Raw genomic sequence first — 56999 nt, 5'->3', positions numbered from 1 at the left:
CTGAGGGTGCCGTCGGCGGGCAGGCGCAGGGGGCGGCGCCGGATGGAGTCTTCCACCAGCGTGCCGAAGGGCTTGCCGGCAGCCACGCGCACGGGCACGGCAAACTGGAAGCGCACCATGCCTTCGGGAAACACGCTGCGCGGCGAGCCTTCCACGGAGTACAGCGGCGGGTTGGCCACTTTGCGGGCCGAAGCGGGCGGCACCGGAAATTTCACGGCCAGCGTGTCGCGGCCTACGTTGCCGGTGCTGTCGGTCATGGTGAGCAGGTAGCGGCCGTCGCCCACGGCGGGCGTTTTGTAGAGCACGAGGCTGCGGCCGCGGTCGGTAAGCTGGGCCGCTTCGGTCACGGCCTCGGCCGAGGCCGTACCGCCCAGCGGTGCCAGTACCGCCGAGCGCAAGCCTTCGCTGAAGTTCAGGCGCACCTGCGTGGGGCTGGGCGTGCGGGTGGTGAGCAGCGGCGGGCGCCGGTCGGGGCGGGTGAAGGCGAGGGTAAGGGGCTGGCCCGTGCTGCCGGCGATGGTAATGGGGGCCGGCAGGTAGGCTATTTTCTCGCCGTCGTCGTAGCGGCCGTTGTTGTTCTTGTCGCCAACGGCGTAAACTTTATACGTCCCGGCCTTCAGAAAGCCGAGGCTGAATTTGCCTTCCTTGTCGGTGAGGGTGGTGTAGTAGGGCCGGCCGCGGCGCACGCCGGCCGTGTCGGCCTCCCGGTAGAGGCCGATGCTGGCCTCGGCCACGGGCCGCAGGGTGAGCACATCGGTGAGCAGGCCGCTCACCTTGCCCGAATCCAGCACGGCGCCGGTGCTGAAGTTCAGCACGGCGTTTTTGGCGGGCAGTGCCTCGGTGATGTCCACCACGCCGTCGCGGAAGTTGAAGCTGTAGGTTGTGTTCGGGTCCAGGGGCTTGTCGAAGAGCAGCGTGATGGAGTTGCGGTCTTCGCGCAGCTTGTAGGGGTTGTCTTCGGGCAGCTGGGGCGTGATGAGCAGGTTTTTGCTCAGGTCCTTGGTCACGACGGGCTCCGAAAAGGTGAGCCGGATGAACTGCTGGCTCACGTTGCGGGCCGCGCTGTCGGGCGAGCTGCTGATGCGGCGCGGGGGCGTACGGTCGCGCGGGCCGCCCAGGGGTGGGGCCACGGCGGCGCAGCCATCAAGCAGGGCAACCAGCGCCAGCAAAGCCAGCAGTTCAGCGCGAACGGACATTATACAGAAGCAGCGTGGAAAGCGTGAGAACAACAATGGCCGCCCCGATGCGCCACGCCAACGGCCGCGTGACCACATCCGATGGCTCGGCCGGGGCGCTAACGACCGTGACCTGCCGGGCGGTATCCACCACAAAGGTCGGCGCTGGCGTTTTGAGCGAGTCGGGCCGCGCCGGTGTGGCGGGCACGGTTTGGGCGTGAGCCGTTGGCAGCCACCACGCGGCCAGCACCAGCCCCCTCCCCCACCGGCGCGCCGCCCGCCGCATCAGGCCGCCGGGGTGCGCCGCCCGGCCACGTAGAGCAGGCTCGAATATTGGCCTTCGTGCTGCTCGGCGTATTGGTTCGATTTGTAGCCCGCCTTCAGCACCGTGAGCAAGCCGCCGGCGCGCTCGGCCTTGTGCTTTTCGCTCAGCATGCTCACGTAGTAGGCATCGAGGGGCATGGGCAAGGTGTGACGGATGGCCAGCTTATGCTTTTTGAGCAGCTGGGCCATGGTTTTGGGCGCAAAGTGATAAAGGTGGCGCGGCACGTCGTAGGCCGCCCACAGCTCGCGGTAGTGCTGGGCGTCGAGGCTTTCCACGTTGGGCACGGCAATGAGCAGCACGCCGTCGGGCTTCAGTAGGGCCGTGAGCTGAGTCAGCGTCTCATTCAGCGTATGAATGTGCTCCAGCACGTGCCACAGCGTAATCGCATCGAACGTGCCGGGCTGAAACTGGGCCAGGCTTTCCTGCCCGATGGGCTGGCCGAGGCGCTGGCTGGCTTCTTCGCGGGCGCGGGCGTTGGGCTCCAGGCCGGCCACCTGCCAGCGGGCAGCCTTGGCCGCCGCCAGGAAGTGGCCCGTGCCGCAACCATAATCCAGCAGTTGGCCGCGGCGGGGCGCAAACTTGTTCAGCAGCCCCACCTTGCGGCGCATGGTGAAAAAGCGGGCCACCTTGTAGGCCTGGTTCACGAGCCCCCCGGCGGCGCTGTTGTGCGACACGTAGTCGTCGGATTCGTAATAGCGGCCGATGTCGGCCTCCTGCGGCCGGGGATTGGTAAACTGAAAGCCGCAGCCCGTGCACTGCACAATGGCGAAGCTTTCGTGGCTCACCGTGCGGTCTTCCACCACCAGCTTGTTGCGAAACTCGGATTTGCCGCACACCGGGCAGCTGTCTAAACGTTCGTAGGGCACGGATACTTCTAAATGGCAAAGCCGGCCGCAAGTAGGGCGGCGCGGCAACTTTCATAGCCCGGCAAAGTTCGCAAGATTTAGCGGCAATAGAATGAGACGGGCTCAGAGCAAAAAGAACGTCATGCTGAGCGTAGTCGAAGCATCTCTACGGCGAGAGTAATAATATTACTGCGGTAGAGATGCTTCGACTACGCTCAGCATGACGTTCAAGAAAACTTCCTAACGACCCAAATACACCATCAGCACCGACACGTCGGCCGGCGAGATGCCGCTGATGCGCGAGGCCTGCCCAATGGTTTCGGGCTGAATCTTGAGCAGCTTTTCGCGGGCTTCGTGCGAGAGGGCGGGCATGGCGCGGTAGTCGAGCCGGCCCTGAATCACGAAGTTCTCCAGCTCCTGCATGCGCTCGGCCTGCTGCTGCTCCTTCTGCAAATACGTTTCGTACTTGATGTTGATAATGGCCTGCTCCAAAGCCTCCGCATCGTAAGCGGCCAGGGCTTCATCCAGTGCGGGCAGGGCGCGGCGCAGGTCGGCCAGCTCCACGTTGGGGCGGCGCAGCAGGTTCACGGCGCGGGTTTTCTCGTGGATTTCGGCCGAACCTAGCTCCACCATGAGCGGATTGATTTCGGCCGGCTCGATGGCGAACTTCTGGAACAGCAAGGCGATTTCGGCGGTCTGCGCTTCCTTCATCCGCACGCGCTCCAGGCGCTCATCCGAGGCCAGGCCCAACTCGTGGCCCAGCGGGGTGAGGCGCAGGTCGGCGTTATCCTGACGCAGCAGAATGCGGTGCTCGGCGCGGCTCGTGAACATGCGGTAGGGCTCGTCGGTGCCTTTGTTCACGAGGTCATCAATGAGTACGCCGATGTAAGCCTCGCTCCGCTTCAGCACGAAGGGCGCTTTGCCGTGCACTTTGTTGTGCGCGTTAATGCCGGCCATCAGGCCCTGGCAGGCGGCCTCCTCGTAGCCCGTGGTGCCGTTGATTTGGCCCGCGAAATACAGGTTCTGCACGCGCTTGGTTTCGAGCGTGAGCGAAAGCTGGGTCGGCGGGAAGAAGTCGTATTCGATGGCATAGCCCGGCCGGAACATCTTGGCGTTCTCGAAGCCCGCGATTTCGCGCAGGGCGCGGTATTGCACATCCTCGGGCAGTGAGCTCGAAAAGCCGTTGATGTAGCATTCCACGGTGCTCCACCCCTCGGGCTCCACGAAAATCTGGTGACGGTCCTTGTCGGCGAAGCGGTTGATTTTGTCCTCCACGCTGGGGCAGTAGCGCGGCCCCAGGCCCTTGATGCGGCCCTGGAACATGGGCGACTTCTCGAAGCCCTCGCGCAGGATGTTGTGCACCCGCTCGTTGGTGTAGGTGATGTAACAGGGGCGCTGCTGCGTGAGGCGCGGCGTGTCGAGGTAGGAGAATTTGCTCGGCACTTCGTCGCCGCCCTGCACCTCCATTTTGGAGTAGTCGAGGCTGCGGCCGTCCACGCGGGGGGGGGTGCCGGTTTTCATACGCCCGGCTTCAAAGCCCAACTCCAGCAGCTGCTCCGTAATGCCGCGGCTGCCTTTCTCGGCCGCGCGGCCACCGCCGAAATTCTTCTCGCCGATGTGGATGAGGCCATTCAGAAAGGTGCCGTTGGTGAGCACCACCGACTTGCCGCGGAATTCGATGCCGAGCTGGGTTTTTACGCCCACCACCGTGTCGTTTTCCACCACGATGCCGGTCACGGCTTCCTGCCAGAAGTCCACGTTGGCGATGCCTTCCAGGGTCAGGCGCCAGGCTTCGGCGAAGCGCATGCGGTCACTTTGCGCGCGCGGGCTCCACATGGCGGGGCCTTTCGAGCGGTTCAGCATCCGAAACTGAATCATGGTCTGGTCGGTGATGATGCCCGACTGGCCACCCAGCGCGTCGATTTCACGCACAATCTGGCCCTTGGCCACGCCGCCCATGGCGGGGTTGCACGACATCTGGGCGATGGTGTTCATGTTCATCGTCACCAGCAGCACTTTCGAGCCGAGGTTGGCGGCGGCGGCCGCGGCTTCGCAGCCGGCGTGGCCCGCGCCCACTACAATGACGTCGTATTCGGAAGTTTGAAACATAATCGGGAGTAGAACCTCCTTGCGCAGGTTCGGAATAAGGCACCACGCCAACCGGCGATAAGTAACGTGCAACGCCAAACGGCCTGTCCGGCGTTCCGGCGTTGAGAATTACAAAATTACGCAATCAACCACCCACCGCCAGTTTCACGTGAAACGGCTTGTGGATTTCGGAATTCGGATGTAGGGCGGCCCCGTCGCCTACACCGTGAGGCCGCCCAACTCTTCGGGCAGCCAGTCGGCCAGCAGCTCAGCGGAGTGCTCGGCTACTGCATCCCAAGCAAACGGCACCCAGAGGCCCCGCACGCTGTCGAACACTTCGGTAGCCGCCAGACAGGCAAAAAGCTTGTAGTCGAACTTGGGGTAGCCGTGCACCAGATAGCCCGGATAATAATAGTCGAGGTGCTGGCGGCGGGCGTGGTCGGTTTTGAGCAGCAGCAAATACTTGCCGAGGCTGAACTTGCGGTAAGCGGGGTCGTAAAAATTGAGGATGCCGGCCAGGGTGCGTTCGCCGCGGTCGAACACGCCGGCGGCTATCAGGCGCTCGCCGTCGCGAAGCTCAATGACCTGGGTGTTGAACACGTTGTGGGCCTCTCCGCCCATCAGCACGGCCTCGATGGTGGGCGCGGCGTCGAAGGTAATGGAAGCGCGGTAGCGGGCGTACAGCTCCTCGTACTCGTCGGTGATGCGAAAAGGGCGAATGGTGGCCGCGAAGCGGGAATTGCGGCGCAGCAGGGCCCGCTGCTCCGGGCCCCATGCTATGCGGCCCAGTGCCAGGCGCAGCCAGTGGGCCGTGTAGAGCTTGCCGCTGAAGGGCACGAAGTGGCAGGTGAAAAGCTCCTGCTGCATCCGGTAGTAACCTTGGGCGAGGTAGAAATCCAAGGCATCGCCGCGGATAATGGGTTGCGCAGATGAAGAGGCGGACATAGAAGGGGCAGGCAGCAGAAACGCAAAAAGAACGAAGACGGGCAAGGAAGCAGACAAGCCAAACGCCCGCTTGAGGCGGGCGTCGGGTGGTTGTAGTCTGCAAACAGCAAGAGCGCTAAAAAGTGCGCAGCGACAGGCAGTCGTCCTCTTTTTTGCGCATGGCCGTCTGGCTCAGCAGGTCTTTGTCGTGGTAACCGAGCAGGTGCAGCACGCCGTGAATCATGACGCGGTGCAGCTCGTCGCGGAAGCTCACACCGAGGTCGTGGGCGTTGTCGCGCACGCGCTCCACGCTGATGAAGATGTCACCTTCCAGAATGTCGGCGTCGTCCGAGTTATCGAAGGTGATGACGTCGGTCAGCGTATCGTGGTCGAGGTACTCCACGTTAAGTTGGTGCAGGTAGTCGTCGGAACAGAAAATGTACGTCAGCTGCACGATGCGGTGCTCGTGCACGGCGGCCACGCGCTCAATCCAGCCAATGAGTTCTTCGGCGTCGGCGAGCTCGAATTCGGGCACGTCCTCCACCATGAATTCAATGCCCGGGGCTTCGTGGTGCAGCTCGCCGGGGGGAAAGTTGTCGTGGTGGGGCGGCCCCACCGGCGGGTGACTCATCATGCGGCAAACGGCGGCTTTAGGCGGCGACGTGGTCGGCGGTCGGGGTTTCGTCGGCGGGGGCGGGCGTGAGCTGGAAGGTGAGCTGCACGCGGCGGCCCTCCTTGCTGAACTCTACCTCGTCGGCCAGGTGGCGGATGAGGAAGATGCCGCGGCCCCCCGGGTTTTCGAGGTTTTCGGGTGCCGTGGGGTCGTCGAGGTTGTCGTAATTGAAGCCCGCGCCCTCGTCCTCAATCTCAAATTTGAGCTGCTGTGGCTCCACGTAGAGCGACAGGTAGACGTTTTTGTCCTTGTCGAACTTGTTGCCGTGGCGAATGGCGTTGTTCACCGCTTCGGTCACGGCCACCATGATGTTGCCGTAGATATCGTCCTCAATCTGAAAGGTATCCTTGGAGTTGTCAATGAAACTCTCGACCACGCGGATATTTTCAACGAGCGACGGAATCTGAATTTTTACCTGCTTCATAAGGCGGTTTGATAGGTAGGGCGGCAGCGGGTTAGGGGCGGCAAAAATAGTCTTTTAAACGGCAAAGCGCCACAACAATTTCTGCCGCTGTCCGGGAGCCCGGTTTAAGCAGAACACTAAACACTTAACGAAACGACAGCCGGTTTGGATGGAGGCCGTCGGTCGCCTACTTGATTTTTTGAAAATACTCCCCCACTTCGCGCTGGTAGTACGGGGTGAGGTTCGGGGGAGTACTACGTAGGATTTCGGTCTGGCGTTCCTTGCTAACCTTGTATTTGTCAAAAGCTGCCGGAAAAACCGGGGGTTTATACTGAGCCGCCTGGGCTTCGCGCTTGGTGTCCTGGTCGCGCTCGCGCGCCGATTTTTCCACTTCCAGCAGGCGGGTCAGGATTTGCTGCTGGCGCATGATGGTTTCCTCGGAAAGGCGCTTGTTCACGAGGTCGGTTTCGGTTTGCTCCATCATTTTCTTGATGTCGCCGGTGCCGCCCCCGCCCTCTTCGCCTTTGCCTTCCTTGCCGTTAGCGCCGCCTTCTTTCCCTTCCTTGGTGCCTTCCTTGCCGTCTTTACCTTCGCCGGCTTGGCCCTGGCCGGCTTTGCCGCCGGGCTTGCCCTGGCCCTGTTGCAGCTTGTCGAGCTGCTGCATGGCCTGGCGCAGCATCTGCTGCTGGGCGGCCAGTTTGGCCAGCTCTTCCGACATCTGCCGGCCCTGCTTGCCGCTCTGCGAGAGCTTCTGAATCTGCTCGTTGAGCTGCTGTTGCATCTTGCCCATGTTGCCGGGACCGGGCTTGCTGCCCTGGCCCTGCCCTTTGCCCTTGCCCTTTTTCTTGCCGGGCTTGCCCTGGCCGTCCTGGGGTTGGCCTTTGCCGGCCTGCTGCTCCTGCTGCATCTGGTCGAGGGAGCCTTGCAGCATCAGGGCCAGGTTGTTCATGCTGGTCATGGCCTGCTGCTGGGTGGCGGTGGCGCGGCCGGGGTCGCGCTGCTGGATGTGGGTGAGCGACTCGTCCATGCGGCCGTTCATCTCGCCCACCTCGCGGGTCACGAAGCTCTGAATCTTCGGCTCCTTCTTGGCCAGGGCGTAGAGCGAATCCTGAATAATCTTGGCGTCGTCGCGCAGCTTGCGCTGGGTCTGGCCCAGCTGCACGAAGCGCGGGTCGGACTGGTCGACTTTGCGGAAATCCTTCATCAGGTTTTCCTGGTCGAAGCTGAGCGTAAGTAGGTTTTCGAGGATGTCGCGCAGGTCGTCGATGTTCTGCTGGGCCTGGTCGCTTTCCTCCTCGCTCATCTGGTCGCGCATTTTCTGCGCCATCTTTTTCATGCGCTGGGCGGCGCTTTTCTGCTTGGCGGCGGCCTTGGAATTCTGATTTTTGCCAAGCTGCTGCTGGCTTTCCTGCATGTCCTGGTCGGTCTGCTCCTGCTCGGGCTTCTGCTCGTCCATGCCATTCTGGTCGCCGAGCTTCTTGTCCATCTGCTTCAGCTCCTGCAACTCCTTTTTCAGGTCCTCAAACTCCTTTTGGTTCTCGGCCTGCTGCTGCTTCAGCTGCTCCTGCTGGGCCTTTTGCTCCTGGTTCGAAAGTTTGTTGTCGGGGTTTTCCTTGTCGTTCTGCGCGGTTTTTTCGGCCAGCTTCTCTTCGTCCTTGGCCAGCTCGTCGAGTTTATTGGCGGTTTCCTCCACCTTCTGCTCCAGCTGCATCTGCTTGAACATTTCGAGCGCGCGGTCCAGCTCCTTCTGCAAGGTGTCTTCCTTGTTTTCGAGCTGCTGCAGCAGCTTTTGCATCTCGGCGTCGGGCTGCTTTTGCTCTTCCAGCAGCTTTTTCAGCTTGTCGTACAGCTTCTTGGTTTCGGGGTCGAGCAGGTCGGCCATCAGCTTTTTCAGCTCCTCGGCCTTCTTGGCCAGCTCCTCACTTTTGGGGTTGAGCTGGTCCTGCTTCTGCTGCAGCTGCTCGAACATCTTCTGCATCTGCTCCATCTGCTGGTTCATCTGGTTCTTTTGTTCCAGCATGTTTTCCAGCTGCTTCCGGTCCTGGAAGCTCAGGTCGCGCTTGGTCTTGAGCTTGTCCTGGGCCTTAGCCAACTCGCGCTCCAGCTTTTCGCTCTGCTTAGCGGCCTGGCTCATCTGGCTGGCCACCGATTCGGCCTGGGCGTTCAGCTCCTGGCGCATCTCGCGCCGGCCGGGCAGGCGGAATTCCGCCGGACGGGTGCGCGTCGCCTTGGGGCCGTGCACGCCGTCGTTGTCCCAGGCCTCCACGTAGTATTCCAGCCGGTCGCCGGGGCGCAGGTTCAGCGGGTTCAGGTTCCAGGTGTGGGCGTAGGTGCCCGAGCTTTCGCGCGGCAGCGCCAGCGCCACCGTGCCTTGGCGGCTGGGCGCCGCATTGGGGCCTTGGCCCTCCCGGCGCAGCGCGTAGTGCAGCGCTAGCCGTGTCAGGCCGTAGTCGTCGCGCACGGTGCCGCCCAGCGCCAGGTAGCGCCGCGTCACCGTATCGGCAAATGCTTCCAGCGTGAGCATAGGCGCCAGGTCCGGCACCGCCGTGAGCTGGTAGGAAATGGGGTCCCGGTTCAAACTGGCCGGGTTCTTCAGGCGCAGCAGGTAGGGCTGCGAGCGCAGCACCCGCCGCTCGGCCACGAAGGTGCCGTCGTCGCCGGTGGCGGCCAGCGTCTCGTCCGGGTTCTGGAACACCAGCGCGAGCTCATCGGTAGCGGCCGTGGCGAATTCCCAGCGCACGGTGCTGCCTTCGGGCACCGTCAGGTTGCCGCCGTTTTCAATGGTTTCGGCGGCTTTGCCGGTGTAGGTCGGGTAGGTGATGTTGACTTTGAAATCGCGCAAGTTGGGCCGTTCCAGCACCGTCAACTCGTACTCCTGGGAGGCAAAGCCAGCGCCTTTGAGTTGAAACGTCACGTTGCCCTGCGGCTGCTCGAAAGTATAGCGGAACTGGTCGCCGTGCCCGGTCACTTTGCTCAGGCGCCGCTCGCCGTTGTTGTAGGCAATGCTCACATCGGCTGGCAACGCCGAACCGGCCACCGCCACGTCCAGCGTAAAATCCTCGCCCCGAAACGCCGTCAGCTTGGGGTTTTTAATCAAAAACTGGAACGGCGCCGGCGGCGAATATGCCCGCTTGTAGTGCCAGATGCGCTCGGTGCCCTGCACCAAAAAGCTGGGGTAAAAGGCCAGCAACAGCAGCAGCACGGCCGCGGGCACGGCCGCGTATTTCCACAGCGGCCGGCTCTGCTGCCGGATGTCGATGCCCTGGGCGAAGGAAATGTTGCCCATCTGGGCGGCGCGCTGCTCCAGGCTGGCGGCAATGAGGGCATTGTCGCGGGCCTGGCCTTGCAGCTGCAGGGCGTTCAGCAGCCGGTCCTGCACGTCGGGAAACAACTCCCCTACCCTGCGGGCCGCTTGCTCGTCGCTCAGCAGCCGGCGCAGGTTGGTGAGGGCCGCCAGGGGCGTCCAAATCCAGCGCGCGAAGCTGTAAATGGTGAGGCCGATGAACCCGAACAGCAGTCCTGCCCGCACCGCCGTGGGCAGGTACAGGAAGTATTCGAGCCCATTGAACACCACGAAAAACGTGAGCAGCAGCCCGCCGGCCACCAGCAGCCCACGCACCAGCAGGTTCAGGTAAAACTTGCGCTTGAAGGCTTCCAGCTCCGTCCGCACCCGCGCCAACGCGGGGTACTCGGCCGCCGCAGCGCCGCGCTCCATCAGCATCGCCATAAATCAGTTCTAATTCAGGAAAGATACATCAGGACGCGGCGCTTGGTTCGAGAATGTAGCGTGGACTCTGCGAGTCCGCGCTACATCACCTCCACCCAGGCCGGGCAATGGTCGGAGTGCACCACGTCGGGCAACAGACCCGCACCGGCCAAACGGGGTTGCAGGGCGGCATCGGCCAGCCAGTGGTCGAGGCGCCAGCCCACGTTGCGCTGGCGTGAGCCGGCCCGGTAGCTCCACCACGAATAGTGCCCCACGGCCTCGCCGTGGTGGTGCCGGAAGGTGTCCACCAGCCCATCAGCCAGAAAATCCCGGAACCACTGCCGCTCCTCGGGGGTGTAGCCGGGGCTGTTCTGGTTGGCCTTCGGGTTGTGCAGGTCGATGGCCGTCTGGCAGCAGTTGAAGTCGCCGCCTATGAGCAGCGGCGGGGTGCTGCCGTCGGCCCGCAGCCGGGCCACGTAATCGCGGAAAAAGTGCAGCCATTCCACTTTGAAGGCCTGCCGCTCCGGCCCGCTCGTGCCCGAAGGCATGTAGGTGTTCAGCACCGACACGTCCGCAAAATCCAGCCGCAGTACGCGGCCTTCGTCGTCGTAGCAGCTTTGGCCGCAGCCGTGAACGACGGCTTTCGGCGCCACTTTCGTGAACGTGGCCACGCCGCTGTAGCCCGGCTTTTGGGCCGGGTGCAGGTACGCCGCATAGCCCAGCGCCTCAAAGCCCGAAACGTCCATGGGCTCGCGGCTGGCTTTTATTTCCTGTAGGCACAGCACGTCGGGCGCGGCTTCGGCCACCCAATCCAGCAAGCCCTTGCTCACCGCCGAACGCAGGCCGTTGACGTTGTAAGAGATGATTTTCATTGGTTGGTTCTTATGAGAATTAAGAACGTCATGCTGAGCGCAGCCGAAGCATCTCTACCCCATACAAGGATTTAGTTGTGCGGTAGAGATGCTTCGGCTGCGCTCAGCATGACGCGCTAATTGCACTATAGGTCGTCGCCCGGGTCCAGCGCGAAATACTCCAGCACGTGCCATTTCAGCATGCGCTCCTGCTCCTTGAGGTTGGCAAATGGCACGGGGCGCAGCAGCTTATAATGCGGCCAGCCGTCCTCGTCCACGCGCTCCAGCTCATAGTGCCCGCTGAGGCTGAAGAGCCGGCAGGTGGCAATGTGCATCAGGTCCTGCTTCTGCTCTTTGGTGAAGGTGGTGATGCCCTGGTTTAACTCCTGAATGCCGATGAGCAGCAGCAGCGCGTTCAAATCGGGCCGCTTGCCGAAACGCTCCTGCATCTCCAGCATCAGGGTTTCCCAGCGGGCCTCGAAGTCTTCTTCGGCTTCGTGGGTTGGGGCGGGGTTCAGGTCCTCGCTCATGCGGCGGGCTCGCCGCCGTGCGCGGCTTTGTGGGCGGCCAGGTCGGCCTGCTCGTCGGCCCGTGCTTCGCTGCCGGCTTCCGATTTCAAAATTTCCCAGTACTCCACCGCGCGGCGGAAGTGCGGAATCACGATGCTGCCGCCGATGATGTTGGCAATGGCAAAGACTTCGTAAATCTCTTCATCGGTGAGCTTTTCCTCGAAGCATTTGCCCACGTGGTACTTAATGCAGTCGTCGCAGCGCAGCACCATGGAGCAGGCCAGGCCCAGCATTTCCTTGGTTTTGACGTCAAGGGCGCCGGCCGCGTAGGTGTTGGTGTCGAGGTTGAAAAACCGCTTGATGACCTTGTTGTCGGCCGCCAGGATGGTGGCGTTCATCCGCTGGCGGTACTCGTTGAATTCGGTTACTTGAGACATTCGATTGATGTGCTAATTTTTTGATTGGCTGAGTTGCTGGCTATTGTGAGCCATTCAGCGTAGCTTGGGAGCCGTGGCACGAAACAGCCAAAGCGCCCGGCACTGGCATGAGTGACCAGAACGTACAAAGAACGGCCTTTCGTGCCAATCCCCGTAGAATGGTGGCCTATCCCTACTCAGCCAAAAGCACATCAGCACATCTACCAATCAGCAAATCAATGTATGCTCCGCGCCCTGTGGAATGATTTCGTTGGCCTCATCTACCCGCGCCTGTGCCTGGCCTGCCAGGAGCCGCTGGTAAGCGGTGAAAACCATCTCTGCACCGGCTGCCGGGCCGAGCTGCCCTACACCGACTTTCACCTGCTGCCGCCCGACCAAAACCCCATCGGCCGGCGCTTTTGGGGCAAGCTGCCCATCCGCCACGCCGTGAGCTACCTGCGTTTCGTGCGCCACGGCCGGGTGCAGCACCTGCTGCATGAGCTCAAATACCAAGGCCAGCGCGACGTGGGCACCGCCCTCGGCCAGCTTTACGGTGCCGAGCTGCACGCCGCCGGTCTCGCCGCCGATTTCGACCTCATCATACCCGTGCCCCTGCACCCCAAGAAACTAGCAAAGCGTGGCTACAACCAGGCCGCCGCCTTCGCCACGGGTTTGTCTGATGGCCTGAAAGTGCCCGCCGGCCTCACCGCCCTGCGCCGCAACACCAACACCAACACCCAAACCAAAAAGAACCGCGCCCAACGCTGGGAAAACGTGGCCACGGTGTTTGAAGTGGACGACCCGGCCGCCATCACTGGCCGCCGCATCTTGGTTGTCGACGACGTGCTCACCACCGGCGCCACTCTCGAAGCCTGCGGCGCCGTGCTGCTGGCAGCCGGCGCGGCTGAGGTCAGCATTGCCACCATCGCCTGCGCCGACCGGTAAATGAAACCCAGCGAAACCGTGTCAACAAAAAAAGGCCGCTCCTGAACTAGGAGCGGCCTTTTTACTTGTCGAAGCGAAAGCTTACTTGTTCGAGCCAGCGTTAATCATGGCGCAACGGAAACCGATGGTTGCCGTCGACGAATCTTCGGCCATAAAGCGACGCGTGCCGGGCGAGAGCCAGTAGGCCACATCGCGCCACGAACCGCCTTTGTACACGCGCACGTGGTCGTCAATCAAGGACTGGTAGCCTTTCTTGTCGTACTTCTCGGCGGGGTCACCCACGCCGTTGCGGCGGAAGGGGTTCAGGTCCTCTACGTCCTGGAACGACAGGGGGCGGTACACGTCCTGCACCCACTCGTTCACGTTGCCGGCCATGTTATACAGGCCGTAATCGTTCGGCGGGTAGGAATAGATATACTCCGTAATCATGGCGCCGTCGTTCAGGCTGCCGGCAATACCGGCGTAGTCGCCGCGGCCGCGCTTGAAGTTAGCCAGGAACTGGCCCTGCTTCTTGCCGTAGGCGTTGCGGGTCGACTTGCCGTCCCAGGGATAAATGCGCTTCTCTTCCTGGTTCTCGTTGCCCACTTCCTGAGTGCCCACGAGGGCCTGAGCAGCGTATTCCCACTCGGCCTCGGTGGGGAGGCGGTAGTTGGGCAGCGTGTTGCCGTTCTCGATGGAAGTCGTGCTTTTGCCCGTGGCCAACGCACCGGCAGCGCCGGCCGTGCCTTCAGCCCCTGCAGCGCCTTCGCCCGAAGCTTTGTCTTTCTTTTTGCCGAACAGGCCTTTGCCACCGCCGGGCTTGCTTTCGCCGCCGGCCGCGAGGCGCTCGTTCACTTTGGCAGTACGCCAAGAGCAATAATCATCGGCCTGCAGCCAGCTCACGCCCACCACAGGGAAGTAGCGGAAGCCGGGATAGCGCAGGTAATAGGTTACGTAGGGGTCGTTAAATGACAGGTCGCGGGCCCACACCGTGGTATCGGGCAGGGCCGAGCGGTAAAACTCCTCAGCTGAGTCGGCACGGATGAAGTGCAGGTATTCGAGCCAGTGAATGTTGGCCACTTCGGCTTCGTCCATGTAGAACGAGGCGATGGTTACCGTGCGCTCGATGTTGTCGTGGGTCTGGGTTACGTCCTCTTCCTGCGAGCCCAGCACCGTGCGGCCACCTTCAATGAACACCAGGCCGGGGCCTTCGGGGATTTTCTTGAAGTTGGCGACGGCCATGCCTTTCTCCGTATTATATTCAATACCCGTCGTAGAAGAATATTTGCCCGGCTTCTGGGCCGTGGGCGGGCCTTTCTTGCCGCAGCTCGCCAAGACTACTAGGCCAAGCACGGATAGGCGTAGATAATTGGTTAATTTCATAACAAAGTTAAAATGAGTATGGGGCTGAGGGGTTATCTAAGGCAATTAGGACGCAATAATACAAAATATTAGAATGCCGGACAAGGTGCTGCCGGGTAAACTCTTCTTTTTAAGCGACGATGGGCGTTTTCCAATCGGTCAAATGCGCGGAGGGCTAAGGTTAGTTCATGAGCGCCACCCAAATCGGCGCTTAGGCGGCTAAGTCCCACGTCGTAGCTGTAGCCCAGGCGCAGGCCGCCGGCCTGCACGCCCGCCACCACGGCCAGCACGTGCTGCACGTCAACGTTGCCGAGCGGCGAAATATTGCGGTACACCGCCCCCAGCGTAACGGGCGAGGCCGTGACGTAAACACCTGTCTCCAAGCGCTGAGAGCCGCCCTGGCGGGTGTAGGCCGCCACGGGCGTGTAGCTCACCTCGCGGGTGGCAATGCCCAGCCCGGGCTTCACGGCGAAGAACTTGTAGCCGCCCGAAACGCTCAGCAGCAGAGGCAGCTCGCTCTGCTGCCGAAAGCCGAGGTCGGGCTGGTTGAGGTGCTGGCCGGCCACGCTGAGCCAAAACTGCTCGGTGTAGAGCACGGCGCCCGTGCCCAGGCTGAGGTAGTTGGCGGGGGCAAAATCGAGGGCTTCGGCGGTGGGGCCGGTCACGCTACCATCTTCCTGAATCTGGTCGCCAAACACGAAATTGTCATATCCGACGCGCTGGCGACCGTAGCTGGCGCGCAGCCCGCCGCTAAGGGCCAGCTTCTCGTTGATGCGGGTGTGGTAGGCGTAGAGCCCCCCGATTTCGAGCCGGGTGTAGCCCACCGAGCCGGCCCGGTCTTGGTTGATGAGCAGGCCGAGGGCGTGATGCTGGCCGGTTTGGTTGAGGCGCAGGTCGCCGGCCGCCTGCGTGCTCACGAAGGAGCCGGCCAGGGTGGGCAGCTGGTTGCGGTAGCTCAGCGTCACGCTGTAGTCGTCGACCAGGCCCGTGAAAGCCGGGTTGGTGTGCAGGCGCGTGGCAAAGGGCTGGGAGAAATACACGTCTTGCCCGCGGGCGCCCAACGCCAAGCCCAATAAGCTGGCCAACAGAGCCGGCCGCAGCAGCTGAGAAAAAGAAGGGGTACGCTGGGGCATGAGAACCGGGTAACGCCGCCGGCCCACCGCTTAGTGTGGCCGCGAAAGCGAAGGTACGGCCGCGGGCAACACCGGCCCACGCCCGGCCGCGTCACTTTTGCAGCACTTTCACGCTTAGGCGGCGGTTCATGGCGCGCCCTTCTTCGGAGGTGTTGGGCGCAATGGCGTAGCGCGGGCCGTAGCCGCGGGCGTCGATGCGACCGGGGCTGATGCCCATTTCGACGAGGCTGGCCCAGGCGGTGCGGGCGCGGGCTTCGCTCAGCTGCTTGTTTACCTTATAGGTGCCGGTGCTGTCGGTGTAGCCGCCCAGCTTGATGCGGGCCGTGGGATAGGCCTTGAGCAGGGCCGCAATGTTGCGCAGCTGCCCCACCGACTCGGGCGCGAGCGTGGCCTTGCCGGGCATGAAAAACACGCGGTCGAAGTTGTACCAGCCCTGGGTGAGGTCGGCGGTGTCGACGCGGGCCGCGGGGTCGGAGAGGAAGCGGTAGAGGTAGCTCTCGGTGGAACTGGCGCCGACTTCGGCAATGCTGGCGCCGTTAGGCAGTTTGAGCGTGGTGGGGGCGCCGGTGTGGTAGATGTAGTTGCCGGTTTTGGCGTCGAAGTGGCCCGGCACGATGGGGTCGGTCACTTTTTTAGGCACGTACGGCTTGCCGGGGGTGTAGGGACGGCGGCGATAGCGCGCCGCCGGACCGGCCGGCGCAGGCGCCGCCGAAACAGCCGGCTCGGCGGGCGGCGCCGAAACCGCTGGGGCGGCCGCCGCCGAAGCTCCGGCGCGGGCGGGTGAAACGGTCGTGACGTAAACCGGGCCGCCCACTACGCTTTCGGGGGCCAGCACCTCGGTGGGGGCAGCGGCCAGCGTGGGCTGGTTGGCGCGGCCGGCATCGGGGCCCGCGAGGCGGCTCAGGGTGACGGTGAGCGAGGCCGACTTGCCGTTTTCCAGAAAGATGCTTTCCACGGTTTGGGGGCGGTAGCCGCCTTCGCCTACCTGCAGCAGGTAGGGGCCACCGGCCTGCAGGTTGGGCACCTCAAAGCGGCCCGTGGCACTGGACGAAGCGGCGTAGCGCACCCCCGACGGCACGTGAATAACCGTGATGGCGGCGCCGGGCAACGCCTTGCGGTCGGTGGACTGCACGTTGCCGGTCAGGCTCATTTTGTTTGCCTGGCCGTGGGCAGATTGAGCTGCCAATCCCAACGCGAGGGCAAGAAGAGAATAGAAAAATTTCATGCAGCGACAGAGCTGGAAGATGACGGTGGATAACGAAAGCAGAATGAAGGAAGGCAAAGATAATCGGTTACAGCGTTTATGACAATTTGTTAATTATATGTAACTTATCTAATAGTTAAAATTATCTTATTAGAAGAATGTTTTTCCGATTATACGTTGCTCAAAAGGGCTGGCCGATACGGGTAAGCCGAGTTGGTTTCTGCTTTTGAAAGAGTAAAATGCCCGATTAGGCGATGGAATGCGCCGGTTTGACCCAAGGGAGGGGGCGGCGGCGGGCGTGAACGGACATTTTTACGGCGGCGTTTGTTGGAGAACGCCTGGGGGCAGCCATTGTGAAAAAAGCGGTACGCCAGCCCGTTTACCTTTGCCGTAGTTGCTGATATTGCCTTACCTAAATTCTGTTATGCGAAAAATTCTGATAGGTGTCGTCGTGTTTTTGGTGGTGCTGGTAGCGGCCGTGGTGGCCGCGCCGTTCCTGTTCAAGGACAAGCTGCGGGCCCTGGCCGATAAGCAAATTGCCCAGCGCGTGCGTGCCCAGGTGCAGTACGACCCCGCCAACATCGACGTGAGCGTGCTGCACTCCTTCCCGGATTTGACGCTCGACATTAAGAACCTGCGCGTGATTGGGCTCGATTCGTTCAGCCGCGACACGCTGGCTTACCTGCCCAACCTGCGGGTGGGGCTGGACGTGATGACGGTAATCAAAGGCCAGGAAATTAAGATTAACAGCGTGGAGCTGGAACGGCCCGACCTGAGCCTGCGCCGCCTCAAAAGCGGCCTGGCCAACTGGGACGTAGTGATTTCGGACTCGGCCGCTGCGGCCAAGGGCCAGGACACCAGCCAGGTGAACCTAGCCATTAAAGGCTGGAAGCTGACCGACGCCCACCTGCGCTACGAGGACCTGACCCTCCCCTTCCGGATGGAAGCCCGCGGCGTGAACCACTCGGGCAGCGGCGACTTCGCCAGCAACGTGTTCGACATGACCTCGCAGACCACGGCGGCCGACCTCGACATGAGCTACAACAACGTGGCCTACGTGACGGACAAGCAGCTCGACGCCGACGTGACGATGAACATGGACCTGAACAAGAACCTGTATACGTTCAAGGACAACAAGATTAAGCTCAACGAATTTCCGTTCAGCTTCGCGGGGGCCATTGGCCTGCCCAACGCCACGGACATTACCTACGACATCACATTCAAAGCCCTGGAAACGGACTTCAAAACCCTGCTGAGCTTGGTGCCGGGTGTATTTACGGAGAAGTTTAAGAACATTGAGACCAGCGGCAAGGTGGCGTTTGATGGCTACTACAAGGGCACGCAGAATGCGCTGCACATGCCCGGCTACGGCGTGAACCTGGTGGTGAGCAATGGCCAGTTTAAGTACCCCGACCTGCCGCAGGCGGCCAAGAACATCAACCTGAAAATGCAGGTGGATAACCCCTCCGGCTACACCAACAACGTGAAGGTGAACATCCCGCAGTTTCACCTCGACCTGGGCCCGAACCCCGTGGACGGCAACGTGGCCATCGACGGCCTGGAGCCGATGAACGTGAACGGCCGCGTGAAAGCCAACGTGAACCTGGCCGAAGCCCTGAAGGTGTACCCGGTGAAGGACTTGGCCATGCGCGGCCAATTGTTTGTGGACGGCACGGCCAAGGGTGTGTATTCCAAAACCCAGATGCCGGTGGTGAACGCCGCCATCCGGCTGACCAATGGCTTTGTGAAATCGGCCAAATTCCCGGCCCCGATTGAGAACATCAACCTCAACGGCACGGTGGTGAACACCACGGGCAAGGTGAACGACACGCAGATAAACCTGCCGCAGTTCCGCATGGTGCTGGAAGGCGAGCCGCTGGAAGGCCGCCTCACGGCCCACAACATCGACAAGCCCGTGTTCGACACCAACGTGCGCGGCACGGTGGACCTGACCAAAATCACGAAGATTTTCCCCTTGCAGGGCATGACCGTGACGGGCCGCGTGGCCGGCGACATTGCCGCCAAGGGCAACATGGCCGACGTGGAAGCCGGGCGCTACCAGAACGTGGTGGCCAGCGGCACGGTGCGCGCCAACAACGTGACCTACAAGAGCAAAGACCTGCCGCAGGGCGTGAAAATCAGCTCCGGCACGGCCACGTTCAACAACAACCAGATTGCGGTGCAGAGCCTGAACGGCACGGCCGGCAGCTCCGATTTCGCGGCGTCGGGCACCATCAGCAACTACTTGGGCTACCTGTTCACGCCGGGGCAGTCGCTGAAGGGCAACCTGACGGTGAACTCGCGCAACTTCAACGTGAACGAGTGGATGGTCGACGAGGTATCGGCCAAGCCCACGGTGAAGGGCGCGGCGGCCCCGGCCAAGGCCGACGGCGTGCTGCAGATTCCGAAATACTTCGACTTGGTGCTGAACAGCCACGTCGACAACGTGACCTACGACAATCTGAAGCTGACCAACGCCCAGGGCACCGTGACGGTGCGCGACCAAACGGCCGTGCTCAAAAACATGACCTTCAACACGCTGGGAGCCAGCTTTGGCACCACGGGCAGCTACAGCAGCAAGAACCTGGCGCACCCCAAGTTTGACTTTGGGCTGAACATCAAAGACCTGAACTTCCAGAAGGCGTTTTCGGCCTTCAACACCATCAAGACGCTGGTGCCGCTGGCCAGCCAAGTGGAAGGTGTGTTTGGCACCAACTTCAGCGTGAGCGGCGAGATGGGGCCGGACATGATGCCCAACCTGGCCACGCTGAGCGGCAAGGGCCTGTTCGACATCGTGCGGGCGGCCGTGAACCAGTCGGAGGTGATGACCAAAATTGCGAGCTTGACCACGCTGCCCGAGTTGAAAACCATCTTGGTGGTCGACAAAAAAATTCAGGCCAACATCGTGAACGGCAACCTCGTGGTGCAGCCCTTCGACCTCACCATCGGCGACGTGAAAATGACCCTGGGCGGCTCGAACAGCCTCACCGGCGCGCTGGCCTACGTCACGGCCCTGAACGTGCCCACTGGCAAGCTGGGCAACGCCCTGAACAGCAAGCTCACCCAGCTCACCGGCGTGAAGGACATTCAGGGCACCGACCGCGTTACCTTGGGCCTGAACATCGGCGGCACCGTGAAGGCGCCGAGCGTGAAGCTGACCAGCGGCAGCGTGAAGGACCAGGGCAAAGCCATTGTAACCAACGTGGTGAAAACCAAGCTCACCGACGCCCTGCTGGGCCTGGCCACCAAGAAGAAAGCCGCCCAGGACAGCACCAAAGCCACCAACGAAGCCGCCGAGCAAACCGCGGAAGAAAAAGCCCGCATCGCCACGGAGAAGGCGAAGCTGGAAGCCCAGGCCCGTCTCCGGAACCAGATTGGTCAGGGCTTGAATGGCCTCTTCGGCAAACCCAAGCCCAAGCCGAAACCCGCCGACCCCGAACCGGCCGACACCACCAAGAAATAAAGTACCCCAACGAGAAGGCCGGCGCAGCAACGCCGGCTTTCTGCTTATTGTACTATTTCAACTAGGGGCGGGACGCTGCTGATAAAATAGCGGCCGTTGGGCTAAAAGGGAGCTGGGAATGGAATTTTGGCAGTATTGTTGGCAGCAGCGAGCCGGCAACCACTTGGGCAGCCGGGCCGTTTCAGGCTCCACCGCTAGTACCTAATTCAATTTCCTATGAAAATCACTCGCCTATTTCCCCTGGCCTGCGCCGCCCTGCTGGGCTTGGCCAGCTGCTCGAAAGACTCCGACGGCAATTCCTCGAAACTGGAAGTGCGGCTCATGGATGCGCCCGGCGATTTCCGCAGCGTGGTGCTGGACGTACGCCAGATTGAAGTGCACCTGAAGGAAGAGAAAGACCCGGACGGCTGGAAAAACCTCGGCTTCACGCCGCAGGCCATCAACGTGCTTGAGTACGTAAACGGCCGCTCGGCCTTGCTCGTGAGCGAAGACTTTGCCCCCGGCGACCTCAAAGAAATTCGCCTCATACTGGGCCCCGACAGCTACGTCATCGGCACCGATGGCCAGCGCTACGACCTCAAAACGCCCAGCGGCCAAACTTCGGGCGTGAAGCTGAAGCTCGACAAAGCCACCCTGCGCGAGCGCCAAACCTATCAGCTGCTGCTCGATTTTGACGTGGCCAAGTCCATCGTGGAGCGCGGCAACTGGCGGCCCGGCAACGACAAGAAGGAGCGCTACCTGCTCAAGCCCGTCATTCGCGTGGTGGCCCAAGACTTGCGCGCTGGCATCCGCGGCACCGTGACGCCGGCCGCCGCGCGGCCCCAAGTGCTGGCCATTCGGTCCACCATCCTCGGCCCCGACACGGTGAGCACCTCGGCCGACGCCTCGGGCGCGTACCTGCTTACCGATTTAGCCGCCGGTACTTACCGCGTGGAGTTTTTCCCGAGCACCACGGCTCCGGTGGGCCAGCCGGCCTACCGCACGGCCGTGCGCACCGGCGTGGTGGTGACCAACGACCAGATTACCGACCTCGGCGCGGTGAGCGTGCAATAGCGCATTCGTTTTCCTGACAACCAAAGAGCCCCGACCTTTGATAAGGTCGGGGCTCTTTGGTTGGGGCCGCAGGCTGGCTAGCGCAGGCGCTTGAGCAGTTCCAGCAGCTCGCGCTGGGTGCTGCGGGTGCGGTCTTTGGCGTACCAGCCGTGCAGCTGCGTGGCAAAGTCTTCGTAAGAAACGCCCTCCTGCTTGAGGCGCACAAACAGCTCCTGGGCGGGCGCCGGGCGCGGGCCCCAGGTGGCGGCTTCGGTGAGGGTGTCGGTGTGCAGCACGACGAGCTTGGGTATGGAGCGGCTGCCGTTGGTGAGGTAGCGGTCCATGAGGTCGAGGTTTTCGTCGCGCAGCACGTAGCGGGTGGCAATTTTGCCCTGGCTGGCGTGGGCCATAGCTTCGAGCACGGGCACAATCTGGGCAGCGTCGCCGCACCAGCCCTCGGTTATCACCAGCCACTCGTAGCCTTCGGTGAGGTTGTCGAGGGCGCGCTGCACTTCGGGCAGCAGCTGAATGGTCTTGTCCAGGCGCTGCATGCGCTGGATGTTGAGGCGGGCGTACTGCACAATCTGCTCGGTTTGGGTGGTGCCGGTGGTGCGGTTCTCGGCCATCAGCTCGTCGAGGAGCTGGCGGTAGCTAGCGTAGGAATAAGCGCCGTTCAGGCGCTCGGCGGTGAGGACCGGGGCAGAAGCAATGAGCTCAGACATAAGCGGAAACGTGGGGTGGGTTTGGTGAGGTAGTGCACTAAAAAACCCCTCCGGGGCCGGAAGGGTTTCGAAAGCGTGGGCGTGTGGCCGGCGGCTACAGGCTGGGCACGGCCGTTTGGGCCGCCGCGCTCAACTCGCGGCAGTAGGTGATGAAGTCGGAATTGACGGGCTCGAAGCCGTGGTCGCGCAGGCGGGTGGCCACCTGGGCGCGGTGGTAGCTGGCGTGCACCACGGCGTGGGTGAGGATGTCGTGCACCAGGCTGTCGTAGTTGTCGCCCAGCGAGTTGGTGTAGGATATCAGGCGCTGAAGCTCGGTTTCGTCGGCGTGCACCATCAGCTGGTGCAGGGGCTCCGAGGTTTGCTGGTGCAGGCGGTGCAGGGTGGGCAGGTCGTGCTCCTGCCACACCTTCACGGGGCTGGGCACGCCGTTGATGCGCGAAATCCAGATGGCTTGGGCATTGAGCACGTGGCTGAACAGGCGCAGCACCACGGCCGGAATTTCCTGGCCCGAAGCGGCAATCTCGTCGAGGCGGCTGAGCACCGTGTCGTTGGCCCACACGTTGAAAGCGCCGAGTTTTTCTAAAGTATTCATAATGAGTTAAGAGTTGCGAGTTAAGAGTTAAGAATCAGAAGTCCGAGAGGCACGTAAGCCAGCTCTTCACTTCTAACTCGTAACCCTTACCTCTATCTCGGGTCTTGCCAGACCAGTTTTTCGTCGGTTTTGTTTTTGTCGAAGTCGGGGCACTTGCCGTCGCCCTTGCCGGTGATGCCGCCGTCGGGCTGGCAAATGAGCTTGCCTTTGGTGTCGAATACGTTGGAGTATTGGTCGCAGCACGGGGCCGAGATGTAATACACCGTTTGGCCGCCGTAGCGGTAACGCAGAATGCGGGTGATGGGGTTGCGCTTGCGCTCAGCCAGCACGGCCGCAATGCGGTCTTTCAGCCAGCGCGGGCGGGCCGTGGTGTCCGATTCGGCCACGCGGGCGGGCACGGGGTCCACGGTGTTGGCGCTGGTGGGCGCGGGCGTGGCCGGGCCGTTCACCTGGCCGGTGGCGGGCGGCGTGGTGGGGTTGGTCACGCTCACCTGCTGGTGGGCGCAGGCCGAGGTCAGCAACAAAGAAGCGGCGAGATAAAGCAGGCGCATGGGAAAAGAGAAAAAGATGAGGGCCCGGAATGGGCAAGCCGCTTATGGGTACGCCCGCTGCCCGCAATGGTTCAGGTGCGGCCGGGGGCTAGCGCCCAAACACGTAGGGCCCAAACACCAGCGCGCCCACCACCACGGCGCCCAGCGCGGCCAGCAGCACGGCACCGGCGGCCACGTCCTTGGCCTTGCCGGCCAGCGGGTGGAAGTCGGGCGAGGCCAGGTCGGTGAGGGCTTCGATGGCCGTGTTCATCAGCTCGGCGGCCCACACGCAGGCCACCGAAATGGCCACCAGGGCCCATTCGAGGCGCGAAATGCCGCAGTAGAACCCCAGCCCCGTCACCACCGCCGTGGCCACGGCGTGAAACCGCAGGTGCACCTCCGAGCCCAGCGCCGCCCACACGCCCCGAAAGGCGTGGCCGAAGCTGGCCACGCGGCGGCGCCACAGCCCCTCGGGCGGGCGCAGGCGGCCGGAGCCGGGTTGGGCCGGCTCAGCCACGGGCTTCAAACGGCTGAAAAACCGACTGCCGCAGCTCCGACCAGTCCGGCTTGATGACGCTGAAAATGACTGTGTCGCGCCGAATGCCGCCCTGCGTGGGGCGGTGGCTGCGCAGCGTGCCTTCCTCGGTGGCGCCCATGCGGGCCATGGCCGTGCGCGACTTGTGGTTGCGCGCGTCGGTTTCGAGCTCCACCCGCTCGTAGCCCAGCTGCCCAAACGCGTGACACAGCAGCAGGTGCTTGCAGGCCCGGTTCAGGCCCGAACGCTGAAATTTGGTGCCCACCCAGGTGTAGCCGATGCTCAGGCGCCGGTCGGCGGCCACGTCGTTGTAGTAGCTGGTGCTGCCGGCCAGTTCCCCGGTTTCGCGGTCGATGATGACAAAGGGGTAGCGCAAGCCCTGCTCGCGGGCTTCCAGCGCCTGGCGGATGTAGGCGGCCAGGCTCACGGCGTCGTCGCCGCGCGTGAGGGTGTACTTCCACAGGTCGGCGTCGAAGGCCACGGCTTTGAGGGCCTCAAAATCGCCGACTTCCAAGGGGCGCAGGCGGGCCCGGTTGTTTTCGAGAACGAGGTTGGCAGAGAAATCCATTGGATGGCAAAGATGCTGGGAAAAAAGAAAAGCCGCCCTTCCGGAACGGAAAGGCGGCTTTCAATTCGGCCGTCATCCTGAAAGGTCCTTCGCTCCGCTCAGGATGACAGTACTAGGAAGGCAATTACATGCCCACCATCTCCTCGGGCTTCAGCCACTCATCGAACTGGGCTTCGGTCACGTAGCCGAGTTTGAGGGCGGTTTCCTTCAGCGTCGAGCCGTTTTTGTGGGCCGTCTGGGCAATTTCGGCGGCTTTGTAGTAGCCGATGTGCGGGTTTAGGGCCGTGACGAGCATCAGGCTGCTGTCGACGTGCTTCTTGATGTTGGCTTTGATGGGCTCGATGCCCACGGCGCACTTGTCGGTGAAGCTCACGCACACGTCGCCGATGAGGCGGGCCGAGTGCAGGAAGTTGTAAATCATCACCGGTTTGAACACGTTCAGCTCGAAGTGGCCCATGGAGCCGCCCACGGTGATGGCCACGTCGTTGCCCATCACCTGGGCCGCCACCATCGTCATGGCCTCGCATTGGGTGGGGTTCACCTTGCCGGGCATGATGCTGGAGCCGGGCTCGTTGTCGGGAATGTCGATTTCGCCGATGCCGGCGCGCGGGCCCGAGCTGAGCATGCGGATGTCGTTGGCGATTTTCATCAGGCTCACGGCCATGGTCTTGAGGGCGCCGTGGGCTTCCACGATGGCGTCGTGGGCGGCCAGGGCCTCAAACTTGTTTTCGGCCGTGACGAAGGGCAGCTTGGTGAGGTCGGCAATGTGCTTGGCCACGTTCTCGGCGTAGCCTTTGGGCGTGTTGATGCCCGTGCCCACGGCGGTGCCGCCCAGGGCCAGCTCGCTCAGGTGGGCCAGCGTGTTCTTGATGGCGCGCAGGCCGTGGTCGAGCTGGCTCACGTAGCCCGAAAACTCCTGGCCCAGCGTGAGCGGCGTGGCGTCCATGAAGTGCGTGCGGCCGATTTTGACGATGTGCATGAAGTCTTCGGACTTCTTTTTCAAGGCGTCGCGCAGCTTTTCGATGCCCGGAATGGTGGTCTCGACCAAGATTTTGTAGGCCGCGATGTGCATGGCCGTCGGGAACGTGTCGTTCGAGCTTTGGCTCTTGTTCACGTCGTCGTTGGGGGCCAACACTTTCTTCTCGTCGGTGAGCTGGCCGCCCTGCAGCACGTGGCCGCGGTAGGCAATCACCTCGTTCACGTTCATGTTGCTCTGCGTGCCCGAGCCCGTTTGCCACACCACCAGCGGAAACGAGTCGGCGAGCTGGCCGGCCAGAATTTCGTCGCACACCTTGCCAATCAGCTCGGCTTTTTCGGCGGGCAGCACGCCCGCGTCGCGGTTGGTGAAGGCCGCGGCTTTCTTGAGGTACGCGAAGGCGGCGATGATTTCCTTGGGCATCCGGTTGATGTCCTGGGCAATGGGGAAATTCTCGATGGAGCGCTGGGTCTGGGCGCCCCAGTACGCGGTAGCAGGCACCTGCACGGTGCCCATGGTGTCCTTTTCGGTGCGGAAATCCATTCGTTGAATGTGCTGGTTAGTGGATGTGCGAACGTGCGGGCTCGGGCCGGAACGGTGCGCAAAAGTACACCGCCGCGTAACGGCCGCTTTTATTCTCAACCGAAATAGCTGCCAAATGACTTCCCGCGTACAGGGAATTACCAGAAATCAACAAAAGCCGACGGCTCGTGCAGGCGCTCGGCACCTCCACCCATCACAGAACCACTTCTTCCGCATGTCTTCCATCAAACAAGTCATCGAAATCCTCGCCTCATCCGACAAAAGCTTCGAGGACGCCCTGCAGCGCGCCGTGCAGAGCCTGAGCACGTCGGTGCCCAACATTTCGTCCATCTACATCAAAGACCAGAGCTGCAAAGTGCGCGACAACCGCATTGTGGAGTACCGCATCACGGCCAAGGTGAGCTTCGGCACGCCGGTAGAGGGCTTTGACCTGAGCGAAATCGAGCGCACCTTCGACGAGGCCCCCGAGCCCGCCGGCAACGGCGCGCCCGACTACAGCCACGTCGATTTCCTGGCCAAGCCCACGCTCGACGTGGAGCCCGGCGGCAGCGCCACCGAGCCCGAAAGCGGCGGCGGTTACTCGGGCTAGGGGCCCTTTTCGTTGAGCGGCCACCCGGCTCAACGGCTTGCGAATGATTGCCTGACGGCCGCGCTGCTTCTCTGGAGGCGGCGCGGCCGTCGTCGTATAGGGCGCGTATGCGAAAAGTGTGAGGCCGGAATAGCGCAAGTAGCTGGTTTAGGCTACCTTTCGCCGAGATTGCCGGGCACGGTTCCGGCAGCGAATCCTGCTAACCCTTCGCTTGTGCATATGCCTGCTTTCCGCTCCTTGCGTACCTCCGCCGCGCTGCTCAGCGCCCTACTTTTTGCCGGCTGCAACCAGCCCAAAAGCCCAGGCGAAATCGACACGGCCACGCCGGCCGCCCCTGCGGTGGCTTCCTACTTCGCGCCCACCGAAACCGGCGTGCAGGACGGCGGCGTGCGGGTCATTCCCATCAGCACGCCCAAGGGCAAGTTCAACGTCTGGACCAAAACCTTCGGCAACAACCCCAAAATCAAAGTGCTGCTGCTCAACGGCGGGCCCGGCGCCACGCACGAGTATTTCGAGTGCTTCGAAAACTTTCTGCCCCAGGAGGGCATCGAGTTCATCTACTACGACCAGTTGGGCTGCGGCAACTCCGACAACCCGAAGGACACCGCCATGTGGAGCCTGCCGCGCTACGTGGAAGAAGTGGAGCAGGTGCGCCAGGCCCTGAACCTGACCAAGGACAACTTTTACGTGCTGGGCCACAGCTGGGGCGGCATCCTGGCCGCCGAATACGCCTTCAAGTACCAGCAGAACCTCAAAGGCCTCATCATCTCGAACATGATGATGAGCTGCCCCGACTACGGCCGCTACGCCGACGAGGTGCTGGCCAAGCAGATGAAGCCCGAGGTGCTGGCCGAAATCCGGCAGATTGAGGCCAAAAAGGATTTCAGCAACCCGCGCTACATGGGCCTGCTCGAACCCAACTTCTACGCCGAGCACCTGTGCCGCATCGTGCCCAACCCCGAGCCCGTGACCCGCGCCATGAGCAAGCTCAACCAGTCGCTGTACGTGACCATGCAGGGCCCCAGCGAGTTCGGTATTTCGGGCAAGCTGGTGAACTGGAACCGGGTGCCCGACCTGCCCAAGCTCAGCGTGCCGGTGCTCAGCATCGGCGGCAAGCACGACACCATGGACCCAGCTCACATGCGCATGATTGCCACCAAGGTGCAGCGCGGCAATTCCCTCATCTGCCCCGAAGGCAGCCACATGAGCATGTACGACGACCAGCAAACCTACTTCAAAGGCCTGCTCACCTTCCTGAAATCAGTCGACGCCGGCACCGTGAAACCAGGCGCCGAGCTGTAGCGCCGACGCTGCCGGCCGCGCCACGACTAAAACGGCACGATTACTTCCATGGGCAGGGCGGCTCGGCGGCCCCCGGCAATGCCCGGCTGCCAGGCCGGGCCGTCGCACACGATGCGCAGGGCCTCGGCGTCGTAGTCGTCGCGGAGGCCGCGGGTCACTTTCAGGTCGCTCACTTTGCCGTCGGCGCCCACGGTGAACTTCACATACACGCTGCCGTTCATGCTGGGCCCCTTTTCGGGCTCAAATTCAGCGGCCTCACGGCGTAGGTAAGACCGAAACGCCGGCGTGCCGCCCACCGGCGCCGGGTTGATGGCCACAGTGGCCATGGGCGTGTTTCGAACCCGCGCCGCGGCCACGTCGGCGACAATGCTTTTCGCTTTTTTAGCGGGCGCTCCCAGCTCCATGTTTTCCGCTTTGCTCGCTGCGGCGGTGTCAGGGGGGGCAGCCTTTTCTTCGGCCGCGGCCCACCCGGCGCTGGCCGCGGGCGGGGCCGTCTGCTCGTCGGCCGCAGCTTCGGCGGCCACAACTGGCGCACTGGCCGGCTGCGCACGGGCTGCCACCGCAGCCGTCTTCGCGGCCGAACTGGCAAGAAAGCCATCGGTCCGCACCGCGGGAGCAGTCGGCTTCGGGGCCGTGCGAAGCCGGGCCGGGCGGCGCGGTGCGGCGGGGGCCACAGCGGCATAGTCGGTTGCGGCAGAGGCCGCGGGAGCAGGCGTTGCCGCCGGCTCCAACTTCTTGGGTTGGGGAGCCACGGCTACAGGCGGCGCCGGGGCGGCCGGCGCGGAAACGATGATTTCCTGGCGGACGGTGCCGGCCGGCGGCCCTACCGCCTGGTGCTGCCAGCCCCAGATGCCCCCTCCCACCACGGCCAGCATGGCGGCAGCAGCGGCAATGCGGGGCCAGGCCCACTGCGTAGCCACGGGTTCTGGCGCGGTGGTGCCGAGGCGGGCCTGCAGGCGGGTGCGCAGCTCGGCCACGGCGCGGTCGGTGGTGGGCGCGTCGGTCATCGCGAAGCCTTCCACCAGCTCGGCGCAGCGCTCGCAGTCCAACAGGTGGGCTTCGAGGCGGTGCTCCTCGGCGGGCGGCAGCGTGCCGGCCGCGTAGGCGCGCAGCTCCGCCGTGGCCGGGTGCGGGCCGGGTGCGGGCAGCTGGGCAAAAGGCGAATCAGCGGGCGACATGGAGCGGGTTGTTATCGGAGGTAGGAAGCGTGGGCGCGGCGGCGGGCTTGGAGGGCGCGGGCGGCTCCAACTGGCGGCGCAGCATGCGCTTGCCGTTTTGCAGGTGGCTGCGCACCAGGTTCAGTTCGAGGCCAGTTTCGGTGGCGATGTCGCGGTAGCACTTCTTTTGCAGGTAAAATAATTCGAGGCAGAGGCGCTGGGCCGGTGGGAGCTGGGCCAGGGCCGCTTCCACGCTTTGCAGGCGGATTTCGGTTTCCTCGGCGTCCTCGGCGGCGGCTTCCTCGTCCAGCAGATGCCGGGCGCCGGCCGTTTCCACATCGGTGGCATCGGGAAAGCTCACCATGAGCGGGCCGGCGCTGGGGCCGCCACGCTTGCGAGCCCGCAGCTGCATCAGGCAGTGGTTGCGGGCAGTGGTGTGCAGCCAGGCCGGGAAGTTGTCGGGCGCGTGGGTGCGCAGCACCTTCACCAAGTGCTCAAACAGCTGCATGGCGGCGTCCTGGGCGTCTTCGTCGGGCGGGGCTAGGTAGCGGCGGCACACGGCGAAAGCCTCGGGCAGGTACCGGTCGTAGAGCAGGCCGAGGTCGGCCACGTTGCCGTGCGCGCGGTAGCGGGCCAGCAGCTCCTGGTCGGAGAGCGGGGCAGCGGCAGCAGACGGTTTGGCGCGGCGGAAGAACATGGCGCTGGGAAGTTAGGACCGTTTTGCCGAGTGCGCCAACGGTGCTGTTTCGACACCGTTGCCCGCGGCCCGGTTCCCGTGGCCCGAAATCGACTTACGGACGTGGCTGCCAGCGGGCCCCCGAAGCTGAATGGTGATTGGCCCGTGTGCAATCCTCCGCGGCCCTGCATCAAATCAGCAAGTTTCACCTAACCCCCGCTTGCTGTCATGAGAAATCTATTGCTGCTGCCCCTGCTCGCGCTGTTGCTGGCTCCGCTGGACCAGGCCTGTGCCCAGAAGAAAACAAAGGTGGCCTCCCCTGCGCCGGCCCTGGCCGCCGACACGGCCCGCACCCGCACCATTACCGGCGTGGTGATGGATGCCCAGTCGAAGCAGCCCCTGCCGGGCGCCACGGTGCTGGTGAAGGGCACGCAGCTCGGCGCCAGCACCGATGCCGCCGGGCGCTACTCGCTGCGGGTGCCCAACGCCGGCACGGCCACGCTGGTATTCATCAGCATCGGATACGCAACGCAGGAGCGGCGCATCGAGGGCAGCAGCGTGGTGAACGTGGCGCTCTTCGCCGACACGAAGCAGCTGAGCGAAGTGGTGGTGACCGGCTACGGCTACTACGACGAGTACAGCGCGCCCGCCTCGAACCCCATGCCCTCCAAGCGCAAAGTGAAAGCGGCCCAGGCTGCCGCCGACGCCCTGTACGCGGCCCCGGCCAGCGGGCTGAGCGGACGCGTGGCCGGCGTGGCCATCAACGCCCCCTACCCCGGCACGCTGCCCGCCCGTAAGGAAGCCGGCGCCGGCGATACCTATGCTGAAGTGAAGGAAAACACCTTTTTCTCGGCCAAGAAGGACCCGCTCAGCACCTTCGCGCTCGACGTGGATAACGCCTCGTACTCCAACGTGCGCCGCTTCCTCAACGAAGGCCAGCTGCCCCCGCGCGACGCCGTGCGGGTGGAAGAAATGCTGAACTATTTCCGCTACGAGTACCCCGCGCCGGCCGCTACCTCGCCCGACCCCGTGCGCATCAGCACCGAGCTGGCCGTGTGCCCCTGGAACCCGGCCCACCAGCTGGCCCGCATCGGCATTCAGGCCAAGAAAGTGGAAACGGCCCAGCTGCCGCCCGCCAACCTGGTGTTTCTGGTGGATGTATCGGGCTCGATGGATGGCCCCGACCGCCTGCCCCTGGTGCAAGCCGGCCTGAAGCTGCTGGTGAAGCAGCTGCGGCCCCAAGACCACGTGGCCCTGGTGGTGTACGCTGGCGCAGCCGGCCTGGTGCTGCCGCCCACGCCTGGCTCGCAGCCCCAGGTCATCCTCGACGCCATCGACCGGCTGCAGGCCGGCGGCTCCACGGCGGGTGGCGCGGGCCTGCGCCTGGCCTATTCCACGGCCCGGCAGAGCTTCAACAAGGAAGGCAACAACCGCGTGATTATGGCCACCGACGGCGACTTTAACGTGGGCGAAAGCTCCGACAAGGCCATGGAGCAGCTCATTGTGGACCAGCGCGAAAGCGGCGTTTTCCTGACGGTGCTGGGCTGCGGCCGCGGCAACCTGCGCGACAGCCGCATGGAAACCCTGGCCGACAAAGGCAACGGCAACTATGCCTACCTCGACAACCTCGACGAGGCCGGCCGCGTGCTGGTGGCCCAGTTCGGCGGCACGCTCTTCACGGTGGCCAAGGACGTGAAGCTGCAAATCGAGTTCAACCCCGCCCGCGTGGCCAACTACCGCTTGGTAGGCTATGAAAACCGCCTGCTGGAAGCCGAGGACTTCAACAACGACCGCAAAGACGCCGGCGAGCTGGGCGCGGGCCACACCGTGACTGCACTCTATGAACTGGTGCCCGTGGGCAGCGCCCAACCCCTCATCGACGACCTGAAATACCAGCAAACCGGCAAAACCCCGGCGCCCGCCACTGCCGAGGTGCTCACCGTGAAGCTGCGCTACAAAGAGCCGCAGGGCAGCACCAGCAAGCTGCTCTCGCAGGCCCTGGCCAGTACGCCAACGAGCATCGAAAAGGCCTCAGCCGACTTCCGCTTTGCCGCCGCCGTGGCGCAGTTCGGCATGCTGCTGCGCCAGAGCGAGCAGCGCGGCACCGCCACCTGGGCCGCCACCGAGCAGCTGGCCAACAACGCCCGCGGCACCGACACCGACGGCTACCGCGCCGAACTGGTGCGCCTCGTGCGCCTGGCCGAGGGCCTGAGCGGCAACGGCGCGGTGGGGAAACGGTAGAGGGAAGGCGATGGCCGCAAACCACCTGTCATCCTGAGCGCCGCGAAGGACCTTCTCACCGCTGAACAGTTTGTTCGGACGTGAGAAGGTCCTTCGCGGCGCTCAGGATGACAGGCGTAGCATGACGGATGACTTATAACACCAGAAAGGCCCCGCCGATATTCGACGGGGCCTTTTTTATAACCTATTTCGGATGCTTACCCGAGCAATAAACGAAACTATATAAGCGGAATAGGATGGCGGCTAGTCCGCGTTAGAAGGAGTAGTTCAGGCCGGCTTTGATGACGCGGTTCTGGGCGTCAAAGCGGTTGTTGGCGTCGAGCGAGGTGAGGCCGTAGTCGTAGCCGGCGCTCAGGCCCAGGCCGTTTTCAAACTGGTAGCCCAGGCCGGCGGCGGCCGAGAAATCGACTTTGCGCAGCTGATTCGAGACGTCGAAGTCCTGCTTGTAGGCGGTGAAGCCCAGGGCGCCGGCTTCCACACGGGCTTTGCCATTCACCAGGAATGAGGCCTGAGGGCCGGCGTAGAGGTAGAAGCCCGGCGTCACAAACACCTTGGCCAGCACCGGCACGTCGATGTAGGCCAGGCGGGCGGTGCCGGTCACGTTGGCGTTCAGGAAATCGAGGGCGGGGAAGGGCAGGGTGCCGCGCAGCACGACGCCTTTTTCGGAATAGTTGATGCCGGGCTCGATGGCGAAGCTGGTGCCCAGCGGCAGCGTGGCATAGATGCCGGCGTAGAAGCCGGGCCGCATCTGCTTGGTGATGGCGCCATCGGGGGCGTAGCCGGCCAGGTCGGTGAACGTCTTCACGGCGTCGCCCTGAATATCAGAAACGTTCAGGCCGCCCCGGAAACCGAAACGCACGGCGGAATTGCTGCTGGCCGGGGCCGAATACGACGGCTGGCGCGAATAGCTGGGCGCCGTGGCTTTGTGTGCGCCGCTGCTGCCCATGGGCCGCGTCGAAGGAGCGGCTTTGGGGTTGCCGTAGGCGTCGCGGTACACTTGCTGGGCCGAGGCCGAACCGGCAAAAGCAGAAATCAAAAGGCAAGCCGCGGCCAGGCCGCCCGAAAGGCGTGAAAATTTCATAACCAGAAGGTTGAGTGGGTGAAAGAAACCGGCCTCGCTGCAAGCCCGGGCGCTGGCCCGGCGAGGTGGCCGATGACAAGGGGTATTACAAAACCGTGCCAAACCCGCGCCCACTTTCAGTCCCCACCGTGGCCCGCCGCTCCCGGCCCCGACGAGGCGGCGCTTTTACCAGACCAGCCGTTCCCCAAAGTCGACCAACCCGGCCGTGGCGGCCACGCAAAAAAGCCGGGCCGCCCAGTGGGCAACCCGGCTTCGTGGCCAGAAAAAAGCTACAACGCTTACTCGCGCACCAGCTGCTGGGTGCTGGCCGGGCCGCTGGGCGGCGTGAGGCGCAGCACGTAGAGGCCCGGGGCCAGCCCGCGCAGGTCGAGGGCCTGGCGAAGGGCACCTGCGGGCGCCGTTAGGGTTTGCTGGCGCACGGTGCGGCCCAGGGCATCGAGCAAATCGAGGCGCACGCGGCCGCCGGTGGCCAGGTCGGCCGAGATGGTCACGGCGTCGGTGGCGGGGTTGGGGTAGGCGTTCCAGGCCGCGGCGTCGTGGCGCGCCACGGCGGCCGAGGCCAGCATCACGGTAGTGGTGGCCGTGTTGGTGCGCACCGGCGCGTTAAAGTCAAAGAAAATGTCGGCTTCGTTGGGCACCACGTCGCCCACGGCCAGGGTGGCGCGGGGCCGCACCCGGAAGCGCACAAACCCCTGCGAGCGAATGACGTCCTGGTTGCGGTGGGGCAGCTTGATGTTGAGGAAGCGCACCGTGAGCAGGCCGCGGTTGGTGAGGCTCCAGAGGCAGTTGTGCGACTGCGCCACCAGCTCCATGGTGCCCAGGTTGAGGCGCGCGGCGTCGAGGGCATCCGAGATGACGACGGTGAAAGCCGTGTCGGTGCCCATGTTCTGGAAGCGAATGGTGTAGTCGAGCGGCAGGCCAACGGCCACCTGGGCGGGCGTCAGGTGGGAGTAGTTTACCGTGATGTCGTTCGGGTCGAGCGAACCCGTCACCGTTTGGGCGGCGGTGGCGGTGTTGTTGCTCGGGTCCACGTCGCCGGGCAGCGCGGCGTTGGCCACCGAGCTCAGTTGCGTGCCCAGCACGGTGTTCACGGCCAGGCTCAGCGTCACGTCGTAATCGAGGCGGGCAAACGGGGCCAGATTCGTGTAAGTCCAGGTCACCACCTGGCCGCTGCGGGCGCCAGCGGGCGCGCTGCCCACGTAGGTAATGCGGCTGTCGAGCGTTACGCTGGCGGTGCCACTGGCCACGGTGGTGCCAATATTTTCGAGCGTGAGGCGGTAGCGCGTGGTGAAGCCCGGCCGCACAGGGCCGTAGGGCGTGAGCGTCACGCGCACATCCAACTGGTTATCGTTCGGCACCAACCCAAAGTCCTGGCCAGTCACGGCCTGGCCCAGCGCCGGGAAGGTGCCCGCCAGCAGCGTGGGCGCGTGCAGCGTGTAGTAGGGGTGTGGCGCGGGCACCGTGACGGCGTAGGCCGTGCCGGGCAGGCCGTAGAAGCTGTACTGGCCCGTGCCGGGCTCACTGGAAAAGCTGGTGGCCTGGGTCAGGTCGGTGATGATTTGCGGGTAGGGGAACGGGATTTCGCCCGCGTCGCGTACGCCGTTGTTGTTCTGGTCGATGTAGAGCGTGCCGCTCAGGCGGCTGGCCGGGCTCAGGCGCAGCAGGGTATTGCCCTCGCCCAGAATGTGGCCGTTGATGACTAGCTGGGCGCGCTGCCTGCCAAAGCCGGGTGTCTTGTAATTCAGTACGTACACATTGCCGCTGGCATCGGCGCCCAAGCCCGTGGCGGAGTGGTTGGAGAAAGAAGAGTCTGCCGCCGTGGTCCGCAGGATGCCGTCGATGGTGCGAGCCCAGCGGGCGGTGCCGGCGGGGTCGTAGCTCACCACGTAAAACGTGTTCGGTGAGCTTTGCGAGGTGGAAGTCATCGGGTAGTTGATGGTGACGTTGTTGCCGAAGGCTGCGCTGGCCCGGTTGAGAATACCGCTCTTGTACACGTTGCCGGCCGCATCCACGGCCAGGTGCACCGCCGTTTTGGTGCCATCGAAAGTGCTGGCCTGTGCCGCCCGCACCCACAGCGGAGCACCGGATGCCGACAGCTTCACCACGAAGCCCCCGGCGGTACCTGCGGCCAGGCTGCCAAACAATACGTTGTTCGAGCCCGCATTGCCGGCCACATATACCTCTCCAGTGGGCGCCAGGGCCACGCTCACCCCCGTGGCGTTGCCAACGCTGCCGTTCGTATAAGCATTTGTCAGGCCCCACTGCGCCACGCCGGTCGATGAAAATTTCACCGCAAAGGCGGCCGTCCCGTTACCGGAGGCGGCTAGGGTTACGCCGGGGGTGCCGCCAAGCGCCGCCTCGCCTTGCAGCGAGCCCACGCAGTAGAGGTCGCCAGCGGCGTCGACGGCCAAGTCTTCCAGCCGGAGGTAATTGCTGCCTTGAATGGCCGTGGTGGGTACCACGCCGCGCACCAAGGCCACTGCCCCGTTGGCATTTGCCCGGAAGATAGCCGAGCTGTAGGTGAAGCCGGTTGCGACCCTGGGAAAGGTATAACTGGCAAATTGGGAGCCGAAGTAGCCCGCCACGCTCAGCAGCGTGTTGCCGGTCGCGTCGGCGGCCATCCCCGTTATTTCGGCGTTTCCGCCGCCTTGGTGCAGGTAGGTGAGGGTGCCCAGCGTACCCGTGGGGCTCACCGTGGCCAGTACGGTGCCGCCGGTGGGCAGCGTCTGGTTGCCAAACATGAAGGGGTAATTGGTGCCCTGGGTCTGGCCCAGCGAGTCGAGCCCTCCGCGGAAGGCCACGTGCACGGTGCCGTTGGGCGCTAAGGCCAAGCCCCGCACCTCATCGGAGCGGATGCTGGCGCCGCCAATGGCCCATTGCACCACGCCCTGCGCGTCAATCTTGGCCAGGTAGACGTTGCTGAAGTCGCCCGCGGCGGCGGGGCCGGCCAACGTGGAGGCCCCAATGGTGAAGGTGGCTCGGTAAGAGCCCGCCACATACGTGTTGCCGGCGGCATCGGTGACGGAGCGCGAGGACTGGGCCACCGGCGACAGCGGCCGCGACCACGTGGCGTATTGGGCCTGGGCGGCGCGCAGCACGCCCAGCACCAACACCCCCACCAGGAAGAGTAGACGGTACATTTTCATCAGAAATGGGAAAAGAAATGGAGGAAAAGCAGCCAAAACCGTAGCCACCGCCCGGCCGGGCTGCAGGGCTACCGTTTCTGTGGTTCAGACCAGCCCCGCCAATGAAAGGCTGCTGGCTAGCTGAAAATAATTATTTACAGCCCAAACCGCACCCCAAACATCAGGCCCGTGGCCGTGGGCTGCTGCCGCAGGCCGGTTTCGGGCTTGTAGAGCGACAGCGCCTGCCAGCGCAGGCTGGGCGCTACGCTCACGCTGAGGCGGTTGGTGAGGGCATAATTCAGGGCCAGCGAGCCCGACAGCGCCACGTTTAGCCGCCGGAAAGGACCTTCGCCCGCCCTGATGGTTTCGGAGCGGAAGGTCTCGCCGTCGTCGGTCACCACCTGCGTGCCGCCCAGGAAAAACTGCAGCTGCGCGCCGGCCGATACGTCGGCCCACCAGCGGCCCGTGCCCGGCGTGAGGCGGTAGCGCAGCAGCACCGGCACCGTGAAAAAGCGGTAGTTGGGCTGCAGCAGCTTGGAGCTAAGCGTTTCCTTCTTGCTGATAAGAGGCGTGATGGTGCGGCGCACGGCGTGGGTACTGTCGCGCTGCACTGTAGTGGTGAACACCGTGTCCTGCCGCGGCACATACACCGTGTCGTAGCTGATGACTTGGCCGCTGGGGTTGAACACCGGGTTCAGCTGCGGAATCTGAATGATTCGCACCGAATACGTCCGGTTGGTGGACGTGAAGAACGTGGTGGTGCGCGTGGTAGTCGTGTCGTATTTCACCAGCACCTCGGTGTTTTTGGTGGTGATGCGCAGGTTGGCGCCGAAGGTGCTGAAGCCCACGCCGCCGCCCACGCTCAGGCGCGGCGTAAGGCGGTATTCGGCCAGCAGGGCCGCGCTGAGGCCGGCGCGGCCGGTTTCGTGGTTGCGGCGCAGGGCCGTAAGGCTGTCGCCTTCGGGGCCTTGCAGGCCGAGGGTATTTTGCTCGGGTGTGGCCGTCAGCAGCAGGCTCCACCGGTGGGCCAGGGGGCGCGGGCGGGCCGTGTCGGCGGGAGCGGGGCTGGCGGCGGCCACGTCGGCTTTGGGCGCGCCGGGCAGGTCGCCCAGGGCCAGCAGCGTGCTGTCGGTGCGGCGCTGCAGGCGCAGGAGCTCGGCCCGTTCGGCGCGCAGGCTCAGCAGCAGGGCGGCGCGGCTGCCGGCGGGGGGCGTGCCCGGCTGCAGCGTGGCGGTGCTGGGCAATTGCACCAGCACCTGCCGCTCCAGCGCGGCCAGAGGGCGCAACGTGGCGGGCGTGGAGTCGGCTATGGCGACCAGCGCAGCGCCTGCGGCAGCTGCGCGAGCAACAGCGGTTTCGCGTGGCGCTGCGGAGTCGCGTCGGGCAATGGCAACGGGCGGCCCCATGAGCTGGCGGTCGGTGGCGAGGGCACCCGGAATGTTGGCCGTCGGAACAGAACGACGAGTGTAGGGCTGCGCAGCGAGAGATGAAGAAGTGGAATACCCGCGGCCCCGTGCCGCCCCAAAGCGGGTGGTGGCCGAAGTGGTAACGGTGCCATTCGCCACCTCGAGCGCTGCCATTGAAGTCGGCTGCGCTAAGCTCTCCTGTTTCGCTGCGTCTGTTGCTGTGACGTTTGCGGTTTGGGCCCGACGCAGTGGTTGCTGCGCGGCCGAAGCTGCAGCTGCGCCTGCTCTCGGCGCTACCGGAGCCACAGCGGCTACCTGCCGTTCCCGGGCCGGCCCGTGCGGCAGCAGCCAGCCCGCCAGCCCGCTCAGCAGGGCCACTAGCCCAAACAGCAGCGGCAACGGCAGCGGGCGCCGCGGCCGTTTCGGCGCCGGGGCGGGCGCGCCAATTCGTTGCTCAATACCGGCCCACACCGGGGCCGAAGGCTCCAGGCTAAAGTCTTCGAATTTGTCGCGCAGGGAGTGGTCGAGGCGGTTTTCTTCCGGTTCTTCCATCATAGTTTCAAGTAGCTGGCCTGCTGCTGGTGCAGCCGGGTGAGTTGTTTGCGCGCCTTGCTGAGCTGGGCCTTGGAGGTGCTCTCCTGAATGCCCAGCAGCTCGGCGATTTCGCCGTGGGAGTAGCCGTCCACGGCGTAGAGGTTGAGGACGAGGCGGCAGCCGTCGGGCAGGCGCTCCATCAGGGCCAGCACTTCGGCCACGCCCAGGCGGTCGAAGGCGTCGGCGTCGGCCGCGAAGGGCTCGGGCACATCGTCGAGCAGCAGTTGCTGGCGGCGGTGCTGCCCGCTCTGCCAGTGGTTGATGGCCGTGGTGACCACAATGCGCCGCACCCAGCCCTCGAAAGAGCCATCGGCCCGGAAGTCGCTCAGGCGCGTAAACACCTTCACGAAGGCGTCCTGCAGAATGTCCTCGGCCTCGGCCACCGAGGTCACGTAGCGGCGCGCCACGCCCAGCATGCGGCCGGCGTAGCGGGCGTAAAGTTGGCGCTGGGCCGCCGGCTCGTGGCGGCCGCAGCGGGCCAGCAGTTCAGGTAAGTCAGCGGGTGGAGCTGGCATGCACACAAGGTAAGCCCGCGCGTAGCGCGCTGGCTTGGGGCAGACAGGGCCCGGCCCGGAAAGGCTGCTGAGGGAGGCGAATTTTTTTCTGGTCTGTCAGCCTAGCCCGCAGTGCCGCTACTTGTTTTCCCGGTTCAGCAGCCGTAGGAGCACCCCGTTGGTCCACCCGAACCCGTCCTGCAGCGGGTATTCGCCGCCGCCGGCCGGGCGGTTGGGGTGCAGCACGTCGTACTTCTCCAGCAGCTGGCCGGTTTGGCCAAACACGCGGGCATTGAGGCGCACCCAGCGGCGGGCAATGGTGTCGGCCAGCGGGCGCTGCTGGTAGCGCGTGAGGCCCTCAATGGCCAGATATTGCAGCGGAGCCCAGCCGTTGGGCGCATCCCACTGCTGCTTGGTTTCGCTGAGGGAAGTCACGAGGCCGCCCGTTTTCAGGAAACTGGTTTTCAGCCCAGTTCCTACCCGTTTCGCCTGCTCCGCCGAAGCCAGCCCAAACGCCAGCGGAAACACGCCCGCCAGCGTGCGCACGGCCGAGCGCTGCCGCTTGCGCCAGTTGTAGTCCTGAAACCAGCCGGCCTTAGGGTCCCAGCTCAGGGCCAGTAGAGCAGTTTTGCGGGCGGCGGCCTTGGCGGTATACGAGCGGGCTTGGGCCGGCTGGCCGGCCACGCGGGCGGCATCGGCCAGCGTTATTTCCAGGTTGTAAAGCAGGCAATTGAGGTCGACGGGCACCACATCGGTGGTTTGGATGCTGCCCAGCCCACCCGCCGGCCCAAACCAGCGGCTGCTGAAATCCCAGCCCGAGGCCGCGGCGGCCCGCACGTGCCGGTAGAACTGCGCCGCGGGCTGCTTGCTCCGCTTGGCCGCGGCCACGTCCTCGGCGTACGATTCTTCGCGGGGCTGGTCGCTGTCGTCCCAGTAGCGGTTGAGCAGGTCGCCGCCCGGCAGGCGCACCACGCGGCGGGCGGCCGTGCCGGGCTTCAGGGTTTCGGCGCCCTGCATCCAGTAGCGGTATTCGGCTTCGAGGGTGGGGCGGTAGCGCAGCAGCTCGCCGTTGCCGCGCTCCCGGGCCAGCAGCTGCATCATGCTGGCAAAAAACGGCGGCTGCGAGCGGGTGAGGTAATAGCTGCGGTTGCCGTTCGGGATGAAGCCGTAGCGCGCAATGAGGAAGGCAAAATTGTCAGTGATGTCCTTCAGCAGCTGACCTTTGCCGGCATCGGCCAGCCCCAGCATGGTGAAGTACGAATCCCAGTAATACACTTCCCGAAAGCGCCCGCCCGGCACCAGGTAGGGCTTGGGCAGTGGCAGCAGCGAGCGAAAGGGCGCCAGCGAGTCGGCCGCGTCTACTGCCGGGGCGGCGGGGCGGGCCAGCACCGTCCAGAGCGTGTCGAGGTGGTGGCGCAGGCCGGCCTGCACGTTGCTCCGAAACGGCACGCCGCCATCGGCCGGCAGGTCGAAATGCGCCGTTACGAAAGCTTTCAGGTCGAAGCCGGGCTGGCTTTTTTCGCGGCGCCACGCCGCCAGAATGGTAGCGGGGTGCTGCTGGGGCGCGGCGTCTACAAAGGTTTTGCTGTCGGCGAACACGCGGCCCAGTTGTACGGCCTCAAACAAGCCTGGGAAGAGCTGCCGCGGCGACTGCGGCCTTGCCGCCGGGGTCGGTATTGGCATCGCATTGGCGGCGGGGGCGGCGTTTTCTGTCTGGGCCCGGCCGGGCCCGGCGCTGAGCATCAGCAGCAAGCAAAGGGTGTAGCGGTTTTGCATGGAGAAAGCCCGGTTTGACAGCCCAGGAGGCAGAGGGGGCTCGGGGCTTACGTGACTTATGGACTTTTTGCTGAATGCCGGCCCTGCCCGCAAGAGCAACGAGGCCAACCCAAACAGGTATCAACTAATAAAATAGTTTTTAAACTAAAAAATTAGTTGTACGTTTGCCTTGCTTAGATATCATCGCCTAAACCGCCCCATGGACCCCGCTGCTTTCCCCGAACTCACTCGCGCCGAAGAACAAGTCATGCACGTGCTGTGGCGCCGCGGCCCCTCCTTCGTGAAGGACGTGCTGGCCGAGCTGCCCGCCCCCCAGCCGGCCTACAACACGGTGTCGACCATCATTCGCATTCTCGAAACCAAGGGCTTCGTGGACCACGAAGCCTTTGGGCGCACCCACCGCTACTTCGTGCTGGTGCAGCAGGACGACTACCGCCGCTTTTCGCTGCGCAAGCTGCTGGGCGGGCACTTCGGCAACTCCTTCAGCCGGCTGGTTTCCTTTTTCGCCAAAGAGGAAAACCTCGACGCCGCTCAGCTCGACGAAATACTCCGCCACGCGTCCCAACCCCAAACCCCCGACCACGATGAACCCAATCAGTCTGCTTAAGTGGATGCTGCTCAGCACGCTGCTGCTGGGCTTGTGGTGGCTCTGCTACCGCGTGGCCCTGCGCCAGGAGCGCAGCTTTGCCTACAACCGTTGGTTTCTGGTGCTGGGCCCGGTGCTGGCGGCGGGACTGCCGCTGCTGCCCGCGGCGTGGTTCGGCGGCTGGGGCGCCGGCCCTGCCGGGCTGCCGGGCGTGGCCTCGGTGCTGCTGCCCGCCGTGGCCATCAGCGCCAAAGGCCCGGCCGTGAGCGCCGGAACACCGCTGCTGGCCCGGCTGGTAGCAGTATACGCCGTGGGCGTGGCCGTGGCCCTGGCCCGGCTGGGTCTCGGCCTGGGCCGGCTGTGGCGAAGCACGCGCCGCCTGCCCCGCGAAAAGTGCGACGGCTACACGCTGGTGCCCACCCAGGGGCAGGTGCCCACCAGCTCGTTCGGCCGCACGGTGTTCTGGGACGACACCCTGGCCCTGAGCGCGGCCGAGGCCAGCCAGGTGCTGCGCCACGAGCTGGCCCACGTGCGCCAGGGCCACACCTACGACCGCCTGCTGCTGGAGCTGCTGCGCGCCGCGCTGTGGTTCAATCCTTTTGTGCATTGGTGTGGCAAGGCGCTGGCGCTCACCCACGAATTTCTGGCCGATGAAGAAGCGCTGCGCCATGCGGCGGCTGCGGTGCCGGCCTTTTCTCCTGCTCAATCCTACGCTCACCTGTTGGCCCGGCAAGTGGCCACCCGCCTCGGTTTCTCCGTCCCGCTTGCGCACACCTTCTCCCATTCCCAAACCCTCCGTCGCATTGCCATGATTCAGAAAACCTCCCCCATTCGCCGCTGGAAGCAGTGGCTTGCCCTGCCGCTGCTCGGCGTGCTCGTTGTGGCCGTCGCCTGCGAAAAAGCCACAAATCAGGCCACCCCGACAGCCGCCGCGCCGCTCAACCAAGAGATGAAAGCCCCGATTCACATCGGAAAAGTTGCGATTGCGCCGCCGCCCGGCAACGTGTACACCTACGTGGAGCAGATGCCGCAACTGCCCGGCGGCGGCGATGCCCAGGCCATTATGCGGTACATACAAAGCCACATTACCTACTCGAAAGAGTTGGCCGCCAGCCCTAAAGAAGGCGTGGTGTTTGCCTCGTTCACGGTGCAGGCTACCGGTAAGGTGCAAGATGCCAAAATTGTGAAAGGACTAGCACCGGCCTATGATGCGGCCGTGCTGGCCGCCATCCACACCCTGCCGCGCTTCACTCCGGGCCAGCACGATGGCAAAGCCGTGGCCGTGAGCTTCACGGTGCCCGTGCGGTTTGTGGCGAAAACCCCGGCCAAATCGGTCGGTTTGCAATTATTCAACTGGTACGGCGGCTGGGCCCCCAGGCCGGCCAATGCCGGCTGCTAACAGGGCCCCAGCACTTTCTAGGTAAAAAATAGTCGAGAAACCGCTCGAAAAGCCACGGCCCCGGCCGGGGCCTTTCTGCGTTGAGCCCGGCCACAACCGGGCAAAATGGGCTAACTTGCGGGTCGTATTGGCCCTCTAATTCGTTTTTATTCAGTGTTGTTTTCCCTAACGCCGCGTGCTGCGCTCGTGGCCGCCACCTTTGGCTTGCTGGCCGCCGCCAGCTGCCCCGCCTGCAAAACCAAGCCCGCCGAGGGCGAAACCGCCGCTTCGGGCGCGGCCGCCGAGGGCGACGCCGAAGGCAAGCCGGCCCCCATTGACACCATCAAAATCAAGGCGATGGCCATGCGGCGCGACTCGCTGAAGGCCGACAGCATTGCCCGCAAAAACGGGCAGCTGCCGGGCGCCATCCTGCCGGGCCACCGCATCGTGGCGTTCTACGGCAACATCCGCTCGAAGGGCATGGGCATTCTGGGGCGCGAGCCCAAGGAGCAGATGTTCCGCAAGTTTGCCGGCGTGCTGAAGGAGTGGCAGGCCGCCGACACCAGCATTCCGGTGCAGCCCGCCTTGCACAACGTGACCATCACGGCCCAGGGCACCGCCGGCAAAGACGGCAAGTGGCGCCTGATGAACTCCAAAGCCACCATCGAAGAAGTCATTGCCTGGGCCCGCGAGCACAAGTGCATCCTGTTCTTGGACGTGCAGCCCGGCCACAGCACCCTGCAAGTGGAAGTGCCCAAACTGGAGCCTTACCTCAAGCAGCCCGACATTCACCTCGGCATCGACCCCGAGTTTTCGCTGGCCACCATGCCCGGCGTGCGCCCCAACCAACGCATCGGCACCCTCGACGCCAAGGACGTGAACTGGACCATCAACTACCTGGCCCGCCTCGTGAGCGAAAACAAGCTGCCGCCCAAAGTGCTGACGGTGCACCGCTTCACCCGTAAAATGCTGACCAACTACAAAAACATCAAGCTCGACCCGCGCGTGCAGGTGGTGATGCACATGGACGGCCACGGCGAGCCCACCCTGAAAAAGGACTCGTACCACGACTACATCCAGACCGAGCCCGTGCAGTACACCGGCTTCAAGCTGTTCTACGAGTACGACCCCAAGCCCAAGCCCCACCACATGATGACCCCGGTGGAAGTGCTGACGCAGCTCACGCCCAAGCCGCTGTATATTCAGTACCAGTAGGTTGAGAGTAGGGCGTCTGTCATTGCGAGGGCGCAGCCCGTGGCAATCCGTCCTGTCAAACCCAGACACTTTCTAATGTGATAAAGCCCCGGCATTGCGCAGTGCCGGGGCTTTTTATTGGGCTCCATCACAACTCAGGGTTTGTCACAAAGAGAGGACGGATTGCCGCGCTTCGCTCGCAATGACAGGCGCCTCACTTCGCCTTCGAAAACGAATACGGCGCCGCGGCCGGCTGCGTGCCCCGGCTCTTGTTTGGCACGGCACTCATGTCAAAGTTCAGCGTCGCGCCCTGCATGAGCTCGGTGTGGCTGAGCCAGTTCTTGTCGTAAGCCTGGCCGTTGAAAGTCAATCCATTCACGTAGCGGTTTTCGGCTGAATTCTGGGGTGCATTTAACACGATGTCTTTGCCCGAAGGCAGGTGCAGGGTGGCTTTGGGGAAGAGCGGGGCGCCCATCACGTACTGGTCGGTGCCGGGGCACACGGGGTAGAAGCCCAGGGCCGAGAAGACGTACCAGGCCGAGGTCTGGCCGTTGTCTTCGTCGCCGCAGTAGCCGTCGGGCGTGGGCAGGTAGAGGCGGTTGAGGGTCTCGCGCGCCCAGTATTGCGTTTTCCAGGGCTGGCCGGCGTAGTTGTAGAGGTACACCATGTGCTGAATGGGCTGGTTGCCGTGGGCGTAGTTGCCCATGTTGGCAATCTGCATCTCCCGGATTTCGTGGATGACCTCGCCGTAGTACGACGCATCGAACACCGGCGGCAGCGTAAACACCGTGTCCAGCGTCGCCACGAATTTCTGCCGCCCGCCCATCAAGTCAATCAAGCCCTGCACGTCGTGAAACACCGACCAGGTGTAGTGCCAGCTGTTGCCTTCGGTGAAGGCATCGCCCCACTTGAAGGGATTGAAGGGCTTCTGAAACGAGCCGTCCTGGTTGCGGCCGCGCATCAAGCCGCTTTCCTTGTCGAAGAGCTTGCGGTAGTTCTGGCTGCGCCGGGCGTAGAGGTCGATTTCCTTTTTGGGCTTGCCCAGGGCCTTGGCCAGCTGGTAGATGGTGAAATCGTCGTAGGCATACTCCAGCGTGCGTGCGGCGCTTTCGTTGATTTTGACGTCGTAGGGCACGTAGCCGAGCTTGTTGTAATATTCCACGCTCTTGCGGCCCACGGCGTCGAGCGGCCCGGCGTTGTTGGCGCCGTGCGTCAGGGCTTCGTAGAGCACGTTCATGTCCTGCCCGCGAATGCCTTTCAGGTAAGCATCGGCCACCACGGAGGCGGAGTTGTTACCCACCATCACGTTGCGCAGGCCGGGGCTGCCCCACTCCGGCAGCCAGCCGCTTTCCCGGTAGTCGTTAGCCAGGCCTTGTTGAATCTCGGCATTCACGTCCGGATACAGCAAGTTCAGGAAGGGAAACAGCGCCCGAAAGGTGTCCCAAAAGCCCGTGTCGGTGTACATATAGCCCGGCAGCACCTGCCCGTTAAATGGGCTGTAGTGCATCACATTGCCAGCGGCATCCCGCTCATACAGCTTGCGCGGAAACAGCAGTGAGCGGTACAGGCACGAGTAAAACGTGCGCCGCTGGGCCTCGGTCCCGCCCTCAATCTCGATGCGGCCCAGCGCCTTGTTCCAGGCGGCGCGGCCCTGCTGGCGCACGACATCAAAGTCCTTGTTGCCGATTTCCTGCAGATTCAGCTCCGCCTGCTCGGGGCTGATGAAGGACGAGGCCACTCGCGCATTTACTCGCTCACCTTTTCGGGTTTTGAAGCCGACCACGGCGCCGGCGTGCTTGGCCGTCACTTCCAGCACACCGGCAGCCAGGGCTTTGTCCTGGTACAGCGCCGTGCTGGTGAAGTCGTGGTCGAATTCCAGAATGAAGTAATTCCGAAAGTTCTTGGGCACGCCGCCGCTGTTGCGTGTGGTGTAGCCGACGACGCGGCGCTGCCCGGGCAGCACCTTCACATAGGAGCCGCGGTCCAGGGCGTCAATCACCACGTAGGCGCTGTCGGTTTTAGGGAAGGTGAAGCGGAAGCGGGCGGCGCGCTCGGTGGGCGCTATTTCGGTGGTCACGTCGTGGTCGGCCAGATACACGCGGTAGTAGTTGGGCTCGGCCACCTCGGCCTTGTGCGAAAACCAGCTGGCGCGGGCGTCCTCGTCGAACACGCGCCGGCCGGTGATGGGCATGAGGGCAAACTGGCCGTAGTCGTTCATCCACGGCGAGGGCTGGTGCGTCTGCTTGAAGCCGCGCAGCTTATCGGCGCTGTATTGGTAAGCCCAGCCGTTGCCCATCTTGCCGGTTTGGGGCATCCAGAAGTTCATGCCCCAGGGCAGAGCAATGGCCGGGTAGGTGTTGCCATTCGAGAGGTCCGGTTTGGAATCGGTGCCAATCAGCGGGTTTACCCATTGGGTCAGGTCGGGCGTGGTGGCCGGCGTTTGGGCGAAGGCGGGGACGGCCAGCCAGAGCGCCGCTAGTGCGGTAAGGGTTTTTAGCATTGAAGAAATCAGCATGACGTGCCGGACAGCAGCGGCGGCATAAACAGCTTCGTTGGCGAACTTTTGATTGAGCAGTCTATGCCCGAAAACCGGCCTGCGCTGGCTCCGCCCCAGTCAGGGTTGGGCGTCGGCAGCTGGGGTTTGCGCCGGGGCAGGGAAAGTGCGGCCATCAAAGCGAAATTCTGAAGAAAAGCATAACTCACAGGTCGTTACCTGCCAGCCTTAAAGCTAAAATGTTTTTGCGCAGCCGGCGCCCTGCGGCAGCTTTCGGGTACTCAGGGGCGCTTGCGTGGTGGCCACAACGGCCGCGCAAGCAAAAGCCCCGGCTCTGCAGAGTCGGGGCTTGGGGGTATCAGTTACGACAGACCGGCGAGAAGTCACCTCAAGGGCAGTGCGGCAATGGCTGAGACAAAGACGGGCGCCTGCCCTCTTGCCGTTTGCTGCCTCACCGCATCAGTGCGCGTCCATGCTGATTTTGCCGGTGATTTTCACCCGCTTAATCAGCAGCACCAGCGGCAGGCACACCACGAAGAAAAGCCCAATCATGGTGAATACCTGGGAGTAGGTGATGATGGATACCTGCTTCATCAAAATGCCTTCGAGGGCGGCGTAGGCCTGTTTTTGGGCCTGCTCGAGCGGGAAGCCGCGGGACAGGAAGTTTTGGGTGAACGCCTGAATGCGCTGCACCGTGGCGTTGTCGTAGAGCGAGATGTGGGCCAGCGGGCTGATGCGGTTCTGGGCGATGCTGCGCTCGAGGTAGGTGCCCACGATGGCCACCCCAAACGAGCCGCCGAGCTGGCGAATCATGCCGGTGAGGCCGGCGGCCTGCCCGGCGTCCTTGCCCTTGAGGCCGGCCAGGCTCATGGTGGTGATGGGCAGGAAAATCAGGCCCATGCCCAGGCCGCGCACCATCAGGGGCCAGAAAAAGTCGTCGGTACCGGCCGCGGGCGAGATGATGCGCGACATCCAGAACGTGAAGATGAAGAAGATGGAAAAGCCCACCGGAATCATCACCTTCTGGGGCACGCCGGCCTGCAGCATCCGGCCGATGACCGGCATCATGAAGCCCGAAGCCAGGGCGCCCGGCAGCAGCATGAGGCCCGTTTGGGCCGCCGAGAAGCCCAGAATGCGCTGGGTGAAAATGGGGAAGATGAACACCGAGGCAAACATGCCGAAGCCCAGCACAAACGACAGCACCGCGCCCACGGCCAGGTTGCGGCTGCGGCCCAGCACCCGCAGGTCGACGATGGGCTGGCGGGCCGTGAGCTCGCGCCAGATGAAGCCGAGGATGCCGACGGCCGCCAGCACGGCAAACGTGTTGATGTAGGTGCTTTCGAACCAGTCTTCGCTTTCGCCCTGCTCCAGCACCAGCTGCAGCGAGCCCACGCCCAGTACCAGCAGGCCAATGCCGGCCCAGTCAATCTCGCGCAGGGGCCGCGGAACGGCGTTTTTGATGCGCTCGGGGTCGCGGATGAACAGGATGGTGAAGATGGCCGCCAAGATGCCCACCGGCACGTTCACGTAAAAAATCCAGGGCCAGCCCAGGTTGCTGTCCACGATGTAGCCGCCCAGCGTGGGGCCAATGGTGGGCCCAATGATGACGCCCATGCCGAACAGGGCCTGGCCGATGGGCAATTGCTTGGGCGGAAACGTATCAATCAGAATGGCCTGCGACGTGGCCATGAGCGCGCCGCCGCCAATGCCCTGAATGAAGCGAAACGCCACCAGCTCCCAGATGTTGGTGCTCTGGCCGCAGGCCATGGAGGCAATGGTGAAAATCACCACCGAGGCAAAGTAATAGTTGCGACGCCCGAACTGCTCGGCCAGGAAGCCGGTCATCGGAATCACAATCACGTTGGCGATGCCGTAGGAGGCAATCACCCAGGTCACTTCCTGCTGCGTGGCCGAGAGGTTGCCCATCATCTGGGTCAGGGCCACGTTCACGATGCTGGTGTCAATGAGCTCGAGCAAGCAGCAGAGGACCACCGTGATGACGATAATCCACTTGGTAAATCCGGTTTCCATTAACGAAATATTTTAGAAGTTAGAAGGCCGTCATGCTGAGCGCAGTCGAAGCATCTCTACCGCTTCGATGGTCCGGTATGAATCACTTCCTCGGTAGAGATGCTTCGACTGCGCTCAGCATGACGGCCACATGGCCCGCTGCCTGCTCAATTATTTCACCTGCACCACCGCATTCACGCTCATGCCGGCCCGCAAAGGGTGCTCGGGGTCCACTTTGTCGAGGGCGATGCGGACGGGGATGCGCTGGGTCACTTTCACGAAGTTGCCGCTGGCGTTGTCGGGGGGCAGCAGGGCAAAGCGGGCGCCGGTGGCCGCCGAGAGGCTCTCGATGTGGCCCTGAAACTCCTCGTTGGGGTAGGCGTCCACCTCAATCTTCACCGGCTGGCCCACTTTCATGTCTTCCAGCTGGGTTTCCTTGAAGTTGGCCACCACCCAGGTGCGGGCGCTGCCCACAATGCCGAAGAGCTGTTGGCCGGGCTGCACCACCTGGCCGGGCTGCACGTTTTTCTTGCTCACAATGCCGTCTTCGGGCGCCGTGATGGTGGTGTAGCTCAGTTGCAAACGGGCGTTGTCGAGGTCGGCCTGGCGCTGTTTCACCACGGCCTGGGCCACGGCAATCTGCTGCTGGGCGGCGGCCACCTGCTGGCGGGCCACACTCACTTGGTCGGTGGCGGTGGCGCGCTGGGCGGCGGTGGCTTTCAGGTTGGCCTGCACGGCGTCGTACTCACTCTGCGGGATGATGTCTTGCTGGCGCAGGAAGGTGCTGCGCTTGAGGTCTTTCTGCAGGCGCTCTTGGTTGGCCTGGCTCACGCCGATGCCGGTTTGGGCGCTACGCACGTTGGCGCTGGCCGTGGCCACGCCGGCGCGGGCGGCGGCCACCTGGGCTTGGGCGGCGGCGAGGGCGGCCTCGGCGGCGTTCACGCGCTGCTGGTAGTCGGCGGGGTCGAGGGTCACGAGGACGTCGCCTTTTTTCACGGGCTGGTTGTCGTCCACTTTCACGCTCAGCACGGGGCCGCCCACGCGGGGCAGCACGGGGTACACGTCGCCTTCCACCTGGGCGTCGTCGGTGCTTTCGTGGGCTTTGGCAAACTGGTAGCGCGTCCAGCCATAAAAGCCCCCGGCCAGCAGGATGACGGCCAGAATGAGGAATACAAGCGGGTTGCGTTTCTTGGGGGCCTCCAGCGGCTCGGCTTCGGTTGAGGCCGCGTTGGGGTAGGGCGCGGGGGCGTTTTGTACGTTGGGGGAAACTTCGGTCTGGGCCATCTTAGTAGGTATTCAGGTGTCGATTTTGAAAAGAAGGGAAGGCAGAAACGCGTGGCGGCGGAGGGTCAGTTCGCTGGTTCGCTGGTTTCTGGTTGGAGGGGAGCACGCACCAGGAGCGTGGCGCACCGGGCAGTGCGCAATACAATTTCGGCGGTGGTGCCCATCAGGAAGCGGGTAAGCCCCGTTTGGCCGTGTGCGCCGATAACAATCAAGTCGGCTTGCTGGCGGCTGGCTTCGGCCACGATTTCGGAGGCCGCTTCGCCGCGCACCATGCCGGTGTGCACGTGGGCCACGCCGGCCTGCTCGGCGGCGGTGCGCAGGGCCTGCATCCGGTCTTTGCAGGGCGCAAACACGGTGTCGTCGGGCCGCTGGCCGGTGGGGTCCTCCTGCGGCTCGCACACGTGCAGCAGCCGCAGTTGGGCCCCGGTGGCCACGGCCAGCGCGGCCGCGTACGCCACCAGCCCAGCCGACGCGGCCGAGAAATCGAGCGGACAAAGGATGGTGGAGAGGTTCATTTTTAGTGGTTAATGATTAGCGGTTAATGATTGATTACTAGGATTAGAACACGGGGCCATAATGGCCCTTACAGATTGGTCATTAATCACTAACCGTTAATCATTAACCACTAATGAAAGCTTATTGCCAAATCTGCTCGCCGGTGGCGCGGCGCAGCTGGTACTGGCCCAGCGTGTAGTTGTACATGGCCTGGGCGCGGGCCAGGCGGGCCTGGGACAGTTGGGTTTCGGCGTCGAGCACGTCGAGGTTCTGGCCCACGCCGTAGCGGTAGCGGCCCTGGGCCCGCGTGAGGGCGTCGGAAGCCTGTGCCACTTGCTGCTCGGCGTTGGCCAGGCGGGCCTGGCTGAACTCCATGTTGTTCACGGCCTGGCGCACGTCGGCCCGAATCTGCTCCTGCGTGTCCTGGGTGCGGGCCAGGGCGGCGCGGCTGTTGGCCGCGGCTTCCACGCGCTGCTTCTTGTTGCGGCCGCCGTCGTAAATGGGCACCGACAGCTGCACCACGCCCACCGTGTTGAACCGAATGCGGTTGATGTCGGGCAGGATGTAGCCGTTTTTGCCGCCCACCTGCGCGCCCACGCCCAAGCTGGGCAGGTCGCTTTTCTCAATAAGCTTGGCTTGCAGCTCGGCCGTCTTTTCGGCGTCGCGCGCCAGCTTCACTTCGGGGCGGTTTTCGGTGGCTTTGGCCAGCTCGGTGGCCATGTCCACGGTTTGGGGCTCATACGTCAGGCGGCCTTTCACCGGAATGTCGGCCTGCGCGGGCTTGTGCAGCAGGCGCGCCAACTGCACCTGCTGGTTGCGGAGCTGGTTTTCCAGGTCGAGCTTGGTGTTTTGGGCCTGCGTGATGCGCACGTCGGTGGTCGTCACGTCGAAACGGGTGCTCACGCCGCCCTGCACGCGCTTTTCCATCTCGTTGCGGTGGGCCTGCAGCGAGGCAATCTGCTGGTTTTGCACCCGAATGCTCTCGCGCATGAACAGGATGTTGTAGTACACCTGCGCCGCGTTGAACGCCAGGTCGCGCCGGGCCACCGTGATGTTGTCCTGCGCCGTTTGCACCTGCGACTCGGCCACTTTCACGGTCGCTGCGTTCTTGCCAAAGTCAAGCAGCAGGTACTGCGCCGTGAGGTGAAAATCGTAGTTGTTATTAGGCGCAAACTGCAGCGTTTCGCCGTTGAAGGGCAGTTTCACCACCGGGTCGATGCGGGTGTAAGTGGCCGTCCCCGTAATCTGGGGCAAGAAGCCCGACTGCGTCTGCGACAAACGGCTGGTGGCCGCGTTCGACAGTTCCGTGAGGTTGGTGATGCCGGGGTTGGCGTCGAGCACGGCCTGCACGGTGGCGCCCAAGGTCAGGGAGTCGCTGGCCAGGCCAATGGGCTGGGCGGCGGCGGGCACCCCCGGCTGGTTCTGGGCCTGAGCCGAACCAGCAGTGCCCAGCAGGCCCAGCGTGAGGAGAAAGGCTGCCGGAGTGAGAGAACGAAAAGACATAAGCGAATGCGAGTTGAATCTACATGTGCTTACCTAATGCTGTGCCAAGGGTTTCAATAAAATTCAATTTGTTCTATATTTTGAGGGCAAAAAATAGATAATGAGCGTTTTAAGTGGACGGTTTACCGTGATGGAGTGGATGGGCTTCCCAAAACACACTTCTTAAATATCAGGAATTACCCCCTTTTTACTCCTGTTATTTCAGGAAAAATATGGCGAATGCTACAACAACTGGCCCGCTGGCGCGTCTATGCATTTACTGAGCATCGCCAGTGGCCAGTTGCTCCTACGTTAGCTTTCACGCCCGCTCCATGCCCGACCAAGACGAAACCCTGCTGCTGCACCTCAACGAGGCCATCGCCACCATGCGCGACAAGGACTCGCTGTTTAAAGTGGTGACCACCAAGCTGCGGCTCATCTTTCCGTTCGACCTCATCGGCATCAACGTGTTCGATGCGGACCTGAAGATGAAGCGGCTGTTTTTGCGCGACTACTACGGCGTGGACGAAGCACCGCCGCCGCAGCCCGGCATGGACCAGTTCACGCCCATTGCCGGCTCGCCGCTCGAAAAGCTGGTGGCCGACCCGCGCGTGCAACAGTTCACGCCCGCCGAGTACCTGGCCAATTACCCCAATTACGCCCCGTTCAACAAGTTTCAAAAACTGGGCATCAGCCACCTCACGGCGGTGCCGCTGCACATCAGCGGCCGCCTCACCGGCATGATGACCCTGGCCTCGCGCCGCACGCCCCACCTCACGCCGGCCGACGTGAAGCTGCTGGAAAAAATCGGCTCGCTCATCGCCGTGGCCGTGGCCAACACGCTGGCTTTTGAGGAAGTGGCGCGCCGCGAGCAGGAGCGCACCCTGCAGCTCAACATCACCAACGCGCTGCTCAGCATCAAGCAGCGCGAGCCGCTGTTTCGGGCGGTGGCCGAGGCGCTGAGCCAGGTGGTGCGGTTCGACTATTTCGGCATTCGGGTGCAGCGGGCAGGGCGCGAGGAGCCGTTTGAAGGCTTTGCCGAATTTGCGCGCACCGGCGAAGGCCCCGACGCCCAGCTGCAGGCCCTCGACCCCAACCGGCAGTACGGCCTCAACCAGCTCGATACGTCCACCATGTATCACCAGCTCAACAGCCTGCTGCAAACGCCCGGGCTGTACGCGGCCGATGATTTCCGGGCGCAGGCCCAGCGCTTCCCGCTGCTGCGCCGGGTGTATGAGGAATACGGCACGCGGGCCATGCTCATCGTACCCATCTGGCAGCGGGCCGATGGCGTGGCCGTGCTCATTCTGGCCTCGCCCAACCCGGACGCCTTTCGGCCCGAAGACCTCGCCACCGTGCTGGCGCTGGCCCCCCAGATTGCGCTGGCCCTCGACAACCTGTTCGCCTTCGAGCAAATAGAGGAGCTGAAGGCCCGCGTCGAGCAGGAGCGCACTTATCTGGTCGATGAAATCAATACCTCGGCCCGTTTCGGGGCCGACTCGGGGGCCTTCGTGGGCAACGGGCCGGCCCTGCAGCTGGTGCAGCGCCGCATTGGCCTGGTGGCCCCCACCGACACCACGGTGCTGATATCGGGCGAAACCGGCACCGGCAAGGAACTGGTGGCCCGCGAGCTGCACAACGCCTCGCCCCGCCACGGCCGCGCCCTCATCAAGCTCAACTGCGCCGCCCTGCCCGCTCAGCTCATCGAGAGCGAGCTGTTTGGGCACGAGAAGGGAGCCTTCACCGGGGCGGTGGAGCGGCGCATCGGCAAGTTCGAGCTGGCCAACGGCGGCTCCATTTTCCTGGATGAAATCGGCGAGCTGCCCCTCGACCTGCAGGCCAAGCTGCTGCGAGTGCTGCAGGAGCGGGAGTTTGAGCGGCTGGGCGGCACCAAGGTGCTGCACTCCGACGCCCGCGTGATAGCCGCCACCAACCGCGTGCTGGCCGATGAAGTGGCCGCCGGCCGCTTCCGGGCCGATTTATACTACCGCCTCAACGTCTTTCCCATCGAGCTGGCGCCCCTGCGCGAGCGCCGTGAAGACATCGAGCCGCTGATGCGCCACTTCATTCAGCGCCTGAGCAAGCGCCTGGGCAAGCCCGTGCGGCAGGTCCGCCCCGCCGATTTGGCCGCTCTGCAGGCCTATTCCTGGCCCGGCAACATCCGCGAGCTGGAGCACGTGCTGGAGCAGGCCATCATCGTGAGCCAGGGGCCGTTTCTGGAGTTTGCGGGCTTTGCGGCGGCGCCCGTGGTGCTGGGGGCCGCGCCGGCTGGGTCCGGCTTTGCTCCCCTCAAGACGCTGAAGGAGCAGGAGCGCGACCACATTCTGGCCGCGCTGCAGCGCACCGGCGGGCGCGTGAGCGGCGCCAACGGGGCCGCGCTGCTGCTGGACATCAACCCCAAAACACTGGAAGCGCGCATGAAGAAGCTGGGCATCCGGCGCACGGTGGGGGTGGAGGCGTAGCCCGGCAGTGGAAAAAGAGTGGGTTTTAGGGCGTAAGTTTCGCTGTCCTAACGTCGTTTTTACATGAGCCAAAGACAACTTATGCGGCTGGGCGTCGCTCTGGCCGCGGTCCTGTGCGGGTGTTCGCAGCCGCCCGAAGAGGCGGAGGTGCGCAGCAGCTCCGGAGGCCACCGGGTCGAGGTGCCCGGCATGCGCATCGAGCGAAACGGCGATGCGTCGGCCGTGGTGACGAGCGACGACACCGAGTTGACCATTATTGGGAATAAGTCGGTGCAAACGCGTGCCTGCTCGGGTCAGGACGTGCAGCTGCAGGGCGACGACAACCAGGCCACTCTCACCGGCACTTGCCAGGGCCTCGCCCTCGTGGGCAACCGCAACCGCGTCACGCTGGAAAACGTGGCCACCATTGAGGTGACCGGCAACGACAACACCGTGCACTGGCGGGGCACCAAGCCCGAAATCACCACCATCGGCAAAGGCAACACGGTGGCAAAAGCCGAATAAGCCAGGGCCTAGTCCTATTTCCACGCCTTCAGCAGGCGGCGCACCAGAATGATTTCGCCGGTGTGGTAGGCATTGTGGTCGGCAATGAGCATGGCCTCGCGCAGAATGGTTTGGCCGGTGCCGTGGGGCAGGGGCGCCAGCAGGTTGGTGCCCGGCGCGTGCAGCAGGTGCAGAAAGCGCTGCCGGTCCTGCCGAATGCCATCCAGGGTTTCCTGCCACTGCTCCTCGTCGGCGGTGGCATCGGGGGCGGGCCAGTAGCCTTCGGGCCATTGGGGCGACTTGTGCTCGGGTTCGAGGCAAAACTCCACAATGTCCCACTGCGCAATGCGCACGTGCTCGACCAGCTGCCAGATGGTGTAGGGCACCTCCGGCACGTGCTGATTCCAGACTTTCGGCGTCAGGTCGGCGCAGGCTTCCTCGAAGGTGGCGTGGGCGTTGCCCTTGGTGAGCAGGCTGGTCAGCTCGGCCACGAGGCCCTTTTGGTTGGGCCGGTCCATCGGGGGGATGCTATTGGGAATCATAAGGCGGTGCCAATCAAGAGGCAGTGTTCGTGCGGGGCAGGGCACGATGCACGGCCGGCTTTTGTAGCCGTCGGGAATTTAGGGCGCCGGTCGAGTACAAGGCCGCTCCCATCAGCACGGGCTGAAAAAACAGCCGGGCCAGCCGCTTGGCATCGGTATCGAGCCCGAAGGCGGAAATGCGCTCGGTGTATTGGTGCACGTTGCCGGGGAAAACCGCCGCGTAGAAGGCCGCCAGCCCAATGCCCATGCGCCGCCGGTCGTTGCCCTTCAGCAACAGCAGCGCCAGCCCCAGCCCAATTTCCACCACACCGGAGGCCAGCACGGTGGTGTCCTTGTCGCCGGGCACAAAGTCGGGCACCTGCGCCTGGAACTCGCGCCGGGCAAAGGTGAGGTGGCCGGTGCCGGCTACAATCATAAAGCTGCCCAACAGGCCGCGGGCCACGTTTTGCAGGGTGGAGGTGTGAGCTTGCTGGGGCATGGTAAGTAGAGGCGTAGGTGAATGCTGCCTATACGGCGGCATGCCTGCAAAAGGAGGAGGCGAAGGACCATTTCATCGCCGCATTCAAAGAAGAACAGCATTCTGCTACATTCTGGGTGCCATTGGCACCAAAAGCAAGCTTGGGCAGCTGGGCCGTAGAGCAACCTTATGGCAACTGGTTCTGTCACCGTTTTGCCAACATTCTACTTTCAGAATCTTATGAAACGAACATTCATTATTGGCATGGCTCTCCTTGGGGCTGTGCTAGCCGCCTGTTCAAAAAAAGAACCTGCACCGGCTTTAAAAACAGCGTCATTAGACGACACCACTTGGCGCATGACGGACTACACCATCGATTTTGGTCCGCTGAACGGAACCGTCACCGGGACGAATAATTTTTTCAGGACGTTTTCCAACAGCCCCACCACGCCCTGCCTGGGGCTCAATACCTTCACTTTCACCTCGGCGGGCAAAGTTGTGTGGCAGCAGGAACCCCGCGCCTGTTCGGTCAGAAGCAACTTTGTGAATTCCGACTGGGGCACGTGGAGCATAAACGGCGCACAAACCGAGCTCACCGTCAACAGCCCTTGGGGAGGAGCCGGCCGAAGCGTGATGCCTGTGATGGAAGCCGTGCCAGGGGCTTACGAATGCCTGCTTACCAACACTACCCTTACTCTCAAGGCCAGGTACATCTACGGGCGAAATCAGGATTCCCTGAGAGTCGACAAGGCCGTCTTCACCCGGCAATAGTTCGTGTTGCTCTAAAAAGGGAAGGCCCTGCGCAATGCTTATGGGCATTGTGCAGGGCCTTTTTCTGGGGCGAAGGCTATCTGGTTAGTGCGCCTGCAGCCAGTTGCTTCCGGTGCCCACTTCCACTTCCAGCGGCACGCCGTGGGGCAGGAGCAGGGCCGTGGTCATCAGCTCCTTGATTTTGGGCGTGATGTATTCTACTTCCGATTTTACGGCGTCGAACACCAATTCGTCGTGCACCTGCAGAATCATGCGCGTTTGGAGCTTCTCCTCGCGCAGCCAGTGGTAAATGTTAATCATGGCCATCTTGATGATGTCGGCGGCCGTGCCCTGGATGGGGGCGTTGATGGCGTTGCGCTCGGTGTAGCCGCGCAGCGTGGCGTTGCGCGAGTTGATGTCGCGCAGGTAGCGGCGGCGCTTGAGCAGCGTTTCGGCGTATTCCAGCTCGCGGGCGCGGTTGATGCTCTCGTCCATGAACTGCTTTACCGACGGAAACTCTTGGAAGTAGGTCTCGATGATGTCGGTGGCTTCCTTGCGGCTGATGCCGATGCGCTGGGCCAGCCCGAAGGCCGAGATGCCGTAGATGATGCCAAAATTGACGGTTTTGGCCTTGCGGCGCATTTCGCCGTCCACTTGGTCGAGCGGCACTTTAAACACCTTGCTGGCCGTGCTGGTGTGCACGTCCTGGCCCAGGCGGAAGGCTTCAATCATGGTTTTGTCGCCCGAGAAGTCGGCCATGATGCGCAGCTCCACCTGCGAATAGTCGGCCGCGAGCAGCACGTGGTTGTCGTCGCGCGGCACGAAGGCTTTGCGGATTTCGCGGCCCTTTTCCGTGCGGATGGGGATGTTCTGCAGGTTGGGGTTGGTGCTGCTAAGGCGGCCGGTGGCCGTTACGGCCTGGTTGAAGTTGGTGTGCACGCGGCCGTCGTCCTTGTTCACCAGCTGGGGCAGGGCCTCCACGTAGGTGCTGCGCAGCTTGGTGAGCTGGCGGTGCTCCAAAATGAGGGCGGCAATGGGGTTTTCGGCCGCCATCTGGCTCAGGATTTCCTCGCCGGTGGCGTACTGGCCGGTTTTGGTTTTCTTGATTTTGCCGCCGCCCAGGCCCATTTTGTCAAACAGCACCTCGCCCAGCTGCTTGGGCGAGCCGATGTTGAACGGCCCGCCGGCCTCGGCAAAAATCTGCCCTTCCAACTCCGTGATGTACCCTTGCAGCTCGGCCGAGTACTCGTTCATGGCGTTCGAGTCGATGCGCACGCCCTCGTACTCGATGCTGCTGAGCACCGGCACCAGCGGGTTTTCCACGTCGTTGAGCAAGCCCAGCAGCCCCAGGTCCTTGAGCATGGGCTCGAACACGTGCTTGAGCTGCAGGGTCACGTCGGCGTCTTCGCAGGCGTAGTCCTTCACCTGGGCGGGCGGCACGT

At 63.6% G+C, this 56999-nt stretch carries 47 protein-coding genes (2 of these 47 only partly in view); 12 read left to right on the top strand and 35 right to left on the bottom strand.

The genetic code is table 11. From position 1 onward, the window contains the following. The 11 genes from IC234_RS15400 to IC234_RS15350 all read right to left on the bottom strand — a co-directional run. On the bottom strand, positions 1–1196 hold the 5' portion of the coding sequence (locus tag IC234_RS15400; RefSeq protein ID WP_190926277.1) for an Ig-like domain-containing protein. The gene continues 439 nt to the left of window position 1, outside the view; the window shows 1196 of its 1635 coding nt (coding positions 1–1196); its start codon is at positions 1194–1196; its stop codon lies off the left edge, out of view. Beyond that, positions 1180–1461, bottom strand: coding sequence for a hypothetical protein (locus IC234_RS15395; protein ID WP_190926275.1), 282 nt, complete (start codon positions 1459–1461; stop codon positions 1180–1182). Before IC234_RS15395 ends, IC234_RS15400 begins: the two co-directional genes overlap by 17 nt. Further along, on the bottom strand, positions 1461–2366 hold the full coding sequence (locus IC234_RS15390) for a class I SAM-dependent methyltransferase (RefSeq protein ID WP_190926273.1): 906 nt from the start codon (positions 2364–2366) through the stop codon (positions 1461–1463). Before IC234_RS15390 ends, IC234_RS15395 begins: the two co-directional genes overlap by 1 nt. Before the next feature lie 219 nt (positions 2367–2585). After that, on the bottom strand, positions 2586–4454 hold the full coding sequence (gene mnmG / locus IC234_RS15385; RefSeq protein WP_190926270.1) for a tRNA uridine-5-carboxymethylaminomethyl(34) synthesis enzyme MnmG: 1869 nt from the start codon (positions 4452–4454) through the stop codon (positions 2586–2588). 198 nt (positions 4455–4652) lie between these two features. Then, a complete protein-coding gene (locus IC234_RS15380; protein ID WP_223827713.1) occupies positions 4653–5378 on the bottom strand; it encodes a GNAT family N-acetyltransferase in 726 nt (241 codons plus the stop codon). Between the two features lie 115 nt (positions 5379–5493). After that, the gene (gene ybeY / locus IC234_RS15375) at positions 5494–5991 is read right to left on the bottom strand and encodes an rRNA maturation RNase YbeY (protein ID WP_317173387.1); all 498 of its coding nucleotides are present in this window, start codon (positions 5989–5991) and stop codon (positions 5494–5496) included. 16 nt (positions 5992–6007) lie between these two features. Continuing rightward, the gene (locus IC234_RS15370) at positions 6008–6454 is read right to left on the bottom strand and encodes an ATP-binding protein (RefSeq protein ID WP_190926268.1); all 447 of its coding nucleotides are present in this window, start codon (positions 6452–6454) and stop codon (positions 6008–6010) included. A gap of 166 nt (positions 6455–6620) precedes the next feature. Next, positions 6621–10160, bottom strand: coding sequence for a DUF4175 family protein (locus tag IC234_RS15365; RefSeq protein WP_223827712.1), 3540 nt, complete (start codon positions 10158–10160; stop codon positions 6621–6623). Between the two features lie 80 nt (positions 10161–10240). Continuing rightward, positions 10241–11011 (bottom strand): exodeoxyribonuclease III, encoded by a 771-nt coding sequence (locus IC234_RS15360; protein ID WP_190926266.1) that lies wholly within the window; start codon positions 11009–11011, stop codon positions 10241–10243. A 125-nt stretch (positions 11012–11136) separates the two neighbouring features. After that, positions 11137–11520, bottom strand: coding sequence for a hypothetical protein (locus IC234_RS15355; RefSeq protein ID WP_190926264.1), 384 nt, complete (start codon positions 11518–11520; stop codon positions 11137–11139). Next, positions 11517–11936: a carboxymuconolactone decarboxylase family protein gene (locus tag IC234_RS15350; RefSeq protein ID WP_190926262.1), complete on the bottom strand. Its 420-nt coding sequence runs from the start codon at positions 11934–11936 to the stop codon at positions 11517–11519. The genes IC234_RS15355 and IC234_RS15350 overlap by 4 nt, the downstream gene beginning before the upstream one ends. A 222-nt stretch (positions 11937–12158) precedes the next feature. Between IC234_RS15350 and IC234_RS15345 the strand changes: the two genes are divergently transcribed. After that, on the top strand, positions 12159–12860 hold the full coding sequence (locus IC234_RS15345; RefSeq protein WP_190926260.1) for a ComF family protein: 702 nt from the start codon (positions 12159–12161) through the stop codon (positions 12858–12860). 81 nt (positions 12861–12941) lie between these two features. On the opposite strand, the gene IC234_RS15340 is transcribed toward IC234_RS15345, so the two are convergent. The 3 genes from IC234_RS15340 to IC234_RS15330 form a co-directional block, all read right to left on the bottom strand. Further along, on the bottom strand, positions 12942–14222 hold the full coding sequence (locus tag IC234_RS15340) for an SUMF1/EgtB/PvdO family nonheme iron enzyme (protein ID WP_190926258.1): 1281 nt from the start codon (positions 14220–14222) through the stop codon (positions 12942–12944). A gap of 68 nt (positions 14223–14290) precedes the next feature. Next, complete coding sequence (locus IC234_RS15335; RefSeq protein WP_190926248.1) at positions 14291–15334, bottom strand: PorP/SprF family type IX secretion system membrane protein; 1044 nt, start codon at positions 15332–15334, stop codon at positions 14291–14293. 91 nt (positions 15335–15425) lie between these two features. Next, a complete protein-coding gene (locus IC234_RS15330) occupies positions 15426–16559 on the bottom strand; it encodes an OmpA family protein (protein WP_190926246.1) in 1134 nt (377 codons plus the stop codon). A 403-nt stretch (positions 16560–16962) separates the two neighbouring features. Here IC234_RS15330 and IC234_RS15325 point away from each other — a divergent pair, with 403 nt between their 5' ends. Next, entirely contained in the window at positions 16963–20001 is a 3039-nt protein-coding gene (locus tag IC234_RS15325) for an AsmA family protein (RefSeq protein ID WP_190926243.1), read from the top strand. A gap of 216 nt (positions 20002–20217) precedes the next feature. Beyond that, positions 20218–21054 (top strand): DUF4382 domain-containing protein, encoded by an 837-nt coding sequence (locus IC234_RS15320; RefSeq protein ID WP_190926241.1) that lies wholly within the window; start codon positions 20218–20220, stop codon positions 21052–21054. Between the two features lie 77 nt (positions 21055–21131). Here IC234_RS15320 and IC234_RS15315 read toward each other — a convergent pair whose 3' ends face one another. The 6 genes from IC234_RS15315 to fumC all read right to left on the bottom strand — a co-directional run bounded on the left by IC234_RS15315 (position 21132) and on the right by fumC (position 25499). Further along, entirely contained in the window at positions 21132–21755 is a 624-nt protein-coding gene (locus IC234_RS15315) for a thioredoxin family protein (protein WP_190926239.1), read from the bottom strand. A gap of 94 nt (positions 21756–21849) precedes the next feature. Next, the gene (locus tag IC234_RS15310; protein ID WP_190926237.1) at positions 21850–22347 is read right to left on the bottom strand and encodes a DinB family protein; all 498 of its coding nucleotides are present in this window, start codon (positions 22345–22347) and stop codon (positions 21850–21852) included. Positions 22348–22439: 92 nt separating this feature from the next. Then, the gene (locus tag IC234_RS21885; RefSeq protein WP_223827711.1) at positions 22440–22898 is read right to left on the bottom strand and encodes a DUF6970 domain-containing protein; all 459 of its coding nucleotides are present in this window, start codon (positions 22896–22898) and stop codon (positions 22440–22442) included. A gap of 88 nt (positions 22899–22986) precedes the next feature. Next, positions 22987–23394, bottom strand: a complete 408-nt coding sequence (locus tag IC234_RS15300; RefSeq protein ID WP_317173403.1) for a diacylglycerol kinase family protein — start codon at positions 23392–23394, stop codon at positions 22987–22989. Further along, a complete protein-coding gene (locus IC234_RS15295) occupies positions 23387–23980 on the bottom strand; it encodes a GNAT family N-acetyltransferase (RefSeq protein ID WP_190926235.1) in 594 nt (197 codons plus the stop codon). The genes IC234_RS15300 and IC234_RS15295 overlap by 8 nt, the downstream gene beginning before the upstream one ends. Positions 23981–24104: 124 nt before the next feature. Beyond that, complete coding sequence (gene fumC / locus IC234_RS15290) at positions 24105–25499, bottom strand: class II fumarate hydratase (RefSeq protein ID WP_190926233.1); 1395 nt, start codon at positions 25497–25499, stop codon at positions 24105–24107. Positions 25500–25713: 214 nt separating this feature from the next. Between fumC and IC234_RS15285 the strand changes: the two genes are divergently transcribed. Both IC234_RS15285 and IC234_RS15280 read left to right on the top strand, forming a co-directional pair. Next, a complete protein-coding gene (locus IC234_RS15285; protein WP_190926230.1) occupies positions 25714–26088 on the top strand; it encodes a dodecin family protein in 375 nt (124 codons plus the stop codon). A gap of 219 nt (positions 26089–26307) precedes the next feature. Next, entirely contained in the window at positions 26308–27390 is a 1083-nt protein-coding gene (locus tag IC234_RS15280) for a proline iminopeptidase-family hydrolase (protein WP_190926228.1), read from the top strand. Between the two features lie 26 nt (positions 27391–27416). On the opposite strand, the gene IC234_RS15275 is transcribed toward IC234_RS15280, so the two are convergent. Then, complete coding sequence (locus tag IC234_RS15275) at positions 27417–28568, bottom strand: zf-HC2 domain-containing protein (protein WP_190926226.1); 1152 nt, start codon at positions 28566–28568, stop codon at positions 27417–27419. After that, a complete protein-coding gene (locus IC234_RS15270; RefSeq protein ID WP_190926224.1) occupies positions 28555–29244 on the bottom strand; it encodes an RNA polymerase sigma factor in 690 nt (229 codons plus the stop codon). Before IC234_RS15270 ends, IC234_RS15275 begins: the two co-directional genes overlap by 14 nt. Before the next feature lie 207 nt (positions 29245–29451). On the opposite strand from IC234_RS15270, the gene IC234_RS15265 reads away from it, so the two are divergent. Next, complete coding sequence (locus IC234_RS15265; protein ID WP_190926222.1) at positions 29452–31464, top strand: vWA domain-containing protein; 2013 nt, start codon at positions 29452–29454, stop codon at positions 31462–31464. A gap of 253 nt (positions 31465–31717) precedes the next feature. Here the strand turns inward: IC234_RS15265 and IC234_RS15260 are convergent, their stop codons facing one another. The 5 genes from IC234_RS15260 to treF all read right to left on the bottom strand — a co-directional run bounded on the left by IC234_RS15260 (position 31718) and on the right by treF (position 39940). Beyond that, positions 31718–32545: a porin family protein gene (locus IC234_RS15260; protein ID WP_223827709.1), complete on the bottom strand. Its 828-nt coding sequence runs from the start codon at positions 32543–32545 to the stop codon at positions 31718–31720. Positions 32546–32823: 278 nt separating this feature from the next. Then, the gene (locus tag IC234_RS15255; protein WP_190926220.1) at positions 32824–35691 is read right to left on the bottom strand and encodes a T9SS type A sorting domain-containing protein; all 2868 of its coding nucleotides are present in this window, start codon (positions 35689–35691) and stop codon (positions 32824–32826) included. 134 nt (positions 35692–35825) lie between these two features. Beyond that, entirely contained in the window at positions 35826–37631 is a 1806-nt protein-coding gene (locus IC234_RS15250) for a hypothetical protein (RefSeq protein ID WP_190926218.1), read from the bottom strand. After that, positions 37628–38185: an RNA polymerase sigma factor gene (locus IC234_RS15245; RefSeq protein WP_190926216.1), complete on the bottom strand. Its 558-nt coding sequence runs from the start codon at positions 38183–38185 to the stop codon at positions 37628–37630. The genes IC234_RS15250 and IC234_RS15245 overlap by 4 nt, the downstream gene beginning before the upstream one ends. Positions 38186–38302: 117 nt before the next feature. Then, a complete protein-coding gene (gene treF, locus IC234_RS15240) occupies positions 38303–39940 on the bottom strand; it encodes an alpha,alpha-trehalase TreF (protein WP_223827708.1) in 1638 nt (545 codons plus the stop codon). A 199-nt stretch (positions 39941–40139) separates the two neighbouring features. Between treF and IC234_RS15235 the strand changes: the two genes are divergently transcribed. The 3 genes from IC234_RS15235 to IC234_RS15225 all read left to right on the top strand — a co-directional run bounded on the left by IC234_RS15235 (position 40140) and on the right by IC234_RS15225 (position 43119). After that, the gene (locus IC234_RS15235) at positions 40140–40547 is read left to right on the top strand and encodes a BlaI/MecI/CopY family transcriptional regulator (RefSeq protein WP_190926214.1); all 408 of its coding nucleotides are present in this window, start codon (positions 40140–40142) and stop codon (positions 40545–40547) included. Beyond that, the gene (locus IC234_RS15230) at positions 40525–41925 is read left to right on the top strand and encodes a M56 family metallopeptidase (RefSeq protein ID WP_190926212.1); all 1401 of its coding nucleotides are present in this window, start codon (positions 40525–40527) and stop codon (positions 41923–41925) included. Before IC234_RS15235 ends, IC234_RS15230 begins: the two co-directional genes overlap by 23 nt. A gap of 153 nt (positions 41926–42078) precedes the next feature. After that, the gene (locus IC234_RS15225) at positions 42079–43119 is read left to right on the top strand and encodes a hypothetical protein (protein ID WP_317173386.1); all 1041 of its coding nucleotides are present in this window, start codon (positions 42079–42081) and stop codon (positions 43117–43119) included. Positions 43120–43312: 193 nt separating this feature from the next. Here IC234_RS15225 and IC234_RS15220 read toward each other — a convergent pair whose 3' ends face one another. From IC234_RS15220 to IC234_RS15200, 5 genes are all read right to left on the bottom strand, one after another. Next, on the bottom strand, positions 43313–45598 hold the full coding sequence (locus tag IC234_RS15220; RefSeq protein ID WP_190926210.1) for a GH92 family glycosyl hydrolase: 2286 nt from the start codon (positions 45596–45598) through the stop codon (positions 43313–43315). Between the two features lie 453 nt (positions 45599–46051). Continuing rightward, the gene (locus IC234_RS15215) at positions 46052–47623 is read right to left on the bottom strand and encodes a DHA2 family efflux MFS transporter permease subunit (RefSeq protein ID WP_190926208.1); all 1572 of its coding nucleotides are present in this window, start codon (positions 47621–47623) and stop codon (positions 46052–46054) included. 150 nt (positions 47624–47773) lie between these two features. Continuing rightward, on the bottom strand, positions 47774–48886 hold the full coding sequence (locus tag IC234_RS15210) for an HlyD family secretion protein (protein ID WP_190926206.1): 1113 nt from the start codon (positions 48884–48886) through the stop codon (positions 47774–47776). A gap of 65 nt (positions 48887–48951) precedes the next feature. Continuing rightward, the gene (locus IC234_RS15205; protein ID WP_190926204.1) at positions 48952–49401 is read right to left on the bottom strand and encodes a universal stress protein; all 450 of its coding nucleotides are present in this window, start codon (positions 49399–49401) and stop codon (positions 48952–48954) included. Positions 49402–49522: 121 nt separating this feature from the next. After that, positions 49523–50884, bottom strand: a complete 1362-nt coding sequence (locus IC234_RS15200) for a TolC family protein (RefSeq protein WP_190926202.1) — start codon at positions 50882–50884, stop codon at positions 49523–49525. A 311-nt stretch (positions 50885–51195) separates the two neighbouring features. Between IC234_RS15200 and IC234_RS15195 the strand changes: the two genes are divergently transcribed. Beyond that, positions 51196–53325, top strand: a complete 2130-nt coding sequence (locus IC234_RS15195; RefSeq protein ID WP_190926200.1) for a sigma-54-dependent Fis family transcriptional regulator — start codon at positions 51196–51198, stop codon at positions 53323–53325. Between the two features lie 63 nt (positions 53326–53388). Continuing rightward, a complete protein-coding gene (locus IC234_RS15190; protein ID WP_190926198.1) occupies positions 53389–53829 on the top strand; it encodes a DUF3060 domain-containing protein in 441 nt (146 codons plus the stop codon). A gap of 14 nt (positions 53830–53843) precedes the next feature. Here IC234_RS15190 and IC234_RS15185 read toward each other — a convergent pair whose 3' ends face one another. Together IC234_RS15185 and IC234_RS15180 are read right to left on the bottom strand one after the other, a co-directional pair. Further along, on the bottom strand, positions 53844–54326 hold the full coding sequence (locus IC234_RS15185) for a DinB family protein (RefSeq protein ID WP_190926196.1): 483 nt from the start codon (positions 54324–54326) through the stop codon (positions 53844–53846). Between the two features lie 37 nt (positions 54327–54363). Continuing rightward, a complete protein-coding gene (locus IC234_RS15180; protein WP_190926194.1) occupies positions 54364–54828 on the bottom strand; it encodes a DoxX family protein in 465 nt (154 codons plus the stop codon). 219 nt (positions 54829–55047) lie between these two features. On the opposite strand from IC234_RS15180, the gene IC234_RS15175 reads away from it, so the two are divergent. Then, complete coding sequence (locus tag IC234_RS15175; RefSeq protein ID WP_190926192.1) at positions 55048–55578, top strand: hypothetical protein; 531 nt, start codon at positions 55048–55050, stop codon at positions 55576–55578. 84 nt (positions 55579–55662) lie between these two features. Here the strand turns inward: IC234_RS15175 and polA are convergent, their stop codons facing one another. Further along, positions 55663–56999, bottom strand: partial view of a DNA polymerase I gene (gene polA / locus IC234_RS15170; protein ID WP_190926190.1) — the final stretch only. It continues 1549 nt past the right edge of the window; only the last 1337 of its 2886 coding nucleotides appear in the window; its start codon lies off the right edge, out of view; its stop codon occupies positions 55663–55665.

This window comes from Hymenobacter armeniacus (assembly GCF_014699055.1).
Classification (GTDB): Bacteria; Bacteroidota; Bacteroidia; order Cytophagales; family Hymenobacteraceae; genus Hymenobacter; species Hymenobacter armeniacus.
Note: the sequence above shows the minus strand (reverse complement) of the source record. Positions and strands in the feature narration are given on the sequence as shown.

Excerpts from the sequence above, each read along its gene's own strand:
- IC234_RS15355 (WP_190926264.1), bottom strand. The coding sequence starts at position 11,520 with ATGAGCGAGGACCTGAACCCCGCCCCAACCCACGAAGCCGAAGAAGAC.
- IC234_RS15265 (WP_190926222.1), top strand. The coding sequence starts at position 29,452 with ATGAGAAATCTATTGCTGCTGCCCCTGCTCGCGCTGTTGCTGGCTCCG.
- IC234_RS15215 (WP_190926208.1), bottom strand. The coding sequence starts at position 47,623 with ATGGAAACCGGATTTACCAAGTGGATTATCGTCATCACGGTGGTCCTC.
- IC234_RS15315 (WP_190926239.1), bottom strand. The coding sequence starts at position 21,755 with ATGTCTGAGCTCATTGCTTCTGCCCCGGTCCTCACCGCCGAGCGCCTG.
- IC234_RS15205 (WP_190926204.1), bottom strand. The coding sequence starts at position 49,401 with ATGAACCTCTCCACCATCCTTTGTCCGCTCGATTTCTCGGCCGCGTCG.
- IC234_RS15370 (WP_190926268.1), bottom strand. The coding sequence starts at position 6,454 with ATGAAGCAGGTAAAAATTCAGATTCCGTCGCTCGTTGAAAATATCCGC.
- IC234_RS15320 (WP_190926241.1), top strand. The coding sequence starts at position 20,218 with ATGAAAATCACTCGCCTATTTCCCCTGGCCTGCGCCGCCCTGCTGGGC.
- IC234_RS21885 (WP_223827711.1), bottom strand. The coding sequence starts at position 22,898 with ATGCGCCTGCTTTATCTCGCCGCTTCTTTGTTGCTGACCTCGGCCTGC.
- IC234_RS15210 (WP_190926206.1), bottom strand. The coding sequence starts at position 48,886 with ATGGCCCAGACCGAAGTTTCCCCCAACGTACAAAACGCCCCCGCGCCC.
- IC234_RS15255 (WP_190926220.1), bottom strand. The coding sequence starts at position 35,691 with ATGAAAATGTACCGTCTACTCTTCCTGGTGGGGGTGTTGGTGCTGGGC.
- IC234_RS15330 (WP_190926246.1), bottom strand. The coding sequence starts at position 16,559 with ATGAAATTTTTCTATTCTCTTCTTGCCCTCGCGTTGGGATTGGCAGCT.
- IC234_RS15260 (WP_223827709.1), bottom strand. The coding sequence starts at position 32,545 with ATGAAATTTTCACGCCTTTCGGGCGGCCTGGCCGCGGCTTGCCTTTTG.
- IC234_RS15180 (WP_190926194.1), bottom strand. The coding sequence starts at position 54,828 with ATGCCCCAGCAAGCTCACACCTCCACCCTGCAAAACGTGGCCCGCGGC.
- IC234_RS15380 (WP_223827713.1), bottom strand. The coding sequence starts at position 5,378 with ATGTCCGCCTCTTCATCTGCGCAACCCATTATCCGCGGCGATGCCTTG.
- mnmG (WP_190926270.1), bottom strand. The coding sequence starts at position 4,454 with ATGTTTCAAACTTCCGAATACGACGTCATTGTAGTGGGCGCGGGCCAC.
- IC234_RS15245 (WP_190926216.1), bottom strand. The coding sequence starts at position 38,185 with ATGCCAGCTCCACCCGCTGACTTACCTGAACTGCTGGCCCGCTGCGGC.
- IC234_RS15365 (WP_223827712.1), bottom strand. The coding sequence starts at position 10,160 with ATGGCGATGCTGATGGAGCGCGGCGCTGCGGCGGCCGAGTACCCCGCG.
- IC234_RS15190 (WP_190926198.1), top strand. The coding sequence starts at position 53,389 with ATGAGCCAAAGACAACTTATGCGGCTGGGCGTCGCTCTGGCCGCGGTC.
- treF (WP_223827708.1), bottom strand. The coding sequence starts at position 39,940 with ATGCAAAACCGCTACACCCTTTGCTTGCTGCTGATGCTCAGCGCCGGG.
- IC234_RS15280 (WP_190926228.1), top strand. The coding sequence starts at position 26,308 with ATGCCTGCTTTCCGCTCCTTGCGTACCTCCGCCGCGCTGCTCAGCGCC.
- IC234_RS15275 (WP_190926226.1), bottom strand. The coding sequence starts at position 28,568 with ATGTCGCCCGCTGATTCGCCTTTTGCCCAGCTGCCCGCACCCGGCCCG.
- IC234_RS15270 (WP_190926224.1), bottom strand. The coding sequence starts at position 29,244 with ATGTTCTTCCGCCGCGCCAAACCGTCTGCTGCCGCTGCCCCGCTCTCC.
- IC234_RS15235 (WP_190926214.1), top strand. The coding sequence starts at position 40,140 with ATGGACCCCGCTGCTTTCCCCGAACTCACTCGCGCCGAAGAACAAGTC.
- IC234_RS15185 (WP_190926196.1), bottom strand. The coding sequence starts at position 54,326 with ATGGACCGGCCCAACCAAAAGGGCCTCGTGGCCGAGCTGACCAGCCTG.
- IC234_RS15285 (WP_190926230.1), top strand. The coding sequence starts at position 25,714 with ATGTCTTCCATCAAACAAGTCATCGAAATCCTCGCCTCATCCGACAAA.
- IC234_RS15195 (WP_190926200.1), top strand. The coding sequence starts at position 51,196 with ATGCCCGACCAAGACGAAACCCTGCTGCTGCACCTCAACGAGGCCATC.
- IC234_RS15250 (WP_190926218.1), bottom strand. The coding sequence starts at position 37,631 with ATGATGGAAGAACCGGAAGAAAACCGCCTCGACCACTCCCTGCGCGAC.
- IC234_RS15310 (WP_190926237.1), bottom strand. The coding sequence starts at position 22,347 with ATGAATACTTTAGAAAAACTCGGCGCTTTCAACGTGTGGGCCAACGAC.
- IC234_RS15360 (WP_190926266.1), bottom strand. The coding sequence starts at position 11,011 with ATGAAAATCATCTCTTACAACGTCAACGGCCTGCGTTCGGCGGTGAGC.
- IC234_RS15200 (WP_190926202.1), bottom strand. The coding sequence starts at position 50,884 with ATGTCTTTTCGTTCTCTCACTCCGGCAGCCTTTCTCCTCACGCTGGGC.
- IC234_RS15295 (WP_190926235.1), bottom strand. The coding sequence starts at position 23,980 with ATGGATTTCTCTGCCAACCTCGTTCTCGAAAACAACCGGGCCCGCCTG.
- IC234_RS15175 (WP_190926192.1), top strand. The coding sequence starts at position 55,048 with ATGAAACGAACATTCATTATTGGCATGGCTCTCCTTGGGGCTGTGCTA.
- IC234_RS15395 (WP_190926275.1), bottom strand. The coding sequence starts at position 1,461 with ATGCGGCGGGCGGCGCGCCGGTGGGGGAGGGGGCTGGTGCTGGCCGCG.
- IC234_RS15325 (WP_190926243.1), top strand. The coding sequence starts at position 16,963 with ATGCGAAAAATTCTGATAGGTGTCGTCGTGTTTTTGGTGGTGCTGGTA.
- ybeY (WP_317173387.1), bottom strand. The coding sequence starts at position 5,991 with ATGATGAGTCACCCGCCGGTGGGGCCGCCCCACCACGACAACTTTCCC.
- IC234_RS15350 (WP_190926262.1), bottom strand. The coding sequence starts at position 11,936 with ATGTCTCAAGTAACCGAATTCAACGAGTACCGCCAGCGGATGAACGCC.
- IC234_RS15220 (WP_190926210.1), bottom strand. The coding sequence starts at position 45,598 with ATGCTAAAAACCCTTACCGCACTAGCGGCGCTCTGGCTGGCCGTCCCC.
- fumC (WP_190926233.1), bottom strand. The coding sequence starts at position 25,499 with ATGGATTTCCGCACCGAAAAGGACACCATGGGCACCGTGCAGGTGCCT.
- IC234_RS15340 (WP_190926258.1), bottom strand. The coding sequence starts at position 14,222 with ATGAAATTAACCAATTATCTACGCCTATCCGTGCTTGGCCTAGTAGTC.
- IC234_RS15335 (WP_190926248.1), bottom strand. The coding sequence starts at position 15,334 with ATGCCCCAGCGTACCCCTTCTTTTTCTCAGCTGCTGCGGCCGGCTCTG.
- IC234_RS15345 (WP_190926260.1), top strand. The coding sequence starts at position 12,159 with ATGCTCCGCGCCCTGTGGAATGATTTCGTTGGCCTCATCTACCCGCGC.
- IC234_RS15230 (WP_190926212.1), top strand. The coding sequence starts at position 40,525 with ATGAACCCAATCAGTCTGCTTAAGTGGATGCTGCTCAGCACGCTGCTG.